At 65.6% G+C, this 56,142-nt stretch carries 54 protein-coding genes and 1 other RNA gene (1 of these 55 only partly in view); 27 read left to right on the forward strand and 28 right to left on the reverse strand.

Annotation, left to right across the window (positions count from 1 at the left end; translation table 11 throughout):
- Positions 1-200 precede the first annotated feature (200 nt).
- The 3 genes from truA to def form a co-directional block, all read right to left on the reverse strand.
- Complete coding sequence (gene truA, locus AABA84_RS30790) at positions 201-938, reverse strand: tRNA pseudouridine(38-40) synthase TruA (protein ID WP_212246174.1); 738 nt, start codon at positions 936-938, stop codon at positions 201-203.
- A gap of 6 nt (positions 939-944) precedes the next feature.
- Positions 945-1,880 carry a methionyl-tRNA formyltransferase gene (gene fmt, locus AABA84_RS30795; protein WP_338314004.1) on the reverse strand — a complete coding sequence of 312 codons (936 nt, stop codon included), beginning with the start codon at positions 1,878-1,880 and terminating at the stop codon, positions 945-947.
- A gap of 206 nt (positions 1,881-2,086) precedes the next feature.
- Positions 2,087-2,614: a peptide deformylase gene (gene def / locus AABA84_RS30800; protein ID WP_338305868.1), complete on the reverse strand. Its 528-nt coding sequence runs from the start codon at positions 2,612-2,614 to the stop codon at positions 2,087-2,089.
- Positions 2,615-2,784: 170 nt separating this feature from the next.
- Between def and AABA84_RS30805 the strand changes: the two genes are divergently transcribed.
- Both AABA84_RS30805 and AABA84_RS30810 read left to right on the forward strand, forming a co-directional pair.
- Positions 2,785-3,984: a DNA recombination protein RmuC gene (locus AABA84_RS30805; protein WP_338314005.1), complete on the forward strand. Its 1,200-nt coding sequence runs from the start codon at positions 2,785-2,787 to the stop codon at positions 3,982-3,984.
- 192 nt (positions 3,985-4,176) lie between these two features.
- Positions 4,177-5,541 carry an AmpG family muropeptide MFS transporter gene (locus tag AABA84_RS30810; protein WP_338314006.1) on the forward strand — a complete coding sequence of 455 codons (1,365 nt, stop codon included), beginning with the start codon at positions 4,177-4,179 and terminating at the stop codon, positions 5,539-5,541.
- Positions 5,542-5,660: 119 nt separating this feature from the next.
- Here the strand turns inward: AABA84_RS30810 and AABA84_RS30815 are convergent, their stop codons facing one another.
- The 5 genes from AABA84_RS30815 to ffs all read right to left on the reverse strand — a co-directional run bounded on the left by AABA84_RS30815 (position 5,661) and on the right by ffs (position 9,091).
- Entirely contained in the window at positions 5,661-6,098 is a 438-nt protein-coding gene (locus AABA84_RS30815) for a hypothetical protein (RefSeq protein WP_018320787.1), read from the reverse strand.
- A 27-nt stretch (positions 6,099-6,125) separates the two neighbouring features.
- Positions 6,126-6,728: a recombination mediator RecR gene (gene recR, locus AABA84_RS30820; RefSeq protein WP_212246193.1), complete on the reverse strand. Its 603-nt coding sequence runs from the start codon at positions 6,726-6,728 to the stop codon at positions 6,126-6,128.
- 1 nt (position 6,729) lies between these two features.
- Entirely contained in the window at positions 6,730-7,050 is a 321-nt protein-coding gene (locus AABA84_RS30825) for a YbaB/EbfC family nucleoid-associated protein (RefSeq protein WP_212246194.1), read from the reverse strand.
- A gap of 28 nt (positions 7,051-7,078) precedes the next feature.
- Positions 7,079-8,899, reverse strand: a complete 1,821-nt coding sequence (locus tag AABA84_RS30830; protein ID WP_338314007.1) for a DNA polymerase III subunit gamma/tau — start codon at positions 8,897-8,899, stop codon at positions 7,079-7,081.
- A gap of 95 nt (positions 8,900-8,994) precedes the next feature.
- Positions 8,995-9,091: signal recognition particle sRNA small type (gene ffs / locus AABA84_RS30835), an RNA gene on the reverse strand.
- A gap of 183 nt (positions 9,092-9,274) precedes the next feature.
- Here ffs and AABA84_RS30840 point away from each other — a divergent pair.
- The 9 genes from AABA84_RS30840 (at position 9,275) to AABA84_RS30880 (ending at position 16,838) form a co-directional block, all read left to right on the forward strand.
- Entirely contained in the window at positions 9,275-10,117 is an 843-nt protein-coding gene (locus tag AABA84_RS30840; RefSeq protein WP_212246197.1) for a transporter substrate-binding domain-containing protein, read from the forward strand.
- Positions 10,118-10,331: 214 nt separating this feature from the next.
- Positions 10,332-10,994, forward strand: coding sequence for an amino acid ABC transporter permease (locus AABA84_RS30845; RefSeq protein WP_212246198.1), 663 nt, complete (start codon positions 10,332-10,334; stop codon positions 10,992-10,994).
- Positions 10,991-11,797: an amino acid ABC transporter ATP-binding protein gene (locus AABA84_RS30850; protein ID WP_212246199.1), complete on the forward strand. Its 807-nt coding sequence runs from the start codon at positions 10,991-10,993 to the stop codon at positions 11,795-11,797. The genes AABA84_RS30845 and AABA84_RS30850 overlap by 4 nt, the downstream gene beginning before the upstream one ends.
- Positions 11,797-12,552, forward strand: coding sequence for an SDR family NAD(P)-dependent oxidoreductase (locus AABA84_RS30855; protein ID WP_338314008.1), 756 nt, complete (start codon positions 11,797-11,799; stop codon positions 12,550-12,552). Before AABA84_RS30850 ends, AABA84_RS30855 begins: the two co-directional genes overlap by 1 nt.
- Complete coding sequence (locus AABA84_RS30860) at positions 12,549-13,676, forward strand: muconate cycloisomerase family protein (RefSeq protein ID WP_338314009.1); 1,128 nt, start codon at positions 12,549-12,551, stop codon at positions 13,674-13,676. Before AABA84_RS30855 ends, AABA84_RS30860 begins: the two co-directional genes overlap by 4 nt.
- Positions 13,677-13,932: 256 nt before the next feature.
- Positions 13,933-14,352 carry an HIT domain-containing protein gene (locus AABA84_RS30865; protein ID WP_338314010.1) on the forward strand — a complete coding sequence of 140 codons (420 nt, stop codon included), beginning with the start codon at positions 13,933-13,935 and terminating at the stop codon, positions 14,350-14,352.
- Positions 14,353-14,362: 10 nt separating this feature from the next.
- The gene (gene nudC, locus AABA84_RS30870) at positions 14,363-15,301 is read left to right on the forward strand and encodes an NAD(+) diphosphatase (RefSeq protein ID WP_338314011.1); all 939 of its coding nucleotides are present in this window, start codon (positions 14,363-14,365) and stop codon (positions 15,299-15,301) included.
- A gap of 6 nt (positions 15,302-15,307) precedes the next feature.
- Positions 15,308-16,231, forward strand: a complete 924-nt coding sequence (locus AABA84_RS30875; protein ID WP_338314012.1) for a sugar kinase — start codon at positions 15,308-15,310, stop codon at positions 16,229-16,231.
- A gap of 97 nt (positions 16,232-16,328) precedes the next feature.
- Positions 16,329-16,838, forward strand: coding sequence for an Lrp/AsnC family transcriptional regulator (locus AABA84_RS30880; protein WP_212246206.1), 510 nt, complete (start codon positions 16,329-16,331; stop codon positions 16,836-16,838).
- A gap of 151 nt (positions 16,839-16,989) precedes the next feature.
- Here AABA84_RS30880 and AABA84_RS30885 read toward each other — a convergent pair whose 3' ends face one another.
- The 4 genes from AABA84_RS30885 to AABA84_RS30900 all read right to left on the reverse strand — a co-directional run bounded on the left by AABA84_RS30885 (position 16,990) and on the right by AABA84_RS30900 (position 23,230).
- Complete coding sequence (locus AABA84_RS30885) at positions 16,990-18,489, reverse strand: phosphomannomutase/phosphoglucomutase (protein WP_338314013.1); 1,500 nt, start codon at positions 18,487-18,489, stop codon at positions 16,990-16,992.
- A gap of 187 nt (positions 18,490-18,676) precedes the next feature.
- A complete protein-coding gene (locus AABA84_RS30890; RefSeq protein ID WP_338314014.1) occupies positions 18,677-19,189 on the reverse strand; it encodes a TIGR02281 family clan AA aspartic protease in 513 nt (170 codons plus the stop codon).
- 119 nt (positions 19,190-19,308) lie between these two features.
- On the reverse strand, positions 19,309-21,783 hold the full coding sequence (gene hrpB / locus AABA84_RS30895) for an ATP-dependent helicase HrpB (RefSeq protein WP_212244090.1): 2,475 nt from the start codon (positions 21,781-21,783) through the stop codon (positions 19,309-19,311).
- 130 nt (positions 21,784-21,913) lie between these two features.
- Positions 21,914-23,230, reverse strand: coding sequence for a UDP-glucose dehydrogenase family protein (locus AABA84_RS30900; RefSeq protein ID WP_338314015.1), 1,317 nt, complete (start codon positions 23,228-23,230; stop codon positions 21,914-21,916).
- Positions 23,231-23,425: 195 nt separating this feature from the next.
- Here AABA84_RS30900 and AABA84_RS30905 point away from each other — a divergent pair, with 195 nt between their 5' ends.
- From AABA84_RS30905 to AABA84_RS30915, 3 genes are all read left to right on the forward strand, one after another.
- Positions 23,426-24,493, forward strand: a complete 1,068-nt coding sequence (locus tag AABA84_RS30905) for an acyltransferase family protein (protein ID WP_212244087.1) — start codon at positions 23,426-23,428, stop codon at positions 24,491-24,493.
- Between the two features lie 182 nt (positions 24,494-24,675).
- Positions 24,676-27,765 carry a DNA polymerase I gene (gene polA, locus AABA84_RS30910; RefSeq protein ID WP_338314016.1) on the forward strand — a complete coding sequence of 1,030 codons (3,090 nt, stop codon included), beginning with the start codon at positions 24,676-24,678 and terminating at the stop codon, positions 27,763-27,765.
- A gap of 222 nt (positions 27,766-27,987) precedes the next feature.
- Positions 27,988-28,623, forward strand: coding sequence for a LysE family translocator (locus AABA84_RS30915; protein ID WP_338314017.1), 636 nt, complete (start codon positions 27,988-27,990; stop codon positions 28,621-28,623).
- 178 nt (positions 28,624-28,801) lie between these two features.
- On the opposite strand, the gene AABA84_RS30920 is transcribed toward AABA84_RS30915, so the two are convergent.
- Positions 28,802-29,428: a glutathione S-transferase family protein gene (locus tag AABA84_RS30920; protein WP_338314018.1), complete on the reverse strand. Its 627-nt coding sequence runs from the start codon at positions 29,426-29,428 to the stop codon at positions 28,802-28,804.
- Between the two features lie 172 nt (positions 29,429-29,600).
- Here AABA84_RS30920 and pyrE point away from each other — a divergent pair, with 172 nt between their 5' ends.
- Entirely contained in the window at positions 29,601-30,164 is a 564-nt protein-coding gene (gene pyrE, locus AABA84_RS30925; RefSeq protein ID WP_212030191.1) for an orotate phosphoribosyltransferase, read from the forward strand.
- 280 nt (positions 30,165-30,444) lie between these two features.
- Positions 30,445-31,224, forward strand: a complete 780-nt coding sequence (locus AABA84_RS30930; RefSeq protein ID WP_212244079.1) for a DUF2865 domain-containing protein — start codon at positions 30,445-30,447, stop codon at positions 31,222-31,224.
- 61 nt (positions 31,225-31,285) lie between these two features.
- On the opposite strand, the gene AABA84_RS30935 is transcribed toward AABA84_RS30930, so the two are convergent.
- From AABA84_RS30935 to AABA84_RS30965, 7 genes are all read right to left on the reverse strand, one after another.
- Positions 31,286-31,717, reverse strand: coding sequence for a hypothetical protein (locus AABA84_RS30935; protein WP_338305888.1), 432 nt, complete (start codon positions 31,715-31,717; stop codon positions 31,286-31,288).
- 292 nt (positions 31,718-32,009) lie between these two features.
- Positions 32,010-32,681, reverse strand: a complete 672-nt coding sequence (gene pdeM / locus AABA84_RS30940; protein ID WP_338314019.1) for a ligase-associated DNA damage response endonuclease PdeM — start codon at positions 32,679-32,681, stop codon at positions 32,010-32,012.
- A 52-nt stretch (positions 32,682-32,733) separates the two neighbouring features.
- Positions 32,734-35,400, reverse strand: a complete 2,667-nt coding sequence (locus AABA84_RS30945) for a ligase-associated DNA damage response DEXH box helicase (protein ID WP_338314020.1) — start codon at positions 35,398-35,400, stop codon at positions 32,734-32,736.
- A 75-nt stretch (positions 35,401-35,475) separates the two neighbouring features.
- Positions 35,476-35,841: a nuclear transport factor 2 family protein gene (locus AABA84_RS30950; protein ID WP_338314021.1), complete on the reverse strand. Its 366-nt coding sequence runs from the start codon at positions 35,839-35,841 to the stop codon at positions 35,476-35,478.
- A 156-nt stretch (positions 35,842-35,997) separates the two neighbouring features.
- Positions 35,998-36,348: a RidA family protein gene (locus AABA84_RS30955; protein ID WP_212244071.1), complete on the reverse strand. Its 351-nt coding sequence runs from the start codon at positions 36,346-36,348 to the stop codon at positions 35,998-36,000.
- A gap of 133 nt (positions 36,349-36,481) precedes the next feature.
- Positions 36,482-37,399 carry an alpha/beta hydrolase family esterase gene (locus tag AABA84_RS30960; protein ID WP_338314022.1) on the reverse strand — a complete coding sequence of 306 codons (918 nt, stop codon included), beginning with the start codon at positions 37,397-37,399 and terminating at the stop codon, positions 36,482-36,484.
- Positions 37,400-37,402: 3 nt separating this feature from the next.
- Positions 37,403-39,061: an FAD-binding dehydrogenase gene (locus tag AABA84_RS30965; RefSeq protein WP_338314023.1), complete on the reverse strand. Its 1,659-nt coding sequence runs from the start codon at positions 39,059-39,061 to the stop codon at positions 37,403-37,405.
- A 279-nt stretch (positions 39,062-39,340) separates the two neighbouring features.
- Between AABA84_RS30965 and AABA84_RS30970 the strand changes: the two genes are divergently transcribed.
- The 5 genes from AABA84_RS30970 to AABA84_RS30990 all read left to right on the forward strand — a co-directional run bounded on the left by AABA84_RS30970 (position 39,341) and on the right by AABA84_RS30990 (position 43,724).
- Positions 39,341-39,862 (forward strand): hypothetical protein, encoded by a 522-nt coding sequence (locus AABA84_RS30970; protein WP_212244064.1) that lies wholly within the window; start codon positions 39,341-39,343, stop codon positions 39,860-39,862.
- 110 nt (positions 39,863-39,972) lie between these two features.
- Positions 39,973-40,167, forward strand: a complete 195-nt coding sequence (locus AABA84_RS30975) for a hypothetical protein (RefSeq protein ID WP_028140870.1) — start codon at positions 39,973-39,975, stop codon at positions 40,165-40,167.
- A gap of 24 nt (positions 40,168-40,191) precedes the next feature.
- On the forward strand, positions 40,192-40,782 hold the full coding sequence (locus AABA84_RS30980) for an SCO family protein (protein WP_212244063.1): 591 nt from the start codon (positions 40,192-40,194) through the stop codon (positions 40,780-40,782).
- Between the two features lie 154 nt (positions 40,783-40,936).
- The gene (locus AABA84_RS30985; RefSeq protein WP_212244137.1) at positions 40,937-41,893 is read left to right on the forward strand and encodes a transporter substrate-binding domain-containing protein; all 957 of its coding nucleotides are present in this window, start codon (positions 40,937-40,939) and stop codon (positions 41,891-41,893) included.
- A gap of 187 nt (positions 41,894-42,080) precedes the next feature.
- Positions 42,081-43,724, forward strand: a complete 1,644-nt coding sequence (locus AABA84_RS30990; RefSeq protein WP_338305898.1) for a lysine--tRNA ligase — start codon at positions 42,081-42,083, stop codon at positions 43,722-43,724.
- Between the two features lie 177 nt (positions 43,725-43,901).
- Here the strand turns inward: AABA84_RS30990 and AABA84_RS30995 are convergent, their stop codons facing one another.
- Together AABA84_RS30995 and AABA84_RS31000 are read right to left on the reverse strand one after the other, a co-directional pair.
- On the reverse strand, positions 43,902-44,654 hold the full coding sequence (locus tag AABA84_RS30995; protein ID WP_338314024.1) for a carbonic anhydrase: 753 nt from the start codon (positions 44,652-44,654) through the stop codon (positions 43,902-43,904).
- 107 nt (positions 44,655-44,761) lie between these two features.
- Positions 44,762-45,373 carry a TetR/AcrR family transcriptional regulator gene (locus tag AABA84_RS31000; RefSeq protein WP_212244060.1) on the reverse strand — a complete coding sequence of 204 codons (612 nt, stop codon included), beginning with the start codon at positions 45,371-45,373 and terminating at the stop codon, positions 44,762-44,764.
- A gap of 94 nt (positions 45,374-45,467) precedes the next feature.
- Between AABA84_RS31000 and AABA84_RS31005 the strand changes: the two genes are divergently transcribed.
- The 3 genes from AABA84_RS31005 to AABA84_RS31015 are packed head-to-tail and all read left to right on the forward strand — an operon-like array spanning position 45,468 to position 47,172.
- A complete protein-coding gene (locus AABA84_RS31005; RefSeq protein ID WP_212244059.1) occupies positions 45,468-45,926 on the forward strand; it encodes an ester cyclase in 459 nt (152 codons plus the stop codon).
- Between the two features lie 42 nt (positions 45,927-45,968).
- Entirely contained in the window at positions 45,969-46,460 is a 492-nt protein-coding gene (locus AABA84_RS31010) for a DUF3237 domain-containing protein (RefSeq protein ID WP_338314025.1), read from the forward strand.
- 7 nt (positions 46,461-46,467) lie between these two features.
- Positions 46,468-47,172 carry an aquaporin gene (locus AABA84_RS31015; RefSeq protein WP_445083430.1) on the forward strand — a complete coding sequence of 235 codons (705 nt, stop codon included), beginning with the start codon at positions 46,468-46,470 and terminating at the stop codon, positions 47,170-47,172.
- Positions 47,173-47,184: 12 nt separating this feature from the next.
- On the opposite strand, the gene AABA84_RS31020 is transcribed toward AABA84_RS31015, so the two are convergent.
- Positions 47,185-47,835, reverse strand: coding sequence for a S24 family peptidase (locus AABA84_RS31020; RefSeq protein ID WP_212244057.1), 651 nt, complete (start codon positions 47,833-47,835; stop codon positions 47,185-47,187).
- 319 nt (positions 47,836-48,154) lie between these two features.
- Here AABA84_RS31020 and AABA84_RS31025 point away from each other — a divergent pair, with 319 nt between their 5' ends.
- On the forward strand, positions 48,155-48,499 hold the full coding sequence (locus tag AABA84_RS31025; protein WP_338314026.1) for a DUF952 domain-containing protein: 345 nt from the start codon (positions 48,155-48,157) through the stop codon (positions 48,497-48,499).
- On the forward strand, positions 48,496-49,593 hold the full coding sequence (locus AABA84_RS31030; protein ID WP_018320828.1) for a quinone-dependent dihydroorotate dehydrogenase: 1,098 nt from the start codon (positions 48,496-48,498) through the stop codon (positions 49,591-49,593). The genes AABA84_RS31025 and AABA84_RS31030 overlap by 4 nt, the downstream gene beginning before the upstream one ends.
- 168 nt (positions 49,594-49,761) lie before the next feature.
- Here the strand turns inward: AABA84_RS31030 and AABA84_RS31035 are convergent, their stop codons facing one another.
- The 5 genes from AABA84_RS31035 to AABA84_RS31055 all read right to left on the reverse strand — a co-directional run bounded on the left by AABA84_RS31035 (position 49,762) and on the right by AABA84_RS31055 (position 55,163).
- On the reverse strand, positions 49,762-51,087 hold the full coding sequence (locus AABA84_RS31035) for an MATE family efflux transporter (protein ID WP_212244055.1): 1,326 nt from the start codon (positions 51,085-51,087) through the stop codon (positions 49,762-49,764).
- Between the two features lie 2 nt (positions 51,088-51,089).
- Positions 51,090-51,824 carry an MBL fold metallo-hydrolase gene (locus AABA84_RS31040; protein ID WP_338314027.1) on the reverse strand — a complete coding sequence of 245 codons (735 nt, stop codon included), beginning with the start codon at positions 51,822-51,824 and terminating at the stop codon, positions 51,090-51,092.
- A 21-nt stretch (positions 51,825-51,845) separates the two neighbouring features.
- Positions 51,846-52,151 carry a DUF6460 domain-containing protein gene (locus AABA84_RS31045; RefSeq protein ID WP_018320831.1) on the reverse strand — a complete coding sequence of 102 codons (306 nt, stop codon included), beginning with the start codon at positions 52,149-52,151 and terminating at the stop codon, positions 51,846-51,848.
- A gap of 103 nt (positions 52,152-52,254) precedes the next feature.
- Complete coding sequence (locus tag AABA84_RS31050; protein WP_212244051.1) at positions 52,255-54,129, reverse strand: ATP-dependent DNA ligase; 1,875 nt, start codon at positions 54,127-54,129, stop codon at positions 52,255-52,257.
- A complete protein-coding gene (locus AABA84_RS31055; protein ID WP_338314044.1) occupies positions 54,126-55,163 on the reverse strand; it encodes a ligase-associated DNA damage response exonuclease in 1,038 nt (345 codons plus the stop codon). The genes AABA84_RS31050 and AABA84_RS31055 overlap by 4 nt, the downstream gene beginning before the upstream one ends.
- 63 nt (positions 55,164-55,226) lie before the next feature.
- On the opposite strand from AABA84_RS31055, the gene AABA84_RS31060 reads away from it, so the two are divergent.
- Positions 55,227-56,142 carry the 5' portion of a class I SAM-dependent DNA methyltransferase gene (locus AABA84_RS31060; protein WP_212244049.1) on the forward strand. Its footprint extends 11 nt past the window's final position, so 916 of the gene's 927 nt are visible here — the first part of the coding sequence; it begins with the start codon at positions 55,227-55,229; the stop codon falls past the right edge of the window.

Raw genomic sequence — 56,142 nt, forward strand, 5'->3', positions numbered from 1 at the left:
CCAGCCCAGTTTGATGTGTCAGCTATGTCTCCGAACACCGGTCAGTGATCTGGCCGGGCTAAACATTTGATCGGGCGATCCAGTATTCCAGAGACGGCAGTGATTGAGCCGAGGGGCCGCGGCGTACTGGATGCCCCGGTCAAGCCGGGGCATGACAGCGATGGGTGCGGCCAGAGCACGCGCTCTCAGCAGCCCGCCCCTCAATAATCTACCTTCATCAGATATAGCCCGTCCGGCGGCGCGACGATGCCGCAGGCCGCGCGGTTGCGGGCTTGCAGTGCCGCGGAGAGATCGTCGGCGGTCCAGCGGCCCTCGCCGACCCAGACCAGCGATCCCACCATCGAGCGGACCTGACTGTGCAGAAAGGAGCGCGCTGAGGTGACAATGATGATCTCGCGGCCACAGCGCTCCACGTCGAGCTGGTCGAGCGTCTTCTCCGGCGACTTGGCCTGGCACTCGGTGTCGCGAAAGGTCGTGAAATCGTGCTTGCCGAGCAGACGCTGCGCCGCCGCATGCATCGCATCAGCATCGAGCCGGCGCGGCACGCGCCAGGCATGACCGATGTCGAGCGCGAGATTGGCGCGGGTGTTGATCACGCGGTAGCGATAATGGCGCTTGACGGCCGAGAAGCGCGCCTCGAACGTGTCAGGCACGATCTCGGCCTCGAGCACCGCGATCGGATGCGGACGCAGATGCGCGTTGAGCCCGTCCCGAAAGCGGCCCGGTGGAAACTGCTTGTCGATGTCGACATGCGCGACCTGGCCACGCGCATGCACACCGGCATCGGTGCGGCCGGCGCCGTGCACGCGCAAATCCGCGCCGGTCATCGCCTTCACGGCCGCCTCAAGCGCGCCCTGCACCGAGGGCAGCGTGTCCTGCACCTGCCAGCCGAAGAACGGCGCGCCGTCATATTCGATGGTGAGCTTGTAGCGGGGCATCGCTGATTAGTTGAACCTCGCTCCCGCCTTCAGCGGCACACCGCGCAAAAAGTCCGCGGCCTGCATCCGGCCCTTACCCTCGCGCTGGAGCTCGATGATGCGGATGGCGCCCTCGCCGCAGGCGATGGTGAGCTTGTCATCGAGCACTTCGCCCGGCGCGCCCTCCCCTTTCGCCAACTCACACCGCAGGATCTTGACGCGCGCGTTCTCGCTGACGCCGGCAAGCTCGGCCCATGCGCCCGGGAATGGCGACAGGCCGTGGATGTGACGCAGCACGGCGCGCGCCGGCTTGGTCCAGTCGATGCGCGCCTCGGCCTTGTCGATCTTGGCGGCATAGGTGACGCCGTCCTCGCTCTGCTTCTTGAGCTGGAGGCCATCGCGGGCGAGCGCGGCCATCGCGCGCACCATCAGGTCGGCACCGAGACGGGAGAGCCGATCGTGCAGGTCCAGCGCAGTCATGTTGTCGGTGACGGCCAGACGCTCGGCCATGGCGACGTCGCCGGTGTCGAGGCCGACATCCATCTTCATCACCATCACGCCGCTCTCGGCATCATCAGCCATGATCGCACGGTTGATGGGCGCCGCGCCGCGCCAGCGCGGCAACAGCGAGGCGTGCAGATTGTAGCAGCCGAGCTTTGGCGCATCGAGGATCGCCTGCGGCAGGATCATGCCGTAAGCAACGACGACGGCCGCATCGGCATCGAACGCGCTGAACTCGTCGAGCGCCTCTTGCGTCTTCAACGTCTTCGGCGTCAGCACGGGAATGCCGAGTTTTCGCGCGGCCTCTTCCACCGGCGTCGGCTGCAATTGCAGGCCGCGCCGCCCGCCGGGCTTCGGCGCGCGGGTGTAGACCGCCGCGATCTCGTGGCCATGCGCGACGAGCTCGAGCAGCGTCGGCACGGAGAAATCGGGCGTGCCCATGAAGATCAGGCGAAGGGGCATGACAAGAACTCGGTATGTTCCCTCCCCCCTTGCGGGGGAGGGCTAGGGAGAGGGGTGCCACACGACGCGCTCTGTCGGTTTGAGCGCGAGCGCCTTGTTGCTTGCGCTCCGCAGATCAGGAGCACCTTTTGCTGGGCTACCCCTCTCCCCCGCCCTCCCCCGCAAGGGGGGAGGGAGCGCACCGAGGATGGGGCAGCTCCGATGATTCACTCGCCCGCGCGCTTGGCGGCCTTCTCGAACTTTTTCATCACGCGGTCGCGCTTGAGCTTCGACAGATAGTCGACGAACAGCACGCCGTTGAGGTGGTCGATCTCGTGCTGGATGCAGGTGGCATAGAGGCCCTCGGCATCCTCCTCGTGCACCTTGCCGTCGAGATCGGTGAAGCGCACGCGCACCTTCGCGGGGCGCTCGACCTCCTCGTAATATTCGGGGATCGAGAGGCAGCCTTCCTCGTAGACCGAGAGCTCCTCGGACGAGGCGATGATCTCGGGATTGATGAAGACGCGCGGAAGCGGCGTGGTCTCGCCGTTCTCGTCGCGCTTGGCGAGGTCCATGGTGATCAGCCGCAGCGGCTGCGCGACCTGGATCGCGGCGAGGCCAATGCCGGGCGCGTCGTACATGGTCTCGAACATGTCGTCGGCAAGCTTGCGGATCTCGGCCGTGACCTTCTCGATCGGCTTGGAGACCAGACGCAGCTGCCTGTCGGGCAGGATGATGATTTCTCTGAGGGCCATGGCCGCGATTTAAGCCGCGCGCCGGACGCGGTCAATCCGGCCAGGAACCCCGTTAACCCCTCGCTAACCATAAAACTTCAGGTTTCGTTAACCATAAAAATTAGGGGGCTATTAACCATAACCGTTCCCTCTTCGTTCGCTAAGGTCGGCGAATCGCGCTAGAAGGGCCCATGAACGAGATCATTTTCATGTTGGGCGACTGGCCGGTGCGCACGATCGATGCGCTGATCGGCTTCGGCGCCCTTGTCCTCATCCTCCTGGTGGCGATTGCGGTCGTGATCGCCCGCTCGGGCCGGCGCGGCGCGGAACTCGCGATGGCGCACGCCATCCGGGCCGACGAGCTCGAGGAGCGCCTCAGCCAGGTCCTGCACGCCCAGAGCGAAGCTGCCGGCCGAGCCGACGCCATGACCCAGGCGCTGGCGGGACGTCAGGCCGAAATGGCGCGCGCGGTCAACGAGCGGCTGGATTCGGTGACCCATCGCGTCGGCCAATCGATGGAGCATTCGACCCGCAACACCATGGAGAGCCTGCGCGCGCTGCACGAGCGGCTCGGCATCATCGACAGCGCCCACAAGAACCTCACCGATCTCACCACCCAGGTGACGACGCTCCGCGACGTGCTCGCCAACAAGCAGTCACGCGGCGCCTTCGGCCAGGCGCGGATGGAGGCGATCGTCCAGGACGGCTTGCCGAAGGGCGCGTACGAGTTCCAGTTCACGCTCTCGACCGGCAAGCGGCCCGACTGCGTCGTGTTCTTGCCCGACCAGCGCCCGCTCTGCATCGACGCGAAATTCCCGCTGGAGGCGATGACGGCGCTGCACGACGCCCGCACCGACGAGGAGAAGCGGATCGCCACGCAGCGGCTGCGCGGCGACGTGATGAAGCATGTCAGCGACATCGCGGAAAAATATCTCGTCACCGGCGAGACCCAGGAGATGGCACTGATGTTCGTGCCGTCGGAATCGGTCTATGCGGAAATCCACGACGGTTTCGACGACGTGATCCAGAAGGCCTACCGCGCCCGCGTGGTGCTGGTGTCGCCCTCGCTCTTGATGCTGGCGATCCAGGTGATGCAGCAGATCATGAAGGACGCGCGCATGCGCGACGCCGCCGACCTGATTCAGACCGAAGTGATCAAGCTCGGCGACGATCTGGGACGTCTCAGGGATCGCGTGGTCAAATTGCAGAAGCATTTTTCCGATGCGAACGAGGACGTCCGCCAGATCCTGATTTCCGCCGACAAGATCGAAAAGCGCGCAGGAAGGATCGAGGAGCTGGATTTCAGCAAGTCGGACGCGCCGGCCGAGGGACCGCGGCTGGTCGCGGGCGCGGGCGAGCTGTTTCCGCGGAAGCTCCAGGCGGGGGAGTGAGATTAGGGCACACTGTCATGCCCCGCGAAGGCGGGGCATCCAGTACGCTGCGGCGGTTATGATTGAATCGAGATGCTGGTGATTACTGGGTCGTCCGCCTTCGCGGACGATGACATCGTGAGGGGGTGAGAGCTTTCGCCCTCACTAACGCGGATGAGAGTCTTTTCCCCCAGAATCTGCTAACACCACCCCATGACCGCTCCCGACGCGACCTCCCCCGCCGCGACCTCCGTCCCTGCGCCCTCCTGGCGCGACAGCCTTGCCGTGTACCTGCAGCCGCGGGTGCTGATCGTACTGTTCCTGGGCTTCTCCTCCGGGCTGCCGCTGGCGCTGTCAGGCTCGACGCTGCTGGTGTGGATGCGCGAGGCCGGGGTCGATCTCAAGACCATCGGGCTGTTCGCGCTGGTCGGCACGCCCTACACGCTGAAATTTTTGTGGGCGCCGCTGGTGGATGCGCTGCATGTGCCGCTGTTCACGCGCGTCTTCGGGCGGCGGCGCGGATGGCTGCTGTTCTCGCAATTGCTGCTGATCGTCGCGATCCTGCTGCTGGCGATGACCGACCCCGCGCGCTCGCCGTTCTACGTCGCGCTCGGCGTGCTGCTGGTGGCGACGACGTCGTCGACACAGGACATCGTGGTCGATGCCTTCCGCGTCGAGAGCCTGCCGGAGAGCGAGCAGGCCGCCGGCATGGCGGCTTACGTCGCGGCTTATCGCATCGGCATGCTGGTCTCGACCGCGGGCGCGCTGTTCATCGTCTCGGGCTTCGAGAGCACCGGCATCACCCGCACCTCGGCATGGATGTGGGGCTATGTGGTGATGGCGTCGATGGTGCTGATCGGCACGATTACCGCGCTGGCCGCGACCGAGCCGGCGCAATCCGCACAGGCAGAAGCTGCAACACAAACCGAGACCGCCTTTGCGCGCGTGTTGAGCGCGGCGATCGGCGCGTTCTCCGAGTTCCTGTCGCGCAAGGACGCACTCGCCGCGCTCGCCTTCGTGGTGCTGTTCAAGTTCACCGACGCGTTCTCGGGCACGATGACGGCGCCGTTCGTGATCGACCTCGGCTTCACCCGCAACGACTATGCGGCGATCGTGAAGGGCGTCGGGCTCGCCGCCACGCTGATCGGCGGATTTGCCGGCGGTTTCGTCGCGCGGCGCTATCCGCTGGCAATGTCGCTCTGGATCGGCGGCGTGGTGCAGGCGCTGGCCAATTTGTCCTTTGCCTGGCTCGCGGTGGTCGGCACCAATCAATGGGCGCTGGCGCTCGCCATCTGCGCCGAGAACTTCACCAGCGCCATCGGCACCGTGATCTTCGTGGCCTACCTCTCGGCGCTCTGCCAGAACCCGCTGCACACGGCGACGCAATATGCGCTGCTCACCGCACTCGCGGCGGTGGGGCGAACCTATCTGTCGTCGAGCGCGGGCTATGTCGCGGACACCACGGGCTGGCCGCTGTTCTTCGTGATCTGCGTGCTGGTGGCCATTCCGAGCCTGGTGCTACTGACGTGGCTACAGAAGCGCGGGCATTTCGAGGCGCTGGGGCCGGTGAGGGTGTGATGGTCTCGTAGGGTGGGCAAAGGCGCACTTGCGCCGTGCCCACCATCGTTCCAAGCATTCGGCAGAGGCGGTGGACACGCTTCGCTTTGCCCACCCTACGGCATCTCGATCTGATCCCCCTACTGCTTCTTGATCAGGCTCCACTTCGTGATCACGGCTTCGCTCATCTGGCCGGGATCGCTGGCGCAGGCGACCTCGTCGACCTTGACCGAGATTTCCTTGCCGACGAACGTCTTCAGCTGCGCGGCCTGCGCATCGCCGCTCGGAACGAGCTGGAAGGTCTCGGGCCCGGTCTCGAGGTTGCACAGACCGTTCGGCGGCGGCAGACGGCGCGGCTCGGAGGTGATCTGGTAGGTCGCGACCCGCTTGCCGGCATTCTTGACGTCACGCACTTTCAAGGCGTTCAACTCGCCGGACAGCACCTCGCCGGCGTTGATCGGCTTGCCGGGCTTGGACGGCGGCGGCGCCCCGTCGTCCTGCTGCGCGGAGATGGCCGGGCTTGCCAGCAGCATCATCGTCGCGACCAAAGCCAGGCGTGTGGCGAAAAGTTTCGTCATGTCGTCCGTTCCGTAAAGTCTGGATGGCTAGAACAGGGTACGCTGCCGCATCGCGGCCGATAGCGTACCTTCGTCGAGATAATCAAGCTCGCCACCGACCGGCACACCATGGGCCAGCCGGGTTACCTTTACGTTGGCGTCCTGAAGCAGGTCGGTGATGTAGTGTGCCGTGGTCTGGCCGTCCACAGTGGCATTCAGCGCCAGGATGATTTCCTGCACCTGCGCATCATGCGCGCGCGCCACCAGCGCGTCGATGGTCAAATCCTGCGGGCCGACGCCGTCGAGCGGCGACAATGTCGCGCCCAGCACATGATAGCGCCCCTGGGTCGCATTGGCGCGCTCCAGCGCCCAGAGATCGGCGACGTCGGCGACGACGACGATGATGGCGTCATCGCGCTTCGGATCAGTGCAGACGGTGCAGGGATTTTGCGTATCGATGTTGCCGCAGGTCTTGCAGACCTGGACCTTGTCCAGCGCGACCTGCATGGCCGAAGCCAGCGGCATCATCAGCGCTTCGCGCTTCTTGATCAGATGCAGCGCCGCGCGCCGCGCCGAGCGCGGACCGAGGCCCGGCAGCCGCGCGAGAAGCTGCACCAGCCGCTCGATTTCAGGACCTGCAACCGCGCCCATATTACTGGCCGAACAACCCCGGCGGCAGACCGAGACCGCCGGTCAGCGACTGCATCTTCTCCTGCATCGCGGCCTCGGCCTTGCGGCGGGCATCACCGAGCGCGGTGACGAGCAGGTCTTCGAGCACTTCGCGCTCTTCCGGCTTCATCAGCGAGGGATCGATCTTGATGCCCTTGACGTCCATCTTCGCGGTCATGCGCACGGCGACGAGGCCGCCGCCGGAAATGCCCTCGACTTCCACGTTGGCCAGCTGCTCCTGCATCTCCTGCATCTTGGATTGCAGCTGCGCCGCCTGCTTCATCATGCCGAGAAAATCAGCCATCGGTGCTCGTCCTTGGAAAAAGATGGGCTCAGAGATCGTCGCCGTCGGAACCGTCGGGCGGATCGTCACTGCCGTAGTCAGCGTTTATATTGGCTTCCGGCGTCTCGGGGGCAAGCCTGCGGACCTCGACAACCTTGGCGCCGGGGAAACGCGACAGCACCTCCCGCACGCGCGGATCGGCCTCCGCGGTACGGGCATGCTCCTGCTTCGCCGCCTGGTTCACCGAGCGCAGCGTCGGCTGGCCCTGCTCGTTGGAGACGATCACCGTCCAGCGCCGGCCGGTCCACAGCTCGAATTTCTTCGCGAGCTCGGAGATCATGGTCTTGGAGGCGTTCGGCTCGAGCGCGACCTCCAGCCGGCCCTCCTCGAAACGGACGAGGCGCATGTCGCCCTCGAGCGCGCTCTTGGTCATGATGTCGCGCTTCTGCCCGGCGAGCGCGACGAGCTGGGTGAAGCTCGTGACGCGCAGTTGGGGCACCGCCCCTTGCGGATCCGGCGCGGGCGCCGCCATCTGCGGCCGCGCGCCGCCACCGCCGAACGAAGGCGGCGACGAGGTCGGCATGCGAACAGGTGCTGCGGAGGCCGTCGGCGCGGCCGGCGCGCTGCGTGCAGCACCGCCGCCGCTCACGACCGGCGAGCTGCCGCCGTTCTGCTCCAGCATCCTGATCGCTTCGTCCGGCGTCGGCAGGTCCGCGACATAAGCGATGCGCACCAGCACCATCTCGGCAGCGGCGGCAGGGCGCGTTGCGGCCTGCACCTCGGTGATGCCCTTGAGCAGCATCTGCCACATCCGCGACAGCACGCGCATCGAGATCTTTGACGCGAAATCCTTCGCACGCACGCGCTCGGTCTCGCCATAGGCGACGTTGTCGGCGGTCGCCGGCACGATCTTCACGCGGGTGACGAAATTGACGAATTCGGCGAGGTCCGAGAGCACGACGATGGGATCGGCGCCGACGTCGTACTGGTCGCGGAACTCCTTGAACGCGGCTGCGATGTCGCCGCGCGCCAGCGAATCGAAGAGATCGATGACGCGGGTGCGATCGGCGAGCCCCAGCATCTGCCTGACCGCGTCGGCCTTCACGGTGCCGGCCGCGTGCGCGATCGCCTGGTCGAGCAGCGACAGCGAATCACGCACCGAGCCTTCGGCAGCGCGTGCGATGATGCCGAGCGCCTCCGGCTCGATCTCGACGTTTTCCTTGGCGGCGATATTGGCGAGGTGCTTCATCAACACGTCGGCCTCGACGCGGCGCAGGTCAAAGCGCTGGCAGCGCGACAGCACGGTGACCGGAACCTTGCGGATCTCGGTCGTCGCGAACACGAACTTGGCGTGCTCCGGCGGTTCCTCCAGCGTCTTCAGGAAGGCGTTGAACGCCGCCGTCGACAGCATGTGGACTTCGTCGATGATGTAGACCTTGTAGCGCGCGCTGGCCGGCGCGTAGCGCACGCTGTCATTGATCTGGCGGACGTCGTCAACGCCTGTGTGCGAGGCCGCGTCCATCTCCAGCACGTCCATGTGCCGGCTTTCCATGATCGCCTGGCAGTGCACACCCAGGGTCGGCATGTGGATGGTCGGACCCTTCACCGAACCATCCGGCATCTCGTAGTTGAGTGCACGGGCCAGAATGCGCGCGGTGGTGGTCTTGCCGACGCCGCGGACGCCGGTGAGGATCCAGGCCTGCGGAATGCGCCCGGTCTCGAACGCATTGGAGACGGTGCGGACCACCGCTTCCTGGCCGATCAGATCGTCGAAACTGGAGGGACGGTATTTGCGCGCCAGCACCCGGTACGGCGCATTGCCGGCCTGGCCGGCGCTGTCGGGGTTGGAAGGGGCGCCAGCGTCGGTCATCGGTCGATCCGCAATGAAATGTCTCTTGGCCGGCTTTTGCGGAAAGGAGCGCGCTGGCGGCTGGTGCCGCCGGCGCTGGTTCGCTCGAAAAACAGGTAGGAGACTGACGAGCGACCCGATCCGGACCTCGTTAGGGCTGCTTCCTTCCGGACCTGACCCGGTTGGCGAGTGGCTCGTCCACCGCCAATCTCCCGGTCCCTATTTGGGGCCAAAAGGGGCGGAAAGCAAGCGGCTATCGCCCCTGATCGACGGCGCCTGCCCAGCATCCGGGCAATTCCCGATCTGCCCAGCCGATAGGCTGTGCTTTCACTGAAAGTCCAGCCTTGGTATGAACCTGCCGGAACCTTATCCCAACCAGAAAAGCGATTGATCCCAATGGTTACACGTCGTGATGTTGCATCGATTGTCGGACTTGGTGCGATGACCGCGGCCGCGCTGGCTTCGCCGGCCGTGGCCCAGACCGCCGATAACGAATCGACCTTCGCCCGCATCCGCCGCACCAAGAAGATGCGGATCGGCGCAGTCGGCGGCGGCGCGCCCTATTACATGAAGGATCTCTCCACCGGTCAGTGGAAGGGCTTCTACGTCGACATCGCCAAAGCGCTCGCCGACGACATGGAGGCCGAGCTCGAGATCACCGAGACCACTTGGGGCAATTCGGTGCTCGACCTGCAGGCCAACAAGATCGACATCTTCTTCGGCCTCAACCCGACCCCGAAGCGCGCGCTGGTGGTCGACTTCTCGGTGCCCGTGTTCAACAACGCCTTCGCCATTCTCTGCAAGAAGGACTTCAAGCCGAAGAGCTGGGCCGAGCTGAACTCGCCCGACATCAAGATCGCGGTCGACCAGGGCTCCTCGCACGATCAGGTCGTCAGCCGCCTGACGCCGAAGGCGCAGATCTCGCGGCTCAAGACCGCCGACGATGCCACCGCCGCGCTGCAGACCGGCCGCGTCGACGCGCAGTGCCTGATCACCATGCTGTCGCTGACCGTGCTGAAGAAGAACCCCTCGCTCGGCCAGCTCGTGTTGCCGACACCGATCTTCGCAACGACGTCGAATGCCGGCTTCCGCCGCGAGACCGACAAGACCTGGCGCGATTACGTCAACACCTGGATCGACTTCAACAAGGGCCTCGGCTTCATCCGCAACGCGATCATCACCAACATGGAGCTGGTGGGCGTGACCGAGGCGGACATTCCGCCAGGCGTTTCGCTGTAAGGTGATTGAGCGTTGCCGCATCGGCATTCTCGCTGCGCTCCCTCTCCTGCCTGCGGGAGAGGGTTGGGGTGAGGGTGTCTCCTCTGGGGAGACTCCCCGAGAGGAGAGACCCCTCACCCGGCGCTTCGCGCCGACCTCTCCCGCAAGCGGGAGAGGTGCACCGAGCACGCGGCTCGAGCTTTCCAAGTCATCCCGCGACTGAGGTCCGGAAAAAATGTATCAGTGGGACTTCGGCATCCTCTGGAGCTATCGCTGGCTCTTTCTCAACGGGCTCGGCGTCACCGTCGGCTTCACCGTGGTCATCGTCGCGTGCGGGCTGCTGTTCGGCCTGTTCGGGGCGTTCGGTACCCTGTCGCGGTTCAAGGCGCTGCGCCTTCTCGCGCTCACCTTCATCGAAGCGTTTCGCTGCACGCCGATCCTGGTGCAGCTGATCTGGTTCTACTACGCGCTGCCGATCCTCGCAGGCGTCGAGATGACGCCGATCACGGCCTCGGCGCTGGCGCTCTCGCTCTATGGCGGCTCGTTCTATTCGGAGATCATCCGTGGCGGCATCATCTCGATCGACCGCGGCCAGTCCGAAGCCGGCGCAGCACTCGGCATGACACCGGGCCAGAGCATGCGACGCATCGTGCTGCCGCAGGCGATCAAGCGCATGATCCCGGCGCTGATGAACCAGTCGATCATCCAGTTCAAGAACACCTCGCTGGTCTCGGTGCTGGCGGTGCCCGACCTCGTCTATCAGAGCCAGGTCGCCGCCCACGACAGCTACCGGCCGCTGGAAACCTACACCGCCGTCGCGGTCGCCTATGCGGCGATCCTGATTCCCCTGACCATCCTCGTCCGCCGCGGCGAGAAGCGACTGGCGGTCAGCGAATGAGCGAGACGCCAAAAGATATTTGCAAAATCGAGATCCGCAGCCTTCGCAAGAGCTTCGGCAGCAACGAGGTCCTGAAGAACATCAATCTCGACGTCGCCAAGGGCGGCGTCGTGGCGCTGATCGGGCCATCAGGCTCGGGCAAATCGACGCTGCTCCGTTGCATCAACTTGCTGGTCGTGCCCGACGGCGGCAGCGTCCGCGTCGGCGACACGCGCTTTGCGTTCGGCGACGGCGCGAAGCTGCCCGACGTGAAGACGCTGGCAAAATTCCGCGCCACCACGGGCATGGTGTTCCAGCATTTCAACCTGTTCCCGCACATGACGACGCTGCAGAACGTCATGGAGGGCCCTGTCACGGTGCGGCGCATGGCTAGGGCGGACGCCGAGACGCTCGCGCGGGCGCAACTCGCCAAGGTGGGGCTTGCGGAGAAGGCAGACCAATATCCGGCGACGCTGTCCGGCGGCCAGAAGCAGCGCGTCGCGATTGCGCGGGCACTCGCGATGGAGCCTGACGTGATGCTGTTCGACGAGGCCACCTCCGCACTCGATCCCGAACTCGTCGGCGAGGTGCTGAGCGTGATCCAGCAACTGGCCTCCGAAGGCATGACCATGGTGATCGTGACGCATGAGATCGCCTTTGCCCGCGAGGTCGCCGACCGTCTCATCTTCATGCGCGACGGCATCGTGGTCGAGGAAGGCCCGGCACGGCAAGTGATCGACAACCCAAGGGAAGCCGCCACGCGCGCCTTCCTCAGCCATTTCCACCGCACCGGCGCATTGCCGCCGGCCAACGCAGCACCGTGATGCCTGATATCAACCGCGCCTATCTCGTCACCGGTGCCGCCAGCGGCATCGGCCGTGCCACTGCGAAGCTGCTCGCCGCGCCCGGCACCGCGCTGCTGCTCCATACGCGCGCGAACGCCGAGGGACTCGACGTCACCGCAGCGGATGCCGAAGCGAAGGGCGCTGTCGTCTCAAAATGCCTGGGCAACCTCGCTGAGGAGACCGCCGCCACCGATGCCATCGCCGCCGCGCAAGCCGCCTTCGGCCGGCTCGACGGATTGATCCTGGTCGGCGGTCACGCTCGCCGCGGCAGTGCGATCGGCACGCCGGCGGATCAGTTCCGACAGGCGATGGATGAATCGGCGCTGGCGTTCACACGGCTGGTCGCTGCCGCGCTGCCGCTGCTTCGCGCAGGGCAAGATGCACGGATCGTCGCCGTGTCCTCCTTCGTCGCGCATACGATCCGGCCGGAATTCGCGCCGTTCGCGGCGACGGCCGCGAGTCGCTCCGCGCTGGAAGCGCTGGTGCGGCTCACCGCGATCGAGCTTGCCAAGGATGGCATCACCGTCAACGCGGTGTCGCCGGGCCTCATCATCAAGGACAAGCCGAGCGAGAGCCGGCTGTCGCCCGAGCAGATCGCCGCGACCGAAGCGCTGATCCCGATGCGCCGCCGCGGGCGGCCGGAGGAGGTCGCCGAAATCATCGCCTTCCTGGCGTCACCGAAGGCGTCCTACGTCACCGGCCAGGTCTGGCACGTCAATGGAGGCCTGACATGAGCGAAGCAACCGTCGAACGTCTCAGGCTGTTCCTGATCGAAAGCCCGATCAAGATGGCGCGCCTGCAGGGCGTCGGCAACGTCAAGGGCACGGTGAAGCGCGTGCTGATCGAGCTCACGTCCAGCGACGGCATGATCGGCTGGGGCGAGGCCGCGCCGTGGGAAGTGTTCACGGGAACGCCGGAGGCCGCGTTCGCCGCGCTCGATATCTATCTGCGTCCCATCGTGCTCGGTAAACCGGTGCGTCGTATTCGCGCGCTGATGGCCGAGCTCGATCGCGCGCTGGTCGGCCATGCCGAAGCAAAAGTCGCCATCGAGATGGCGCTGCTCGACATCGTCGGCAAATCGTCCGGGCTGTCGGTCGCCGACCTGCTCGGCGGCCGCGTGCGCGACACGATTCCCCTCTCCTTCTCGATCGCCGATCCGGATTTCGCCGCCGATCTCGAGCGCATGCGGAAAATGGTTCCGGACGGCAATGTCATCTACAAGGTCAAGACCGGCGTGAAGCCGCATCGCGAGGACCTCGAGCATCTCGCGGCGATCCGGAAGGAATTCGGCGACAAGGTCGATCTGCGCGTCGACTACAACCAGGCGCTGGCGCCGTTCGGCGCCATCAAGATCTTGCGCGATGTCGAAGAGTTTGCGCCGACCTTCATCGAGCAGCCGGTGCCGCGCAAATATCTCGACGTGATGGCCCAGCTCACCGCCGCACTGGAAACGCCCGTGCTCGCGGATGAGAGCTGCTTCGACCGCCGCGACATGATGGAGGTGGTGCGCCGCGAGGCCGCCGATGCCGTTTCGATCAAGCTGATGAAGGCCGGCGGCCTGTTCGAGGCGCAGGCGATCATGGCCATCGCCGACATCGCCGGCCTGCCCGGTTATGGCGGCACGCTGTGGGAAGGCGGCATTGGGCTAGCCGCCGGCACGCAGCTGATCGCGGCGACGCCCGGCATCTCGCTCGGCTGCGAATTCTACATGCCGCACCACGTGCTGACCGAGGACGTGCTGGAAGAGCGCGTCGCCAACCGTGCGGGTCACGTGGTGGTGCCCGACGGGCCCGGCCTCGGCATTCGCGTCAGCGAAGCCTCGATCCGCGCCAATGCAAGGGTGATCGCGGAGGCGTGAGTTTCCGTCATTCCGGGGCGCGCGCAGCGCGAGCCCGGAATCCATAACCACAGGGCGAGGTTGGCGCGCGAGCCGGCAACCACGAGTCTTCGCCACACGACTGCCTGTGGTTATGGGTCCCGGATCTGCGCTTCGCTTGTCCGGGACGACGACCGCGTATGCGGTGACAGCGGGGCGCCATCCTTCCCCTCAGGGAATCCCTATCGTATGGTCGTGCCCAACACGCCCGAACCCACCGGGCCATCCGGAAACGCATATGCCCGAACCCGCCTGGTCGCTGCACTCCCGCCTGAAAGAGGACACCATCGACATCGGCGATTTGCCGCTGTCGAAGGTGCTGGTCATCAAGGACGCGCATTATCCCTGGCTGCTGCTGGTTCCTCGGCGCGCCGATGCGGTCGAGATCATCGATCTCGACGAGGTCCAGCAGGCACAGCTGATGACCGAGATCTCCCGCGTCTCGCGCGCACTGAAGGAGATCACCAGATGCGACAAGCTCAATATCGCGGCGCTCGGCAACCTCGTGCCGCAGCTTCACGTCCACATCATCGCGCGCCGCACCAGTGACGCCGCCTGGCCGCGCCCGGTCTGGGGCGTGATGCCGCCATTGGCGCATGACGCCGCAGAGGTTCAGAATTTCATCAGCGCGCTTCGCCGCAAGATCTGGTTGGGTTGAAAGAACGATAATGTCAGCATTCAACGCATTTCCGCTGGGACAGCCGGCCTTCGTCACCAACATCCTCGATCGCGCCGCGCATCTGCGCCGCGACGACCAAAAGCTGTTCGCGATGGAGCAGAAGCCGACCTCGCGCGCCTATGTGGTCTACCGCGACTCGCTGCTGGTCAAGCGTGAGGGCGACAAGATGCGCGCGCTGCTCTCGATCGACGAGGCGCTGAAGTGCGGCGCCAATCCCGGCACGATCTTCCTGGGGCTGCGCGACGGCGCCGCGATGTTCGGCATGGGCCTGTCGCAGGCCGCCGCCGAGAAGCTGGTCGGACGCGAGGACTACACCGTGACCGAGCTGCGCGGCATGGCGATGCAGGGCGCGATTCCCCCAGACGAGCTGTCGGCGATCGCGATGGCGAAGTCGATGGTCGGCTGGCACCAGCGCCATGGCTATTGCGCCAATTGCGGCACGCGCAGCGCGATGAAGGAAGGCGGCTGGAAGCGCGAGTGCCCGGCTTGCAAGGCCGAGCATTTTCCGCGGACTGACCCTGTCGTGATCATGCACGTCGCCTCCGGCGACAAATGCCTGCTCGGCCGCCAGAAGCAGTTTCCGGCAGGGATGTATTCCTGCCTCGCCGGCTTCGTCGAGGCTGCCGAGACCATCGAGGACGCGGTGCGCCGCGAGATCCTGGAAGAATCCGGGATCCGCTGCACCGACGTGCAGTATTACATGACGCAGCCCTGGCCCTATCCATCGTCGCTGATGATCGGCTGCAGCGCGCGAGCTGTGAGCGAGGACATCGTCGTCGATCACTCGGAGCTTGAGGATGCGCGCTGGTTCACGCGCGAGGAGGCAGCCCTGATGCTGACGCGGACGCATCCGGACGGGCTCGCCGGCCCGCATCCCTTCGCCATCGCCCATCACTTGCTCGGCCGCTGGGTCCACGACAAGAACTGACTGCCGATGGCGCTAGCTGTGACCGCGCCGCGCATCCTCTGCATCGGCATTCCCGTGCGCGACCTCACCTTTCGGGTCGAGGCCGTGCCGGCGCGCGGCAGCAAGGCCAACGCCAGCCACCTCGCCGAGATCTGCGGCGGCAACGCGCTCAATGCCGCGATCGCGATTGCGCGGCTTGGTGGTCACGTCTTCTTCGCTGGCCCCATGGGCGATGCGCGGGAGACACCGAGCGGCTTCATCCTCGACCAAATGGCGCAGGAGGGCATCGACACCACGCATATCGTGCGCATGCCTGATATGACCACGCCGGTCTCGGCGATCATGATCGAGCCCTCGGGCGAGCGGACGCTCACGATCTATCGCGATCCCGGCCTGTGGCGCGTGAAGCTGCCCAATGCCGACGAATTGCTGGTCGACTGCCGCGCGGTCCTCGTCGAAAGCCGTTGTGCCTCATTCTGCGTTGATCTCTGCGCCGAGGCTCGGCGACGCGACATTCCCGTCATCGTCGGCGTCGATCGCGCGATGTCGTTGCAGGACGGCCTGCTGACCGCCGCCTCGCATCTGCTGTTCGCCAGCGAGCAGGTGCAGGAGACCGCCGGCATCGCCGACGACGCCAAGGCGTTGCAACGCCTGGCCAGACTGACGCCGGCCTTCCTTGCCGCGACCCGCGGTCCGCTCGGTACGATCTGGCTGAACGAGGCAGGCGAGCCGAAAGAAACCGCCGCCTTCCCGGTCCAGGCGGTCGATACGCTCGGCGCCGGTGACGTCTTTCATGGCGCCTTCGCGCTTGGCCTCGCCGAGGGTAAGGGGGTGCCGGAGGCGCTGCGATTCGCCGCGGCCGCTGCAGCACTGAAATGCACCCACCATGGCGGCGGCATGGCTGCACCCCAACGTATTGAAGTTGAAGGGTTTTTGCGAGGGAGGCCCTAGAGCAATTCCATCGATGCGCCGAGATTATGGGCTTGCTGGGGAAAGATTTTCTCTATATCAGGGAAATCAGCCCCTGAAATGGAACAAAGTTCTTCAAATGACCGACCTCGCCGTCCAGATCCCCGAGACCAGCCGCCGCCTCGATGCCATCGACCGCAAGATCCTGATGGTGCTCCAGGAGGATGCCTCTCTGTCCGTCGCCGAGATCGGCGACCGCGTCGGCCTGTCCTCGACGCCCTGCTGGAAGCGCATCCAGCGCCTGGAGGCCGACGGCGTGATCATCAAGCGGGTGGCCTTGGTCGACCAGAACAAGATCGGGCTCGGCATCTCTGTGTTCGTGTCGGTCGAAAGCTCCGACCATTCCGACGCCTGGCTGAAGAAATTCGCCGAAGCCGTCAGCGCCATGCCCGAGGTGATGGAGTTCTATCGCATGGCCGGCGACGTCGACTACATGCTGCGCGTCGTGGTCGCGGACATGCAGGCCTATGACGTGTTCTACAAGAAGCTGATCAGCGCCGTGCCGCTGAAGAACGTCACCTCGCGCTTCGCGATGGAGAAGATCAAGTCGGTCACCGCACTGCCGATCCCGGCGGTGGTGGCGGCTTAGCTTCCGTCACGCCGCAGAGAAGGTGTCATCGCCCGGCTCGACCGGGCGATCCAGTATTCCAGAGACGGCGACGGGATACGGAGAAGCTGCGGCGTACTGGATGCCCCGGTCAAGCCGGGGCATGACAGCGAGAGGGGTTCGCCGTCGCCTCTCAAATCGTCTGATTGTACTCGCCGACTTCCGGATGCGTGCGCAGCACGCTGTTCACCATCTCGAACATGTCGTGCATGCGCTGCTCGGAGACCGGGCTCTCGACCACAACGACGAGCTCGGGCTTGTTCGAGGAGGCACGCACCAGGCCCCAGCTGCCGTCCTCGACCGTGACGCGCACGCCGTTGACGGTGACGAGGTCGCGGATCGCCTGGCCGCCGATCCTGGCGCCCTTGGCCTGCAAGCCCTCGAAGTGCTTCACCACCTGGTCGATGACGCCGTACTTGGTCTCGTCGGCGCAATGCGGCGACATGGTCGGCGACGACCATGTCTTCGGCAGCGCGTTCTTCAGGTCCGCCATCGACTTGCCCGGCGCGCGGTCGAGCATGTCGCAGATCGCGATCGCCGACACCAGGCCGTCGTCATAGCCGCGCCCATAGGGCTTGTTGAAGAAGAAATGGCCGGACTTCTCGAAGCCCGCCAGCGCGCCGGTCTCGTTGGTGCGGCGCTTCATGTAGGAATGGCCGGTCTTCCAATAGGCGACCTTGGCGCCCTGCTTCTGCAGCACGGGATCGGTGACGAACAGGCCGGTCGACTTCACGTCGACGATGAACTGCGCGTCCTTGTGGATCGCCGACATGTCGCGCGCCAGCATCACGCCGACCTTGTCGGCAAAGATCTCCTCGCCGGTATTGTCGACAACGCCGCAGCGATCGCCGTCGCCGTCGAAGCCGAGGCCGACATCGGCCTTGTGATGCAGCACCGCATCGCGGATCGCGTGCAGCATCTCCATATCCTCGGGGTTCGGATTGTATTTCGGGAAGGTGTGGTCGAGCTCGGTGTCGAGCGGGATCACCTCGCAGCCGATCGCCTCCAGCACCTGCGGCGCGAAGGCGCCGGCGGTGCCGTTGCCGCAGGCCGCGACGACCTTGAGCTTGCGCTTCAGTTTCGGACGGGAGGTGAGATCGGCGATGTAGCGCGCCGGATAATTCTCGTGGAACTGATAGGAGCCGCCGGCCTTGTTCTTGAAATCGGCATTGAGCACGATCTCCTTCAGCCGCGTCATCTCGTCGGGGCCGAAGGTCAGCGGACGGTTGGCGCCCATCTTTACGCCGGTCCAGCCATTGTCGTTGTGCGAGGCCGTCACCATCGCGCAGCAGGGCACGTCGAGATCGAACTGGGCGAAATAGGCCATCGGCGTCACCGCAAGCCCGATGTCGTGCACCTTGCAGCCTGCCGCCATCAGGCCGGAGATCAGCGCGTATTTGATCGAGGCCGAATAGCCACGGAAATCATGCCCGGTGACGATCTCCTGCTTGACGCCGAGCTCGGCGATCAGCGCGCCCAGCCCCATGCCGAGTGCCTGCACACCCATCAGGTTGATTTCCTTCTGGAACAACCAGCGCGCGTCGTATTCGCGAAAGCCGGTGGGCTTCACCATCGGCTCGGATTCGAAGGCGTAGGTGTTGGGCAAAAGGACGGATTTCGGCTTCGGGAACATTGAGATGGTCTCGTGAAGGGCAGGAATTGAGGCAGCCTTAGCGAATGCAGGGCCGCAGCGGAAGGCGGGAATGAAGGCTTATGGCCGATAATTGCGGCAGTTTGGTAACGAAGAAACGTTACCGCGAGGGCGGTCGAGGCAAATAGCTATCTTGAAATGGACGGCGCTTGATCGCGAAAGGCTCCGCCTACTGCTCCAGCACCATCTGGCCGTTGGAATATTCGAAGCGCTTGAGGCGGGACAGGAAGGAGAGCCCGAGCAGGTTCTCCGACAGCGCCTCGTCGGGCAGCACCATGGCATCGACGTCGCGCACGATGAGACCGCCGACCTCCAGCATGGCGATGCGGGTGCGCGCGGCCTTGATGGTGCCGTTGGCGGTGGAGACGGTGGCGTTGTAATCGCTGCGCGAGGGACGCAGGCCAAAGCGGGCCGCCGAGGTCTCATTCAGCGCAACCACGGAGGCGCCGGTGTCGAGCATGAAGCCGATGCGCTGGCCGTCGATCCGGCCTTCGGTCTGGAAATGACCCCGGCCATCGCGGGAAATGGCGAGGCTGCGGCCCCCGGCAGGCGCAGCCGCCGCGACGGCGACCGTGGTGCGCGGCACCGAGCTTGCGGAGGCGGAGCTCATCTTGTCCGCCATCTGCGCCATGAAGGTGCCAAGGCCGATCATGACGGCTGCGATGATCATAATGTTACGCATCACACCACTTCCGAGCCGGAAAGCTCGATTTCAACACGCGGCACACCAGGCCGCGAGCGTTGCTGCGGCCAGAGCGATGCTATCTTGACGAAAAGGATGAGCGGACGGTTAATGCGCCCTCACGTCCCGCGCGGCTTGGCCCGCCGGGTCGGCACCGCGCTGGCCGGATCGTCCGGCCAGGGATGGCGGGGATAGCGGCCGCGCAGGTCGGAACGGACCGCGGCGTAGCTGCCGCGCCAGAAACCGGGAAGGTCGCGCGTCACCTGCACCGGGCGCTGCGCCGGCGACAGCAACTCCAGCACCAGCGGCACCTTGCCGGCAGCGATCGAGGGATGGGCGTTGAGACCGAACAATTCCTGCAGCCGCACCGCGATGGTCGGCCCCTGCTCGGCCTCGTAGTCGATCGCGAGCACGCTTCCGGTCGGCGCCTCGAAATGCGTCGGCGCCTCGCGGTCGAGCCGCGCGCGCATCTCCCACGGCAATAGCGCCATCAGCGCATCGGAAAGATCGCCGGGCGAGATGTCCTTCAGCGCGATCTTGTCGTAGAGCGCCGGCACCAGCCAGTCGTCGCGGCGCGCGATCAGCCCGTCGTCCGACAGATCGGGCCAGCTGTCGCCCTCGGCCTTGCGCAGGAACATCACCCGGTCGCGCCATTGCTTTGCAGCCTTCGACCAGGGCAGCCGATCGAGGCCGGCGGCGATCAATCCGTCTGCGAAGATGCGCGCGGTGTCCTCGGAGGGCGACACGGCCAGTGTCGCTTCGGACAGCGTGATCGCGTGCAGCGCGCGCTTGCGCCGTGCACGCAGCGCCATGGCGCCGCGGTCGAACGAAATCTCGTCGACGGTCTCGATATGCTCGGCGAAATGCCGCTCGATGTCGTCCTCAGTGATTTGCGCAGCGAGCAAGATACGCCCGCTCGCCGCCGTACCCGTCATCTCACCGATCGCGATGTAAGGCGCGCGGGCGAGCGAGGAGGTCTGCTCGACCGCGGCGCCACGGCCGTTGGCAAGCACGAAACTGCCATTGCCGCGGTTTCGCGCGACGCGGTCCGGGAACGCATAGGCAAGCATCAAGCCGGTCGAGAGATCATCCTGCGGCCCCGCCTTCTCCGAAGCCGCCACTTGCGAGGCCCAGCGCCGCGCCAGATCGCGCGCGCTGGCGGCGCGCGGCGAGCGGTCGCGGCGGAACTGGTCGCGGCGGTGCTCAAGATCGACGCTGTCGCCGCCAAGTCCGCGCTCGGTGATGATGGCCGCGATCTCGGCGGCGGCCTCGCCCTCCCCGACGCGATGCGAATCCACGATCATGCGCGCGAGCCGCGGCGGCAGCGCCAGTGCACGCAGGCTCTTGCCTTCCGCGGTGATGCGGCCGTCGCCATCGAGCGCGTTGAGCTCGGTCAGAAGGCTCTTGGCTTCCTTCCAGGCGGGTGCGGGCGGCGGGTCGAGGAACGACAGCGCCGAGGGGTCGGCAACGCCCCATTGCGCGAGATCGAGCACCAGAGAGGATAGATCGGCACTCAGGATTTCCGGCTGGGTGTAGGGCGCGAGCGAAGCCGTCTGCGGCTCGTCCCAGAGCCGGTAGCAGACACCCGGCTCGGTGCGGCCGGCGCGACCGCGGCGCTGGTCCACCGCCGCGCGCGCAGCGCGCACGGTCTCGAGCCGGGTCAGCCCGATGTCCGGCTCGTAGCGCGGCACGCGGGCAAGCCCGGAATCGACCACGATGCGCACGCCTTCGATCGTCAGCGAGGTCTCCGCGATCGACGTCGCCAGCACCACCTTGCGCGTGCCCTTGGGCGCAGGCGCGATGGCGCGATCTTGCACCGCGGCATCAAGCGCGCCGAACAGCGGCACGATTTCGATGCTGGCATCCTGCACGCGCTCGGAGAGGAAATTCTGGGTGCGGCGGATTTCAGCGGCGCCCGGCAGGAACGCCAGCACGGAGCCGCCATCGGCGCGCAGCGCGGATGCGATCGCATCCGCCATCTGCCGCTCCACCGGCGCGTCCGCCTTGCGGCCGAGATAGCGCGTCTCGACGGGGAAAGCGCGGCCCTCGCTCTCGACGACGGGTGCATCGCCAAGCAGCTTTGCCACCCGCGCGCCGTCGAGCGTTGCCGACATCACGAGAATGCGCAGATCCTCGCGCAGGCCGGTCTGCGCGTCACGCGCCAGCGCGAGACCCATGTCGGCATCGAGCGAGCGCTCATGGAATTCGTCGAACAGGACGGCGGCAACGCCTGAGAGTTCGGGATCGTCGAGGATCTGGCGGGTGAAGATGCCCTCGGTCACCACCTCGATGCGCGTGGTGCGCGAGATCTTCGAGCCGAACCGGACGCGGTAGCCAACGGTCTCGCCGGCGCGCTCGCCGAGCGATTTGGCCATGCGGTCGGCGCTGGCCCGTGCCGCGATGCGCCGCGGCTCCAGCACGATGATCTTCTTAGCCTTCGCCCAGGGCGCATCGAGCAGCGCCAGCGGCACGCGCGTGGTCTTGCCGGCCCCAGGCGGCGCCACCAGCACGGCAGCGTTGTGCGCCTCCAGCGTGCGCGACAAATCGTCGAGCACGGCATCGATCGGGAGGGGTGTGTCGAAACTGCGGGGCAAGATCTCGCATCCGTCATCACCCGCCTTGCGCGCCGGGCGGGTGATCCAGTCAACTCAGATCCCGATCATCACGAAGATCGGGATTACTGGATACCCCGCCTTCGCGGGGTATGACAATCGTGTGTGGCGATCAGCCCTGCACAGGCGGCCGGCCAATGCTGTCATAGGTGAAGCCGGCGGCTTCCATGTCTTCGGGGCGGTAGATGTTGCGCAAGTCGACGACCACGGGCTGGGCCATGACGGCCTTCAGCCGGTCGAGATCGAGCGCCCGGAACTGCACCCATTCGGTGACGATGACGAGCGCGTCAGCGCCTTGCGCGCAGGAATAGGCGTCCTCGCAATAGGTGATATCGGGTAACTCGCCCTTGGCCTGCTGCATGCCGACGGGATCGAAGGCTTTGACCGTCGCCCCCATGTCGATCAGGCCTGTCACCAGCGGGATCGATGGCGCATCGCGCATGTCGTCGGTGTCGGGCTTGAAGGTGAGGCCGAGCACCGCAATGGTCTTGCCGCGCAGCGAGCCGCCGAGCGCCTGGCTGACCTTGCGCGCCATCGCACGCTTGCGGTTCTCGTTGACCGCCAGCACGGATTCGACGATGCGCAAGGAGACGTCGTAATCCTGCGCGATCTTGATCAGCGCCTTGGTGTCCTTGGGGAAGCACGAGCCGCCAAACCCGGGACCGGCATGCAGGAATTTGGTGCCGATGCGGTTGTCCAGGCCAATGCCGCGCGCGACCTCCTGGACGTTGGCGCCGGCTTTCTCCGAGAGATCGGCGATCTCGTTGATGAAGGTGATCTTGGTCGCGAGAAACGCGTTCGCGGCGTATTTGATCATCTCGGCGGTGCGACGCTCCGTGAACATCAGCGGCGCCTGGTTCAACGACAGCGGACGGTAGATGTCGCCCATCACCTTGCGGCCGCGCTCGTCCGAGGTGCCGACCACGACGCGATCGGGAAACTTGAAGTCGCGGATCGCCGCGCCCTCGCGCAGGAACTCGGGGTTCGAAGCCACCACGACGTCCGCGTTGGGATTGGTCTCGCGGATGATGCGCTCGACCTCGTCGCCGGTGCCCACAGGCACGGTCGACTTCGTCACCACGACGGTGAAGCCGGTAAGCGACTGCGCGATCTCGCGCGCGGCGGCGTAGACATAGGAGAGATCGGCGTGGCCATCGCCGCGGCGGGACGGCGTGCCGACCGCGATGAACACGGCATCGGCATCCGCAACCGGCTTGGACAAATCGGTGGTGAAGTCGAGCCGCTTGGCCTTGACGTTGGTCGCGACAAGCTCGTCGAGCCCGGGCTCGTAGATCGGGATCTCGCCGCGACGGAGGCTGGCGATCTTCTTCTCGTCCTTGTCGACGCAGGTGACGTCGTGACCAAAATCAGCAAAGCAGGCTCCGGACACCAGTCCCACATAACCCGTGCCGATCATCGCGATGCGCATGAAAATCCCTGTTTCAGATTGGTTAACGAAACCCCGACGCGGGGCGGTTTAGCATTTTCCCGAGGGGAGGGAACAGTCCGCAGGCAAAAAAGCGGCATGGGACTTGAACCGGTAAAGAAGTCGGAAACCGTAGAGGCCCCACACTGCCCCACACCCGAACAGGACGGGGCGGAACACGCCTCGAAAAGGGACACCATGGCACCATCAGGCACAGTCGCAGGGAGCGGAGGCACCAAAGACCGGGCTGCCGCGCGTGTCGACTGGATCGACTACGCCAAGGGCATCTGCATCATCATGGTCGTGATGATGCATTCGGTGCTGGGGGTCGAGCTCGCCGCCGGTCAGACCGGTTTCATGCATGTCGCCGTAGCCTTCGCGAAGCCATTCCGGATGCCGGATTTCTTCCTGATCTCGGGCCTGTTCCTGCCGCTGGTGATCGACCGGGACTGGCGAACCTATCTCGACCGCAAGGTGGTGCATTTCGCCTATTTCTATGTCGTCTGGGTGACAATCCAGTTCGGCTTCAAGGCGCCCGCTTTCGCGGCGGAGACGAGTTGGCACCACGTTGGCCTGTTGTATCTCGAATCCTTCGTCGAGCCGTTCGGCACGCTGTGGTTCATCTATCTGCTGCCGGTCTTCTTCGTCGTCACAAAACTGACACGCAAATTCCCGCCGCTCGCGATCTGGCTGGTCGCCGCCGCGCTGGAGACGGCCCGCATCTCGACCGGCTGGACCGCGATCGACGAGTTCTGCTCGCGCTTCGTTTATTTCTATTCGGGCTATCTGTTTGCGCCTTACGTGTTCGCATTGTCGGATCGCGCACGGAAGCACCCCGCCCTCGCGCTTGCAGCGCTCGCGACCTGGGTGCTGGTCAATGCCGGCCTCGTCGCGTCGGGGACCAGCGAATGGAAGATCGTCTCGCTCGTGCTCGGCTTTGCCGGTGCCTGCGCCATCATCACGATGGGTACGCTGCTCGCGCGCGCGCAGTGGCTGAACTTTTTCCGCTTCTGCGGCGAGCATTCGATCGTGATCTATCTCGCCTTCTTCCTGCCGATGGCGGCGACGCGGACGCTGCTGCTGCGCACCGGCATCATTCCCGATATCGGCACGGTGTCGCTGATCGTCACCATCGCCGGCGTGGTCGGCGCGCTCGCGATCTGGCAGGCCGCATTGCTGTTCAATGCGCGCTTCCTGTTCGAGCGACCCGATGCGTTCTGGATTGCGCCGAAGAAGGCGGGGCCGGTGTTGCAGGCGGCGGAGTAGCTGTCATGCCCCGCGAAGGCGGGGCATCCAGTATTCCAGAGGCAGCGGTCGTATACGGATAGGCCGCGGCGTACTGGATTCCCCGCCTTCGCGGGGAATGACAGTGGGGATAGCGGCGCCAGCGAGGCAAAAATCACCCTCCCAAGGCTGTCAAAGCCCGCAAAAATTCATACATTGCGGCCATGCCCAAAACATCCCCGAAGACGACCGCCAAAGCTGACACCGCGCCCAAGGCCGCCGCCGATACCAAGCCCGCCGCGACAGCTACTGCCAAACCGGTCGCGGCCAAGCCGGTTGCAGCAAAGGCGGCCGGCAAGGGCGACCACATCTTCCTGGTCGACGGTTCCGGCTACATCTTCCGCGCCTATCACGCGCTGCCGCCGCTCAACCGCAAGTCGGACGGGCTGCAGGTCAATGCCGTGCTCGGCTTCTGCAACATGCTGTGGAAGCTCTTGCGCGACATGCCCGCCGACAACCGGCCGACCCACCTCGCCATCGTGTTCGACAAGTCGGAGGTCACCTTCCGCAACGCGATCTATCCCGAATACAAGGCCCACCGGCCGCCCGCACCTGATGATCTGATCCCGCAATTCGCGCTGATCCGCGAGGCCGTGCGCGCCTTCGACCTGCCCTGCCTGGAACAGGGCGGCTTCGAGGCCGACGACCTCATCGCAACCTATGCGCGGCAGGCCAGCGAACGCGGCGCCACCACGACCATCGTGTCCTCCGACAAGGATTTGATGCAGCTCGTGAACGACAAGATCATGATGTACGACACCATGAAGGACCGCCGCATCGGTATCCCCGAGGTGATCGAGAAATTCGGCGTGCCGCCGGAGAAGGTGGTCGAGGTGCAGGCGCTGGCCGGCGATTCCACCGACAACGTGCCTGGCGTGCCCGGCATCGGCATCAAGACCGCGGCGCAGCTGATCACCGAATATGGCGACCTCGACCAGTTGCTGTTCCGCGCCACCGAGATCAAGCAGCCGAAGCGGCGCGAGGCGCTGATCGAGAATGCCGAGAAGGCGCGAATCTCGCGCAAGCTGGTGCTGCTCGACGACAAGGTCGCACTCGACGTGCCGCTCGACGACCTCGCCGTCCACGAACCCGACGCACGCAAGCTGATTGCCTTCCTGAAGGCGATGGAATTCACCACGCTGACGCGCCGCGTCGCCGACTACTCGCAGATCGATCCGTCGAACGTCGATGCCGATGCGAGCAACAGCAGCGGCGCCAAGGCCGGCAACAAGGCCGGTGACGGCGCCGCCAAGGCAAGATCGTCCGAGGCCTCCGGCGATCTCTTCGCCGCGCCTGCGGCCACCGCAACGGGCGGTGACAAGGGCGACAAGGGTGCCAGCCTGAAGGGCGCGCCGATCTCGCTGGCCGCCGCGCGGGAAGAGGCGCTGCGCAAGCTTCCGGTCGATCGCGCCAAGTATCAAACGATCAAGTCGCTCGAGGAGCTCAACGCCTTCATCGCGCGCATCCACGATACCGGTCATGTCGCGGTCGAGATCCGCGGAAACTCGATCGATCCGATGCAAGCCGATTTCTGCGGCATCGCGCTGGCGCTGGCGCCGAACGAGGCCTGCTACGTGCCGCTTGCGCACAAGCAAGCTGGCGGCGGGGCCGGCCTGTTCGACGCCGGCCTTGCACCCGATCAGGTCAAGCATGCCGATGCGATCGAGGCGCTGCGGCCCGTGCTTGAATCGGCGGGCATTCTCAAGATCGGCTTCGACCTCAAATTCACCGCCGTCATGCTGGCGCAGCACGGCATCACCTTGCGCAACACCGACGATGCGCAGCTGATCTCCTACGTGCTCGACGCCGGCCGCGGCTCGCATGCGATCGAATCGCTGTCCGAGCGCTGGTTCGGACACGCCATGCTGAAGGAGAGCGAGCTGCTCGGCAGCGGCAAGGGCAAGATCACCTTCGACCAGGTGCCGATCGACAAGGCCGCGGCGCTGTCGGCGGAAGGCGCCGACGTCGCCTTGCGCGCCTGGCGCGTGCTGAAGCCGCGCCTGGTCGCCGAGCATATGACCGCGGTCTACGAGACGCTGGAGCGGCCGCTGGTCGCGGTGCTTGCGCGCATGGAGCGGCGCGGAATCTCGATCGACCGACAGGTGCTGTCGCGCCTGTCCGGCGACTTTGCCCAGACCGCGGCCCGCGTCGAGGCCGAGATCCAGGAGATCGCGGGCGAGCCGGTCAATGTCGGCAGCCCCAAGCAGATCGGCGACATCCTGTTCGGCAAGATGGGACTGTCCGGCGGCACCAAGACCAAGACGGGCGCATGGTCGACCACCGCGCAGGTGCTGGACGAGCTCGCCGAGCAGGGCCACGACCTCCCGAAGAAGATCCTGGAGTGGCGCCAGGTCTCCAAGCTGAAATCGACCTATACCGACGCGCTGCCGACCTACGTCAATCCGCAGACCCATCGCGTGCACACGACTTATGCGCTGGCCGCGACCACGACGGGCCGGCTGTCGTCGAACGAGCCGAATTTGCAGAACATCCCGGTGCGCACCGAGGACGGCCGCAAGATCCGACGCGCCTTCATCGCCACCCCCGGCCACAAGCTTGTCTCCGCCGACTATTCGCAGATCGAGCTGCGGCTGCTGGCGGAGATCGCCGACATCCCCGTGCTGAAGCAGGCGTTTCGCGACGGTCTCGACATTCACGCCATGACGGCGTCGGAAATGTTCGGCGTGCCGATCAAGGGCATGCCGAGCGAGATCCGCCGCCGTGCCAAGGCGATCAATTTCGGCATCATCTACGGCATCTCCGCGTTCGGCCTCGCCAACCAGCTCGGCATCGCCCGCGAGGAGGCCTCGGCCTACATCAAGAAATATTTCGAGCGCTTCCCCGGCATCCGCGCCTACATGGACGAGACGCGCGATTTCTGCCGGCAGAACGGCTATGTCACCACGCTGTTCGGCCGCAAGTGCCACTACCCCGACATCAAGGCCTCCAACGCCTCGGTGCGTGCCTTCAACGAGCGCGCCGCGATCAACGCGCGGCTGCAGGGCACCGCGGCCGACATCATCCGCCGCGCCATGACGCGGGTCGAGGACGCGCTGGCCGCAAAGAAGCTGTCGGCGCAGATGCTGCTGCAGGTGCATGACGAACTGATCTTCGAGGTGCCCGACGCCGAGGTCGAGGCGACGCTGCCGGTCGTGCAGCACGTGATGCAGGACGCGCCGTTCCCGGCGGTGCTGCTGTCGGTGCCGCTGCATGTCGATGCACGCGCGGCGAACAATTGGGACGAGGCGCATTGAGGCTGCTTTCCCCGGATGCTGCGCAGCGCGCCGCCCTTCGCGGCGTGATGCGCTGCTGATCCGGGGCCCACGTCGCGCCAACTGGGTCCCGGCTCTGCAGCGCACCGTTTCACGCTGCGCCGCGTCCGGACACGCGAGCTCAATTGTCCTCCGAGCAATTGCGCGATGGCCCGAGAAGGCCTCGCATATTAGAACCGTGCCATCTCCCGCACCGGTTCACCCATGCCCCATACCTCCGCCCTGCTCGGCTTCGCCCTCGTCTGCCTTGGCCTCGTGCTCACGCCGGGGCCGAACATGATCTATCTGATCTCGCGCTCGATCACGCAGGGGCCGGCGGCGGGCATTGTCTCGCTCGGCGGCGTGGCGCTCGGCTTCGTGTTCTATATGCTGTGCGCGGCGTTCGGCATCACGGCGCTCTTGCTCGCCATTCCCTTTGCCTATGACGCGCTGCGCTTTGCGGGTGCCGGCTATCTGCTCTGGCTCGCCTGGCAAGCGGTGAAGCCGGGCGGACGTTCGCCATTCCAGGTGAAACAGCTCGCCATCGACAGTCCGCGCAAATTGTTCGCGATGGGTTTTGTCACCAACCTGCTCAACCCGAAGATCGCGATGCTGTATCTGGCGCTGCTGCCGCAATTCATCGATCCCACCGCCGGCAGCGTGCTGACGCAGTCGGTGGTGCTCGGCGCAATCCAGATCGCGATCAGTGTCAGCGTCAATGCGATGATCGCGCTCGCGGCGGGATCGATCGCGCTGTTCCTGACGAGCCGGCCGAGCTGGATGCTGGTGCAGCGCTGGCTGATGGGCACGGTGCTCGCCGGGCTCGCGGTGCGGATGGCGGTCGAAGCGAAGAAGGTGTAGCCGACGTCAAACGGCGCGCTCGTGTCCCGGACGCGCTGCAGCGCTCTTGCGCTGCTGCGCAGAGCCGGGACCCAGAAAGCCAGGAACGAGATCGCGGAGCCATGGGCCCCGGCTCTGCGCCGCACCGCTACGCGCTGCGTCGCGTCCGGGGCACGAGGCGTGGGAGTTCGCTGCCAAACTAATCCAGCTTCGCCTCCATGCCCCGCTTCACCGCCGGACGGGCCATCAGGGCCTCGTACCAGCGCTTGACGTTGGGGAAGTCGGCCAGCTCAACCTTGTGGCGAGGGTGACGCCAGGCCCAGCCCAGGATGGCAAAATCGGCAATCGAGAGGTCACCGGCGACGAAGTCGCGGTCAGCCAGGCGGCGGTCGAGCACGCCGTAGAGCCGGCGCGTCTCCGTCATGTAGCGCTTCAGGCCGTAGGCGCGGTCGTGCTCGTTCTCGAGCGCGATGAAATGGTGCACCTGGCCCGGCATCGGGCCGAAGCCGCCCATCTGCCACATCAGCCATTCGTAGACGGGGATACGCTGGCCAAGCGATTTCGGCAGGAATTTGCCGGTCTTTTCACCGAGATAGAGCAGGATCGCGCCTGATTCGAAGATGCTGACGGGCTTGCCGTCCGGGCCCTCGGGGTCGACGATCGCGGGAATCTTGTTGTTCGGGGAGAGCTTGAGGAACTCGGGTGCCATCTGCTCGCCCTTGGTGATGTTCACCGGGACCACCTTGTAGGGCAGCCCCATCTCCTCCAGCGCGACCGAGATCTTGCGTCCGTTCGGCGTGTTCCAGGTGTGCAGCTCGATGGTCATGCCTTGCTTCCTTCCCCAACAGGTTGGCATCCACCTACTCCAGAAGGTCGCGCCCCCACAACCGGCGGTCCGGGATGGCCGATCCCTGTTGACGAGGGACGCCCCCTCTGGAATGTCGCGGCGGTCGCGGATAAATTCCGCCACTTCCAAAAACGCTGTTCGAGGGACCGCCGTGTCGAAATCTGCCTCCCGCGCCCGCCTGTTCGAAATCATCCGCCGGCGCTCCTTCGGCCGCGGCGAGGTGACGCTCGCGTCGGGCCGCAAGAGCGATTTCTACTTCAACCTCAAGCCGACCATGCTCGACCCGGAGGGGGCGACCCTGCTCGCCGAGCTGACCTATGAGGCGCTCAAGGACGACAATCTCGATTTCATCGGCGGCCTCGAGATGGGCGCGGTGCCGCTCGCCGGCGCGCTGGCGCAGATCTCCTGGATCAAGGGCCATCCGATCGCGGCGTTCTTCGTGCGCAAGAAGCCGAAGGAGCACGGCGCCAAGCTCGCGATCGAAGGGCTGCCCAGAGGCGAGACGCTGGCAGGCAAGCGCGTCGTGATCGTCGAGGACGTCACCACGACAGGCGGCTCGGCGATGAAGGCGGTGGAATCGGTGCGCGAGACCGGCGCCGAGGTGGTGCTGGTGCTGACCATGGTCGACCGCGAGGAAGGCGCCACCGACACGTTCGGTGCGGCCGGTCTGCCGTTCCGCTCGCTGTACAAGGCCTCGGAATTCTTGAAGGCGTAACGACTCTCGTGTCCCGGACGCGGCGCAGAGCCGAGACCCAGAATGTCGCGAGCATAGGCCCCGGCTCTGCAGCGCATCACGCCGCGAAGGGCGGCGCGCGGCGCTGCGTCCAGGGCGCGACAGTCCGCGGAATCCGCGCTCGTTCAACCCTCATTTACCATCCCGCTTTATGGTGAATCACGTGCTGAGACCCCCTTGGGGTCCCAGCCGGTTCGGTAGCGTCGGGTGGAGTAAGCGTTTGCGTCCAGTCCTGTCCCATGCGCGCCGGCGGCGTCGCGCGATGCTTGTGGCCGCCACCCTTGGAGCACCGCTGCTTGCGGCTCCGGCCCCGGTTTCGGCCGAAGGCCTGTTCGATTTCTTCTTCGGCGGCATGCAGCAGCAGCGGCCGCAGCGCGAGGTGCCGCAGCAGGCGAGCTCCTACGCCGATCCCTTCACCGGGCAGCAAAATGCCGCAACCCCGCAATATGTGCCGCCGACCCGCTCGGCGGCGGCCGGAGGCTCCGGCCCGGCCTTCTGCGTGCGCAGCTGCGACGGCAAATATTTTCCGCTGATGCGCGGCCTCACCTCGCCGGCGCAGATGTGTCAGGCGTTCTGTCCCGCCAGCGCGACGAAGGTCTATTTCGGCTCCTCGATCGACGGTGCGGCGTCGCAGACCGGCGAGCGCTACGCCGACAGCGAGAACGCGTTCGCCTATCGCAAGGCGTTGCGCGCCGACTGCACCTGCAACGGCCGCGAGCCGGTCGGCCTTGCCCCGGTCGATCTCGCGCTGGACTCCTCGCTGAAAGCCGGCGACGTGATTGCCACCACTGACGGCCTCGTCGCCTATACCGGCATCCGCGTCGGCAACGACCAGGCTGCGGACTTCACCCCGGTTGCCTCCTATCCCGGCCTCACCGCCCAGGTCCGTGCCCGCCTCGGCGAGATGAAGGTGGCCCCGGTGCGGGCAGAGACGGTGTCGGCAGATGCGCCCGCTGCGGAGATCGTGCGTGGAACGCTGCCCGATGTGACGGTGCCGAAGACGACGGCACAGAAGCCGGCGAAGCGGGCGGGGCTGGATTGATCTCGTGTCCCGGACGGCGGCACATCGCTTGGCGCGCTGCGCTTTGTCCGGGGCACGGCGATCACCTCCCGATAATCACCCCGATCACGTTCGGCGCCGCCAGATATTTTTCCTCGATCGCCGCGCGCGCGGCGGCGCGGTTGTCCGGGGTCAAGAGGCCGCGCTTCTCGGCCAGGATCATCCAGCAGAAGCCCCACCAGTCCGTCAGCATGCCCTGATCGCCGACGAGGTCGTAGCCCTGCTCGGCCGCGAAGATGCGCGCCTGGGCTTCGTCGAGCGTGTCCAGGAACAGATGATCCTCGGTCGAGAACAGCTCGTCGCTGACGTCGTCGATGGTGTAACCCCAGATCGACTGGCACACCGCGTTGAACTCGCGGTCGAACTGGTCGTCATCGATCCTCTGGCGCCGGGCCGCCTGATGCAGCCGCGACAGCGAGCGCGCGAAATCGGCGATCCGGGTGAGGGCAAATTGATCGAAGGCGATGGTGGACATGTAGTCCTCGCAAAGTCTGACAGACGCTAGATCTTGTGTCGGCAATGCGCCGAATCACAATGATATATCAAAGACTTGCTAAAGTGTTCCTAATTTGTTCCGAACCCGGCAGCGGTCCTCGAAAGTTTTGACCGCCGGAAATGAAAGGGGCCGCCTCGCAGCGGCCCCTTGCCGGTTACAATCTTGTTCGGGATCAGAAATTCCAGCCCCGGCAAGCCTAACGTTAGAGCCGACAACGGGCTTGGGCGATTCCGGAAAACTACCGAACGTAGTGCTGTCCCAATTTTTGGTCTCAGGAGCAGCGCGAGGCTGCAATGGCGTGGACGCGGCGGTCGCCGAGCAGATGGGCGACAAAACCGTTGGCCGGAAAGATCTTTGCGAAGGCGGCGTCGCGGATGCTGAGGCCGCCGGCATAGGCGCCGAACGCCGGCATCACCGCACGCATCCCGTCGGAGGCGAAGCAGCGGCGCTCCATGAAGCGGCCACGCGCGGAGACGCGCGCCTTGGGATGGAGATGGCCGGCGATCTCGCCGCGCGCCCCGGTGGGCTCATGACGGAAGGTGATCGGGCCGACCGCGACTTCGTCGGCGACGGTGCCGCCGAGATCGCGCGGCAGCATCGGATCGTGATTGCCCGAGATCCAGATCCAGTCGCGGCCGGTCTGGAGCGCCGCGACCGCATCGCGATTTTCCGGCGACAGCCGCTCATGCGCGGTGCGGTCATGAAAGCTGTCGCCGAGTGCGATGACCACGCCGGGATCATGGCGGGAGATGACAGCAGCGAGACGGCTCAGCGTTGCCAGCGTATCATAGGGCGGCAGCAGCACGCCGCGGGCGGCGAAGCTGGAACCTTTTTCCAGATGCAGGTCGGAGACGACGAGCAGGCGCTGCTCTTCCCAGAACAGCGCGCCGGAGAGATCGGCAGCGAACGTCACATCGCTGATGGTGACTGTGGACACGCGCATGTCGTCGACGTCTCCTGAAACCTGCGCGCCAATCGTCACGTAAAACCTGCTGCTATCCCATCGCCTCTTTGACGAGCTCATCGGCGGCTTCCGCCAAAAGTTCGTCTGCAGCTTCGCCATAGACTGACTCGCGGCCGATTTCCAGCATCACGGGCACGGCCAATGGAGAGACGCGGTCGAGTTCCCGGTGCGTGATGCGGCCTTGGATGCGGGCGAGCATGTCCCCTAGGCGGCGCAAATCGAGCAGGCCGGTGGCGGCATCGGCGCGCGCGGCGCGCAAGAGGACGTGATCGGCCTGATGCTTGCGCAACACGTCGTAGACGAGATCGGTCGAGAACAGCACCTGACGGCGGCTCTTCTCCTCGCCGGTGTGCCGGCGTGTGATCAGGCCGGAGATGATCGCGCAATTGCGGAAGGTGCGCTTCATCAGGGCGGATTCGGCGAGCCAGGCCTCCAGATCGTCACCGAGCATATCAGGGTCGAACAGCGCGTTGAGATCGATCCGGCCGTCACGGATCATGGAGGAGAGATCGCCGAGCGCCCAGATCGCCACCGCATATTCGTTGGCGACGAAGCCGAGCGGCCGTGCGCGGGCGCGCTCCAGCCGGCGCGTCAGCAGCATGCCGAGGGTCTGATGCGCGAGGCGCCCCTCGAAGGGATAGCAAACGATGTAGTGCTTGTTGGCGCGCGGAAAGCTTTCGACCAGGAGTTCACGCACCGCCGGCACGCGCGAGACATCCTTCTGCAGCGACAGCCAGTCGCGCACCTGCTCCGGCAAGCCGCCCCAGGCGCGGCCGTCATCGAGCAACCGGCGCACGCGCTCGGCGAGATAGGTCGAGAGCGGAAACTTGCCGCCCATATAGGACGGCACTTTCGGGTCCTTGTCGTTGGCGCGGGAGACATAGACCTGGTCCTCGATCAGGGTCTCGTAGCGCACCACCTCGCCTGAGAACACGAAGGTGTCACCGGGGCTCAAGCCCTCGATGAAGGCTTCTTCGATCTCGCCGAGCAACCGACCCCCGCGCGCGATCACGCCGGTCGACCCCGCTCCGCCACGGCGCGAACGCACCAGGCGCACCTTCAGCATGTCATCCTCGACGATGGTACCGACATTCATCCGGTAGCTCTGCCGCACCTTGGGATTGGCGACGCGCCAGCGCCCCTGCTTGTCCTGCTTGATGCGGGCGAAGCGCTCATAGGTCTTCAGCGCGTATCCCCCGGAGGCGACGAAATCCACGACGTCGTCGAAATCCGGCCGCGACAGGTCGGCGTAAGGCGCGGCGGTGCGGACCTCGCCATACAGATCATCGCTGATGAACGGCTCGCCGCAGGCGCAGCCGAGCACGTGCTGGGCCAGCACATCGAGCGCGCCGGTGCGCAAGGGCGGCGTGTCCTGCGCGTTCTCGGCAATGGCATCAATGGCGACGCGGCACTCCAGCACTTCGAAACGATTGGCCGGCACCAGCACCGCGCGCGAGGCTTCGTCGAGGCGGTGGTTGGCGCGGCCGATCCGCTGCATCAGGCGCGAGGACCCCTTGGGCGCGCCGATATTGATGACGAGATCGACATCGCCCCAGTCGACGCCGAGATCGAGCGAGGAGGTGCAGACCACGCCGCGCAAGCGTCCCGCCGACATGGCGTCCTCGACCTTGCGGCGCTGGGCAACGTCGAGCGAGCCGTGATGCAGCGCGATGGCGAGGCCGTCGTCGTTCATGCTCCAGAGATTCTGGAACAGCATCTCGGCCTGGCTACGGGTGTTGACGAAGACCAGCGTGGTCTTGTTCGCCTTGATCAGCTCGTAGATTTCAGGGAGCGCGTGGCGCGCGCTGTGGCCGGCCCAGGGCAGCCGCTCGCGCGTGTCCAGCATCTCGACCAGCGGTGGCGCCGCGCCGCCGGCGATGACGACGTCGGCGGCAGCTTCCTTGCCGTCGGGCTGCGGCACCAGGACGCGCGCGAGCTGGTCCGGCTCGGCGACGGTTGCCGACAGGCCGATCGCGCGCATCTGCGGCGCCAGCCGCCACAGCCGCGCCAACCCCAGCGAGAGCAGATCGCCGCGCTTGGACGTCACCAGCGCATGCAGCTCGTCGAGCACGATGCGCTTCAGGGAGGAGAATAGGAACGGCGCATCATCCGAGGACAGCAGCAGCGCGAGCTGCTCGGGCGTCGTCAGCAACACATCCGGCGGATAGCGCCGCTGCCGCTGCCGCCGCGACACCGGCGTGTCGCCGGTGCGGGTCTCGACCTTGATCGGCAGCGCCATCTCCGCGATCGGTCGCTCGAGGTTGCGCGCGATGTCGACGGCGAGCGCCTTGAGCGGCGAGATGTAGAGCGTGTGCAGGCCGCCGGTGCGTTGCAGGCTACGGCCGGTGGAGACGAGGCTTTTCTTGTTACCTCCCCCCTTGTGGGGGAGGTCGGCAGCCGCAGGCTGACGGGAGGGGGGTCGCTCCACGAGCGGTGCGTGTGGCCACCCCTCTCCCCGCCCCTCCCCCACAAGGGGGGAGGGAGAAGACAGCTCCACCAGCGTCGGCAAAAATCCCGCCAGCGTCTTGCCGGCGCCGGTCGGTGCGATCAGCAGCGCCGAGCGGTCCTCCCGAGCCTTCTCCAGCAGCGCCAATTGATGCGCGCGCGGCGACCAGCCGCGGGCCGCGAACCACGCCTTGAAGCGGTCGGGCAGCAGCGCAGGCGCCTCGGCCTGAATTTTGGGGATACGGCGCGTCACACCATGACAGGTAAGCCGCGAGGATGGCTTCGTCGAGGGGTGCTGCCCTCCCCTGTACGAGGAGGGCCAGCGGCCTCACGCCCCGGCCGGCACCTGATCGAGAAATCCGGTCACGCTTCGGATGCGGCCGTCCTTCAGCACGGCAAAATCAGTGCCCTTGATCGGGCTGTCAGTGCCATCGGGACCAAGTCCCCACGAAAAGCGGATGTGGTCGCCGTAGCCGTTGGGTTCGCCGATCAGGCTGAACTTGAAATCGGGAAAGCGCTGCTGCACGCCAGCGATCAGCGCCTCGATGCCGTCGCGGCCCTCGCCCTTCATCAAGGGATCGACATAGCTCGCATCCGGCGTCCAGCTTTCGCTGAGCAGCTCGCGACGTCGACCGGCTGCGCGCTCGTTCCAGAGCTCGATGTAGCGGCGGGCGATGGTGATGGGGTCGGTCATGGTGCTCTCCTTCGATGACGCCGTATGCGGCTGTCCCTGACTATCGAAGGATTGTGCGCGCCGATCGATTACCTCGCAGGTCATCGTTGCGCGAAAAGAATGGAGCGCGATGATGCTGTCATCGCGCTCCATTCGCATGCGAATTGGTCGTGAAGATTACTTCGCGGCCGTGACCATGATCTCGACGGTGTATTGCGGCGCCGCCAGCTTGGCTTCGACGGTGGCGCGGGCGGGGGTATTGCCGGCCGACACCCAGGCGTCCCACACCGCGTTCATCTCGCCGAAGGTCTTCATGTCGGTGATGTAGATCGTAGCCGAGAGCAGCTTCGACTTGTCGGTGCCGGCCTTGGCGAGATGGCCGTCGATGGTCGCCAGGATGTCCTGGGTCTGCTTCGTCACGCTTTCGCCCGCGGCCTTGTTGGCGACGACACCGGCGAGATAGACGGTGTTGCCGTGCACGACGACCTGGCTCATGCGCGGGCCGGCTTCGAAACGCTGAATGCTCATTTACGGATCTCCTGCTGGAATGGCGGCCCTGTCTAGCCCAGCACCTCGCGCCGTGCCACCCCGGGCACGCATGCGTTGCCAGGCACGCATGCGTTGCCGGGCACGCATGCCGTCACCGCCGGTCATGCGGCATTTAAGGAAGCTGACTGAAAAAAGCCCAGATCGTCTCGGCGCCATCGATGTCGCCGTTCTGCGGCCCGAGCAAGCCGGCTGCGACCCTTGGGAAGCGGGCATCCGGAGAAAATCCGGGCATGCGATGGCCGCCATGGTTGATGCGATAGAGCACGACGTCGTGTCCCCTGGGGCAGCGCGACGAGATCCGGGTCACTGTCGATTGGTCTGCAGGCGCCTTGTCGGGCATGTCGGTCACGCTGGCATCGTCGGTCTCACAGCCATTGAGCTTGCGCCAGAAGGCCAGCGTCTCCTCGGTCGACCAGAACCCGTCCGCCGCAAAATAGCTCGACCCGCGTCCACCGGCGTAGGGGACCAGCTGGTCAGCCGTGCCGTTCATGAGCAGCATCGGCAGCGGCCGTGACGGATGGCAGGTGACGGCGGCCTCGTCGGTGAGATTCATGATCACGCTCGCACCGGCCGCAAACAGATCGGCGCGGGCGCAGGCCATGGTCATCGCCATGGCACCGCCGTTGGAGACGCCCGCGACGAAGACGCGCTTTGCATCGGCCGTGCCGTCGGCCACCAGCTTCTCGACGAGCTTTGCGAGGAAGGCGACGTCGTCGGTGCCCGCCGGCGGTCCACGCAGGGCAGGCCCCGCCTTCGTTCGCGCATCCGCCCATGCATTGTTGAGCCCGTCCGGAAAGACCACGGCCAGACCCTCGCGCTTTGCGACCTGCGGCCAGGCCGTCCGCGTGATCATGTCGGCGCCGCGCTGGGTCTTGCCATGCAGCACGATCACGAGCGGCGCTTGCTTCCTGGCCGGCAATTGCGCGGTGTAGGAGCGCTTTGCGCCGTTGACGTCGATCGTCTCGGCGGATGCAGCCGAAGCGGCGGCCAATGCCGCGACCACCGCCCCGATGCGCATCCACAGCCGCACGATCTAGCCCACCGCTTTCGCCGCGGCCCGGCCCGCATTGCGGCCCGAGAACAGACAGCCGCCGAGGAAGGTGCCTTCCAGCGAGCGATAGCCATGCACACCGCCGCCGCCGAAGCCGGCGGCTTCGCCGACCGCATAGAGGCCGGGAATGACGCTGCCCTCAGCGCCGAACACACGCGAGTCGAGATCGGTCTCGAAGCCGCCCAGCGTCTTGCGGGTGAGGATATTGAGCTTGACCGCAATCAGGGGCCCCTGCGCGGGATCCAGGATCCTGTGTGGGGAGGCAGTGCGGATCAACCTGTCGCCAATATAGCGGCGCGCATTGTGAATGTTCATCACCTGCGCGTCCTTGACGTAGGGATTGGCGATCTCGCGGTCGCGCGCCTCGATCTGCATCCTGATGTGCTCGAGCTTGAGGAGGTCGCTGCCGGCAAGCCTGTTCATCTCCGCAACAAGGTCCTCGATCTTGTCGCGTACGATGAAGTCGACACCATGGCTTTTGAATGCTTCGACCGGCGCCGGCGCGCCCTTGTTGGTGGCGCGGCGCAAGGTCATGCGCCAGCTCTTGCCGGTCAGGTCGGGGTTCTGCTCCGAGCCCGACAGCGCAAACTCCTTCTTGATGATGCTCTGGGTCAGGATGAACCAGGAATAATCATAGCCGGTCGACATGATGTATTTGAGCTGGCCGAGCGTGTCGGAGCCCGGGAATAGCGGCGCCGGCAATCGTGTGCCGGTTGCGTCGAACCACATCGAGGAGGGGCCGGGCAGGATGCGGATGCCGTGGCGCGGCCAGATGGGATTCCAGTTCTGGATGCCCTCGACATAATGCCACATGCGGTCGCGATTGATCAGCCGCGCGCCTGATGTCTCGGTGATGCCGATCATGCGGCCGTCGACATGTTCGGGCACGCCGGAGATCATGAATTTCGGGGGATCACCGAGCCGCTTCGGCCAGTTCTGCCGCACCAGCTCGTGATTGCCGCCGATGCCGCCGGACGCCACGATCACGGCCTGCGCCTTCAGCGCAAACTCGCCGACGACGTTGCGTGAGGAGCTCTTGCCGCGCTCGATCGTGTCGGGGGCGAGCACGGCGCCGCTGACGCCATCCACCGTGCCGTTGGTGATCGAAAGCGCGTCGACGCGGTGGCGGAACCTGAAGCTCAGCCGGCCGCTTTTCATCGCCTCGCGCGCGCGGCGCTCGAACGGCTCGACGATGCCGGGGCCGGTGCCCCAGGTGACGTGAAAGCGCGGCACGGAATTGCCGTGGCCCATCGCGTCATAGCCGCCGCGTTCGGCCCAGCCGACCACGGGGAAGATGCGATGGCCCATCGCCCGCAGCCAGGCGCGCTTCTCGCCGGCTGCGAACGCCACATAGGCCTCGGCCCATTGCCGCGGCCAGAAGTCCTCGTCGCGGTCGAAGCCGGCGGCACCGATCCAGTCCTGCATGGCCAAGTCGAAGGAATCCTTGATGCCGAGCCGGCGCTGCTCCGGCGAATCGACCAGGAACAATCCGCCGAACGACCAGAACGCCTGGCCGCCAAGCGACTGCTCGCCTTCCTGGTCGACCACAATCACGCGCTTGCCCGCATCCGCGATCTCGGTTGCGGCAACCAGTCCCGATAGTCCCGCGCCGACAACGATGACGTCAGTCTCTTCAGCCATGTGTTTCCCCCTCCATGTTTCCCCCTCCACAGGTTCCCCCCTGTAGTCGCCCGGATTGAAGCCAGCGGTTGTAACTGAGATCAAGGGTGTGACGCATAAGACATCATTAACTTGTTCCACTTTGGGATAGAGACCCATCGGGTGCAGCGCGGACGCAACACTGGATTTGAATTTGTTTTGAGCGAGCCGGCCTGCCTAGACAAAACCTTGGTTACGACAGACGCTAGTCGCGCATCACCACCGAACACGCAGATTCGAATTCGACTGGGGCGGGGGACAATGAAGTTTCTGACGGGGTTGCTTGCGGCGGTTCTCCTGATTGCTGGCATGGGGGCTTCTCACGCGGTGGTTCGGATCGCGGATGACCGCGGTGGCCGGATTGGAACCTACGTCGACAAATACCAGGACCTGCGGCAGTCCGGTGACACCGTCATCATCGACGGCCTCTGCGCCTCCGCCTGCACCATCGTCCTCGGCGCCATCCCGCATGACCGCATCTGCGTGACCTCGAGCGCGACGCTCGGCTTCCACGCCGCCTGGGATTTCGGCAGCAATGGCCGCGCCGTCACCAATGCTGAGGCGACCCAGATGCTCTATGCGATGTATCCCTCGCAGGTGAAGCGCTGGATCAGCCAGCGGGGCGGCCTCACCCCGCACATGCTCTTCCTGAAGGGCAAGCAGCTCCAGGCCATGTACAAGCCCTGCTACCTGGACGCGCAAGCCTCGACCAACAAGCCGTCGCGCAGGCCCCTCCCGCAAACGGACCAGATCGAATCCGCCCGCGGCCAGCTCCTGCACTGACGCTTCCAGCTTGACGAGATCGTTCCGGCCCGCCGGCGGCGCCTTGCCCGCAGGCGGGCTAAAGCTTATCTGAGGGCTGGGAACCGGGGCCTTCGCCCCCGATCGTTGTCATGGCTCAACCACTGCACCCCTCGCATCCGTTACAGGACAATTCGCCCACTGCCGGCCGAACGCCGTTCGTGCTCCTGTTGGCGGGCGCGGGGATCGGCGGATTGCTGGTGCTCGGCGCGCTGGCCCTGTGGTTCCACTACGGCACGCAGATGTTCTTCGAGATGATCAGGACCGGTTTCGCCGCCTGCTTCTGATCCACGACAGGAAGTTTTCCGCTCATGAGTTCCGCCGCCCGTCCGCTGGTGATCGCGACCGCCTTCGCCGCAAGCCTCGTTATCGGCCTCCTGATCATGTTCTGGGCCATGGGCGGGGTCAGCAAGGTGGCGCAGCCGGCCGCGATCGGCGGCCCGTTCCAGCTGACCGACCAGAACGGCAAGGCCATCACCGACAAGAGCCTGAAGGGCAAGCCGACCCTGATCTTCTTCGGCTACACCCATTGCCCCGACGTCTGCCCGACCTCGCTGTTCGAGATCTCGGAAGTGCTGCGCGCGCTGGGCAAGGATGCCGACAAGGTCAATGCCGTCTTCATCTCGGTCGATCCCGAGCGCGATACGCCGGCGACCATGAAGGAGTATCTGTCGAGTTTCGATCCGCATCTCGAAGGTCTGTCCGGCGATCCCGCCGAGACGGCCAAGGTCATCACCTCCTACCGGGTCTACGCCAAGAAGGTCCCAACCAAGGACGGCGACTACACCATGGACCACACCGCGCTGATCTATCTGATGGATCGCGACGGCCGCTTCGTGTCGCCGTTCAACCTGAAGCGGACGCCGGACGAGGCGGCGGCGGATTTGAAGAAGTATCTCTAGTTCGGCGGATCAATCGCGCCTCGTGCGCGATGCACCTCGCCCGCTTGCGGGGGAGGGAGCAGACCTTCACCCTGGCCGCATTCCGCACTCGCGTTCCCGCCGGGATGGTCTATAACGCCCTCCGATCCCAATGAAATTCGTTCATTTCCGGCCGATGGCTCCATCGCAACAGGCGAAATCGTCCAAATCTGCCCGTAGCTTGCTGGCGGGGCTAGCCGTCGGCGCCTGCCTGCTCGCAGGCCTTCCCGGCGCCGAGGCGCAGGCCCCGGCCCAGCAGCCTCCAGCGGCGCCCCAAGGAACACAACAGGGGACGCCACAAACCGCGCCTCGGGCGGTGCAGGCCGCCCCGCAGGCCGTACCCGGCTTCTGGGACCCGCGGCGGCGACCGGAGCGGCCGGACCTGTCGCGTCTGACCGTGATCCGCTTCCTGACCGAGACCGACTATCCGCCCTTCAATTTCACTGGCGCCGACGGCAACCCGGCCGGCTTCAACGTCGATCTCGCACGCAGCCTGTGCGAGGAGATCAAGGTCACCTGCACCGTGCAGATGCGCCGCTTCGAGACGCTGGTCGACGCGCTCTCCTCCAACCGCGGCGATGCCATCATCGCCTCGATGGCGGTGAGCCCGCAGCTGCGCGCCCGGGTCGACTTCACCGATCCCTATTACCGCGTGCCGGCGCGCTTCGCCTCGCGCAAGGACGCGGTGATGCCGGAGATCCGCCCGGAATATCTCGAGGGCAAGAAGGTCGGCGTCATCGCCGGCTCCGCGCACGAGGCCTACCTCAAGGCGATGTTCACCGACGCCGAGTTGCACCCCTATCCCAACGACGACGCGATGCGCGCCGCGTTGCGCAAGGGCGAGGTCGATTTCATCTTCGGCGACGCCATCTCGCTGGCGTTCTGGATCAACGGCACCGATTCCGGCGATTGCTGCGCCTTCTCCGGCGGTCCCTTCGTCGAGAGCCGTTTCTTCGGCGAAGGCATCGGCATCGCCGTGCGCAAGGGCAACGACGTGCTGCGCCAGGCCCTGAACTGGGCCCTGTTCCGCGTCTGGGAAAAAGGCCGCTACACCGATCTGTGGCTGCGGTATTTCTCGGTGAGCCCGTTCTGACCTGGTCGCTGCTCCCTCCGCCGTCATTGCGAGAAGCCCTTGCGACGAAGCAATCCAGACTGTTTCCGTGGAAAGATTCTGGATTGCTTCGCTCCGCTCGCAATGACGACGAAGGCGGCAACACCGCCCCACAAAATTGCATTCTGCCGGGAAATCGCTATTTTCCGCGGCCCGGAGGCCCTTCTGAATGTCCGTTATCGATCCCAACATGAGCCCGAGCGATCTTCGTGCGCTCGCCGAACAATCCAACGCCTGGCCGTTCGAGCAGGCCAAGGCCATCGTCGCGCGGCTGAAGAAGAGCCCGAAGGACGAGGTGCTGTTCGAGACCGGCTACGGACCGTCAGGCCTGCCGCATATCGGCACGTTCGGCGAGGTCGCGCGCACCTCGATGGTGCGCCATGCCTTCCACGTGCTGACCGAGAACAAGGTCAAGACGCGCCTGCTGGCGTTCTCCGACGACATGGACGGATTTCGGAAGGTGCCCGACAACGTCCCCAACAAGGAGATGCTGGCCGCGCATCTCGGCAAGCCACTGACGCGGGTGCCGGATCCGTTCTCCAACGAGTACCCTTCGTTCGGTGCGCACAACAACGCACGCCTGCGCGCGTTTCTGGATCATTTCGGCTTCGACTACGAATTCGCAAGCTCGACCGATTACTACACCTCGGGCCGCTTCGACGCGACGCTGCTCAAGATGTTAGCGGCCTACGACAAGGTGATGGCGATCATCCTGCCGACGCTCGGTCCCGATCGCCGCGCGACCTACTCGCCGTTCCTGCCGATCAGCAAGACCACCGGTGTCGTGCTGCAGGTGCCGATGATCCGCCGCGACGTCGCCGCCGGCACGGTGACCTATGTCGACCCCGACACCAACCAGGAGGTCGAGACGCCGGTGACTGGCGGCAACGTCAAGTGCCAGTGGAAGGCCGACTGGGCGATGCGCTGGGTCGCGCTCGGCGTCGACTACGAGATGGCTGGCAAGGATTTGATCGATTCGGTGAAGCTCTCCGGTGCAATCGCCAAGGCGCTCGGCGGCACGCCGCCCGAAGGCTTCAACTACGAGCTCTTCCTCGACGAGCAGGGCCAGAAGATCTCGAAGTCGAAGGGCAACGGCCTCACTATCGACGAATGGCTGCGCTACGCCTCACCGGAATCGCTGTCGCTGTTCATGTATCGCGAGCCCAAGGCGGCCAAGCGGCTGTATTTCGACGTCATCCCGCGCAACGTCGACGACTATCAGCAGTTCATCGACGGCTTTGCCCGGCAGGATGACAAGCAGCAGCTCGGCAATCCGGTCTGGCACATCCACAATGGCAAGCCGCCGCAGGGCGACATGCCCGTCACCTTCCAGCTCCTGCTGACGCTGGTGTCGTCGTCGAACGCGGAGAATGCCGAGACGCTGTGGGGCTTCATTGGCCGTTATCGTCCGGGCGTCTCGCCCCAGACGCATCCGAAGCTCGATGCGATGGTCGGCTACGCCATCAATTACTACCGCGACTTCGTCGCGCCGACGAAGCAGTTCCGGGTGCCGACGGACACCGAGCGCAGCGCACTGCAGGATCTGCGCGATGCGCTGTCACAGCTTGCGCAGGACGCATCAGCCGAGGACATCCAGAACGTGGTCTACGAGATCGGCCGCCGCGAGCCCTTCCTCGATCAGGTCAAGAAGGGCAAGGACGGCCGTCCCGGCGTCACGCTGGACTGGTTCAACATGCTCTATCAAGTACTGCTCGGCCAGGAGAAGGGCCCGCGCTTCGGCTCCTTCGTCGCGGTGTACGGCGTGCAGAACGCAGTCAACATGATAGACGGCGCGCTGGCGCGGAGCGCGTGAGGCCACGACTTTCTCCATCGTCGTCCCCGCGAAAGCGGGGACCCATAACCACAGGGAGAAGTTGGGCGAAGATTCGTAGTTGCGCCTGCGTTGGTACGAAGACCGCCACTCTCCGAGAGATCACTCGGTATGGGTCCCGGCGTTCGCCGGGACGACAGCGTTCATTGGAGCGTTCGCTCAGGCCGAGCGCAATACGTAGCGCCTGTTATCCTTCTGCACCGGGCGCGCGTTCATCGGATAGAGCTTTGCGAACGCGGCGACGTCGGCGGCCGACACCTGAATCGGGGTGGTCAGCAGCAGCCATTCGACCACTTCCGAACAGGGCGGCGTCGTCAGCGAGCCGGGATAGCGGAAGTAGCTGAGCCTCGGTGGCAGCATGGCGTGAGGGTCGATGCCCGCATCCGCTTTCACCGGGGGGCCTTCCGCCGCCGGCATGGTCTTGACGATCTTGCCGAAGGCCGGGTTCGGCCTGCCCTCGGCCATCAGCACGCCGACCACGGCGAGGCCGCCGGCTTCGTTGCGATGGACGAAATGCGCCTCCATCGGAAAATTCTTGCCGCCGATCATGTGCTCGCTCGGCCGGTGGAAGTGCACCTGGAGCAGCTTGTACTTGACGTCGCCGAGCATCAACGTGCTGCCTTCGGCGAAGTTGAGCTGGATCGTGTGTCCGTTGTTGACGATGGTGTCGGCGCTCTTGCCCCAGTTCAGCTTCAGAACCGGCAATTGCGACTTGATCGTCCCCTCGATGTCGATCGGCGATTGCTGCAGGCCGACCGCGCAGGCCTTGTTGGCCGCATCGAGATCGCCCCATTTGGCCGGGCCGCCGACGCCCTCATAGCTCCAATGCGCGCCTTCGGCGGCGAAGGCCGGCTTGCAGAGCGGACAAAGCGCAAGACCCGCCAGAGCCTTCAATGCGTGACGGCGATTCATCATATTCCCCCCTAAGATGAATTGGATTGGCAATCTCGGCCGCAACCTATGCGAGAGCGGCGGTGAGTCGCAATGGCGATGCAGGCGATCGCGGGCCGGGAGCGGATTCAGACCTTCTGGCGAAAGGTCTCCAGCACGGCGGCGACGATCTTCTGTCCGTTTCTGCGCAGCTTCCTGGAATCGTCGGCGTGGGGCAGCAGCAATCCGATCTTGCAGATCATGGCGTCGATCATCCGGCTGAGCAGATCGACATCGTCCGCGTGCAACTCGCCATCGCGCTTCAAGGCCCGCAGGGTCGCGATCAGGAGCGCGGTCGGATAGGTCTCCTCGATCTCGCGATAGCGCGGCTCGCCGAGCACGGCTTGCGCTTCCTGGATGACGATGCGCGCGTAGTCCGGCTCTTCGCAGGCGTCGAGATAGGCGTCGATGCCGGCGCTGAGACGATCCCAGATCTTGCGCTCGTTGCGCGCCGCGGCCTCGATTCTGGCGGCCGCGTCGCGCTGCATGGCGACTACGACGGCGTCAAACAGCGCCTTCTTGTCCTCGAAGTGATGGTAGAACGCGCCGCGCGTGACCCGCGCCGCCCGCGAGATCGCCTCCATGCCCGCCGCCTGAAATCCATTGGCGGCAAACGCCTCGCGTCCAGCATCGAGCAGCGCCTGCCTGGTGGCCTCGCTGTACTCTTCCCGACGACTTCTCGGAGGATCCTTCGCCCGCATCGCGCGCAACCTAACGCTTGACGCGTCGGTATCAAACCGTATATAACATACATGATGTATGTATTAGACATGAAGAATGTTATGAGGCAGGGCCATGGACGGCAAGCGCATGTTCGAGCTGGCGGAAAGGCTGGCAATCGCGAAGAGCCGGCAGGACATCCCAGCGGCGCTGGAGGTTCTGCATCCCGACATGGTGCTGGAGACGCCGGCCTTTGGCACCAGGGCGCAAGGCCTCGCCGAAAACCAGCGCATCCTGACGCGCTTCTTCAAGTCCTTCCCGGACTATCACGTCACCCTCGACGGCCACGCCAATTCCGCTGACACGCTGGTCTGCTGGGGCACCGCGCGGATGACGATGACGGGGGATCGCTTCGGGGCCGAGCCCAACGGGCGCCGTGCGGAGTTGCCCGTGTTCATCGCCTTCGCCTTTCGCGACGACAAGATCGCGCATGAGCGCTTCGTCTTCGATCTCTCCGAGCTCTGCGCCCAATCCGGCGTTTCGACCGACGTGGTCAGGCGCAAGCTGTTCGGCGAAGCCACGCAGGCAGCGTAGCTCGCCGACGCAACACCATCCACGAAACAGGAGCGTCAGACCATGGCCGATCCCCGCATCAAGCCCGTCGGCGACCTCGCGACCAGGCTTCTCTTCGACATCGTCGTCGACCTCGATCCGCGCATCAATTTCGGCGCCGGGCCGATCGGGCAGCGCGTGCTGTTCGGGGCGGCCAAGGGCTCCTTCGAAGGCCCCCGCTTGCGCGGCGAGGTAATGCGGGGCGGCGGGGACTGGGCGTTATTCCGCGCCGACGGCACCATGACCCTCGATGTGCGGCTGTCGCTGCGGACCCATGACGGCGAACTGATCTACATGACCTATGGCGGCCGCTGGGTGACGCCGCAGGGCTTGCGCGCCGAGATGGCGGACCCTGCGCGGCGCACCAAGGTCGATCCCGTCGGATATTACTTCCGCACCAATCCAATGTTCGAAACCGGCTCGCAGACCTATGCCTGGGTCAATGACATCGTCTGTGTCGGCAAGGGTTATCTCGTCGAGGGCGCCGTCGCCTACAAGATCTTCGAAGTGCTGTGAGACTTCCGTGGACGCGTTGAGCGAGCTGCGTCGTGCCGGCGACCGCAATGACAGACCCTCGCTGGCGCGGTCGCTGGTCGCAGAGGGACTGGGCACCGCCTATCTGCTGATCGCGATCGTGGGCTCTGGTATTCTCGGCGAGAGGCTTGCGGCAGGCAATGTCGCGCTGGCCTTGCTCGCCAATGCGCTCTCGACAGGTGCCGCACTCTACGCCCTGGTCGTCTGGCTCGCGCCGTTGTCGGGCGCCCATTTCAATCCGCTCGTCTCGCTGGTGCTGGCGTTTCGCGGCGACATCGCGCCGCGCGTCGCCGTATTCTACGTGCCAGCCCAGCTGGTCGGCGCCGTCGCTGGTGTTGCCATCGCTGACGCGATGTTCGACATGCCGCCCTACTCGCTGTCATCCCATCTTCGTAGCGGTCCCTCGCAATGGCTGAGCGAATTCCTGGTCACATTCGGCCTGATCGGAATGGTGTGGACCTGCTCGCGCATGCGGCCGTCCGCTCTTGCGGGCGCGGTCGCCGCCTATATTGGAGCCGGCTTCTGGTTCACGGCCACGGATTTTGCCAATCCCGCCGTCGCCCTGGCGCGCGCATTCACCGATACGTTCTCCGGAATTCGCCCGATCGACGTACCCGGCTTCCTTGTCGCGGAAACGCTGGGCGCTCTGGCGGCCGTGGTGTTGTTTCGCTGGCTGGTGCCGAACTTGCGCTGACGAAGAGCGAGGTCACTGGCTCGCCCACATGATGCGCGCCACCCACGCCAAATCGCTCGCCGCCATCGTGCGTCCGGCCTGCGACGCATCGAGCGGCTGAAGCTCCAGCGCCTTCGCGGTGCGACGCCCCAGCGTCGCGACCATCACCTCGCCCGCCCTGGTCTTCACCACCACGCGATCGCCTTTGCGGATCGGCGCGCCGGGCGAGACCAGGATGAGGTCGCCGTCGCGATAGGCAGGTAGCAGCGCATCGCCGGAAATCTCCAGCGCAAAGGTATGGCTGTCCTCGGTGGGCAGCGCGATTTCGGTCCAGCCCTTGCCGGATGGAAAGCCGGCCTCATCGAAAGCGCCGCTCGCGCCGGCCAGCGCGAAGCCGAGCAGCGGTACCGAGCGGCCGTCGCCGGCCTCGTCGTCGATCAGCCGCGCAAAGCTCTCGATCGAGGCGTCGGCCGCGGCCAGCGCCTTTGCGATCGATTCGGTCGAGGGCCAGCGCTCGCGGCCGTCGGAGGTGACGCGCTTGGACCTGTTGAAAGTGGTGGGATCGAGCCCGGCGCGCTTGGCGAGGCCGGACGGCGACAGACCGGCGCGCGCCGCCAGCCGATCCAGGGCCACCCAGATCTGGTCGTGCGTTAGTATCCTCTGCGCTTTGGCCTGCCTGACCATGCAAGGTCCAGCCCGTCGCAACCCAGGAAAACTGTCCTCAAATCAACCGGTTTTCCGTTTTTGGCGCAAGAGGCGGCAGAGCGAGCGCCTTCAAGCGAAGTGGATATCGGCTCGCCCCAAGAAAACGCCGCAAGAAAACGCGCCAAAACAGCAGTTTGGAGCCCCGTTCCGATTTCATCGGAACGGAATAGGCTCTAAGCCTTGAGTTCGGAAGGGGCGGCCTTTACGGTCGCGCCCGGGTTTCGGGGACCCGCACGCGGCGAAAAAACCCAAGAAACTCAAAGAGCTGACTCAAAGAGCAAACAGGGCTGCGCAAGCGGTGGTCAAGATCTACAAAATCTGTCCGGCCTCGGCCTGGCGCGAGGCGGAACGGCAGGGCGTCTATCTCGGCAGCGCGGACGATGCGCGCGACGGCTTCATCCATTTCTCGACCGCCTCGCAGGTTCCCGAGACCTTGCGCAAGCATTATGTCGGGCAGCGCGCGCTGTTCCTGGTGGAGGTCGATGGCAACGCGCTCGGCAGCGAATTGCGCTGGGAGCGCTCGCGCAATGACGAGCTGTTTCCACATCTCTACGGCGAGCTCGACCTCGGCGCGGTGCTGTCGGTGATGAACCTCAACATCCGCTCCGACGGCGGCCACGACACTCCGGAGCTGTTGCCGTGATCCGCGCTTTCGACGCCTTTTCGCTGCCGGTGCTGCGCTGGCTCGATCCGGAAGACGCCCATCGCCTCGCGATCCAGGGCCTGCGCTTCCTGCCGCCGGTCAAGCCGCGCGCTGACGATCCCAAGCTCGCGATGCGCGCCTTCGGGCTCAACTTTCCCAACCCGATCGGCATGGCCGCGGGCTTCGACAAGAGCGCCGAGGTGCCGGATGCATTGCTGCGGCTCGGCTTCGGCTTCGTCGAGATCGGCTCGGTGACGCCGAGGCCGCAAAGCGGCAATCCGCGGCCGCGGCTGTTTCGTTTGGAGCGCGACGAGGCCGTCATCAACCGCATGGGGTTCAACAATGACGGCGCCGACGTCGCCTTGCGCCGGCTGGCCGCGCGCGCGCAGCATGGCGGCATCGTCGGCGTCAATGTCGGCGCCAACAAGGATTCGCCGGACCGCGTCGCCGATTACGTCAAGCTGATCGAGACCTTTGCCCCGGTCGCGAGCTATTTCACCGTCAACGTCTCCTCGCCGAACACGCCGGGCCTGCGCAATTTGCAGGAAGGCGCCCTGCTCGACGATCTCCTCGCCAGGGTGATCGACGCGCGCGAGCGGGTGCGCCAGAAGGCCGGCGACACGCCGGTGCTGCTCAAGATCGCGCCGGATCTGAGCCTCGCCCAACTCGACGACGTCGTGCAGGTGGCGCGCTCGCGCCGGGTCGATGGCATGATCGTGTCGAACACGACGATCGCGCGGCCGAGCACGCTGCGGGAGGAGATGCGCGCCAAGGAGCAAGGCGGCCTGTCCGGCCGGCCACTGTTCCGCCTGTCGACCCGCATGGTCGCGGAGACCTATGTGCGCGTCGAGGGCGCATTCCCGCTGATCGGCGTCGGCGGCGTGGATTCGGGCGGTGCCGCGCTGACGAAGATCCGCGCCGGTGCGAGCCTGATCCAGCTCTATTCGTCGCTGATCTACAAGGGCCTCGGCCTCGTCGACGAGATCAAGCGCGACCTCACCTCGACGCTGCTTCGCACCGGGCGGGATTCCCTGTCCGAGATCGTCGGCGCGGATGCAGCGACCCTCACCGCGGAAGACTGGCCGGGGATGTAAGGCGCTCTCGTGCCCCGGACGCAGCGCAGCGCTCTCCCGGCGATGCGAAGCATCGTCCGGTGCGGTGCGCTGCAGAGCCGGGGCCCATGTGACGGCGAGTTCGAGGAGGAATGGGTCCCGGCTCTGCGCAGCAGCGTTTCACGCTGCAGCGCGTCCGGGACACGAGAGCTATGATTTCGAGAACGTCGCCCTGAACTGCGCCGGGTAGCGTGCGGCCTGCAAGCCGCCACGCGAGAGGTAGGAGGCCATCAGCGCGCACCACAGTCCGGCATTGCCGAGCGATTGCAGCGCCCACCAGGCGGCGAGGAAGATCAGCAGCGAAGCCAACATCAGATTGCGCATCTCGCGCGCCCAGGTCGCGCCGATATAGATGCCGTCGAAGCCGAAGGCGAATACCCCGGGGATCGGCGCGAGCACGACGAACGGCAGGAATTCGCGCGCTGCACGGCGGACGTCGTCACTCGCCGTCATGAAATCGATCAAATGCGGCCCAAACAGCGCGAACAGTCCCGACACCACCAGCGCGAAGCCGAGGCCCCATAGCAGCACCAGCCGGGTCGAATCCGCAAAGCCCTTTGCATCGCGCGCGCCAACAGCGCGGCCGCAGAGCTGCTGCGCTGCGTTGGCGAGACCGTCGAGGAAGAAAGCGCTGACCAGCAGGAAATTGTTGAGCACGGAGTTGGCGGCCAGCGTGACGTCGCCGGCCTGCGCGCCCTTGGCGGTGAAGAACAGGAACACGGCGATCAGCGCCGCGGTGCGGATCAGGATGTCGGTGTTCACCGCCAGCATCCGCAACAGCTTCTGCCGGTCGAGCAGCGTCGCGTACGGCACGGCGAAGCCGCCATCGGCATAATGGCGGCAGACGATCAAGCCGAGGGCGAACCCGACCGCTTCCGACAACAGCGCGGCGATCGCGGCACCGGCGATGCCGGTGTCGTAGACCAGAACCAGCAGGATCGTCGCCGCCATGTTGACGAGGTTGATGACGACCTGAAGCATCAAGGCCGAATTGGCGCGGGCCTGGCCGATCAGCCAGCCGAGGATGACGTAATTGGCGAGCGCGAACGGCGACGACCAGATCCGGACCTTGAAGTAAGTCTTCGCGGCCTGCGTCACACCCTCGCTGCCCCCCATGAGGTCGAACAGCACTGCGGCCAGCGGCAGTTGCAGCACGATCAGCGCGGCGCCGATCAGGCCCGCAACGATGAAGCCGCGCGCCAGGATCGCGGTCGGCTCGCGCGTGTCACCCGCGCCCAGCGATTGCGCGGTGAAGGCGAGCGTGCTCATCCGCAGGAAGCCGAACAGCCAGAACAGGCAGTCGAAGATCACCGAGGCCATCGCGACGCCGCCGAGCAGCGCGGCATCGTCGAGACGGCCGATCGCCGTGGTCGAGACGATGCCGATCAGCGGCGTGGTCAGGTTCGCGACCATCGCCGGACCGGCGATGGCGAACACTTCACGTGTGCCGACTTTGGGATGGACGGGCGCGTGCATGGTCAGAACACGACGACCATGCCGTCCTCGGCCGCCATATGGGGCAGAGCTTCGAGGCGCGACAGCATGTCGTCGCTCATATGGGTGAGGACGAGCCGCTTGGCGCCGATCGCCGGCAGATGCTGTTCCAAGGTCTTCAGGCTGAGATGGTTCTTCACCACCTTCTCGTACGTATAGGCCTCGGCGATGAAAAGGTCCGCGCCATGCGCCAGCGGAATGAGCGTCTCCGTCCATTCGGTATCGGCGCTGTAGGCGAGCGTGCGGCCCTCGGCCTCGACGCGGTAAGCAAGGAAGGGGCCACCGGATTCGCCGTGCACGACCGGATAGGGCGTCACCGTCACGGGGCCGAAAGTCCGGCTTTGCTCGGGCGAGAGCTCGACGACATTTAGCTCGAAGCGCTGCTGTGTCTTCGAGGAGTGCTCGAACAGCGCCTCCATCATCTCACGCAGCCGCCTCTCGATACCTTGCGGGCCGGCGATCGTGAGCGGCCGCGTCCGCCGCGAGAATTGCGCGTCGAGCAGGACAAACGGCAACCCGGCAAAATGATCACCGTGGAAATGCGTGATCAGAATGAGATCGATCTCGTCACGGTCGATCTCGAGCCGCTTCAGCGCCGGCAGAGCCGACGCGCCGCAGTCGATCAGGAAGTTGGCCTCGCGCCCCGAGACGTGGAAGCAGGTGTTGAGCCTGCCGCCGGAGCCGAAAGCATCGCCGCAGCCGACAAAGCGCAATTGCATCGGCTGCGGACCCTCAAAATCTCACCGGCCGCGCGGCGTGCCGAACACGCGCGAGAGCAGCCAGATCGGGATCACGATGACTGCGCCGAGCAGGAAGTAGCGCCACAGCCAATTGATGGTGTCGAAGCCGAGATCCCAGAGACGCTGGAACAACAGGCGGATGCTGGTGAGGATGTTCCAGGGATCGAAGCCGATCGCGGCCAGCACGACACCGACCAGGATCGAGAGCAGGACCAGGCGAAACGCGACCGCCAGCGGCGAGCCGCCGAGAAAGCGGTTCAGCCCGTCGTTGCGGCCGGCCGGCAAATCTCTGACGTCTTGGACCATCTCAAACTCCTCAGGGGATTCGACCCATTATAGGGCACGGCGAGGCAGATGGGGAACCCGCAACGAGGCTTCAATCGGGTTACGGGAGTTTAATTCGGGCGCCTCAGACCTCGATCTCCGCCGCCTCCGCCTTCAGCATCCGCTCCAGCGTCTCCAGCCGATCGGCCTCCCGCGGAGGCTTGTCCCAGCGCAGGCGGCTGATGCGGGGGAAGCGCATGGCGACGCCGGATTTGTGGCGCGGCGAGCGCTGCAGGCCCTCGAACGCCACCTCCAGCACCAGCCCCTTGTCGCCCTCGTGTACGACATGACGGACGGGGCCGAACTTTTCCGTGGTGTTGCGCCGGACGAAGCGGTCGATCTGCAGCAGCTCTTCATCGGTGAAGCCGAAATAGGCCTTGCCGACCGGCACCAGTTCGTCGCCGCCCTCGCCCGCGGTCCAGACGCCGAACGTGTAGTCGGAATAAAAGGACGAGCGCTTGCCGTGACCGCGCTGCGCATACATCAGCACGGCGTCGATGATGTGCGGATCGCGTTTCCACTTCCACCACTGGCCCTTCGGCCGGCCCGGCAGATAAGGCGCATCGCGCCGCTTCAGCATCACGCCTTCGACGGCGTCCGCGTCTTCGCCGGCACCGGCACTCGCGGGATCGGCGCGTGCGGCGGTGAGCGCGTCCCAGCTTGTGAAGGAAACCGTGGGCGACAGATCGATGCGGGGATCGTCGAGCTTCCCGATGAACGCCTCCAGCCGCTCGCGCCGCTCCGCGAATGGCAGCTCGCGCAAATCGTTCTCGTCGTCGCCGAGCAGATCGTAGGCGCGAAGGTGGATCGGAAACTCCTTGATCAGCTTGGGCGAGACGACCTTGCGGTTGAGCCGCTGCTGCAGGACGTTGAAACTCTGCACACGGCCCTCACGCAGGATCAGAAGCTCGCCGTCGATCGCGCCGGGCAGGCGCAGCGACGGCACGAGATCGGGAAAGCTCCCGGTGATGTCCTCACCGGTGCGCGAATAGAGCCGCGCCGTGACGTGGCCGCGCTCGTCGCGCCCTGCCACCGCCTGCACGCGGATGCCGTCCCATTTCCACTCGGCGATGTAGTCGGCGGGATCGAGCGCCGCGAAATCGCTGTCCTCGATCGCATGCGCCAGCATCACCGGGCGGAACGGCGCGGGATCGCGGTTGACCGGCTTTTCGCCGCGGCCCTCCAGCCAGGCGAACAGGTCGAGATAGGGCGGGCTGAGCCCCGGCCAGATCAGCTCGACCTCGTGCGGGTCCTTGTCGCCGAGCGCGGCCGCGGCGGTCTTGGCGAGGCGCGCAGAGATGCCGATGCGCAGCGCCCCGGTGACGAGCTTCAGCAGCGCCCAGCGGCCGGTCTCGTCGAGCTCGTCGAGCCAGCGCTCGAGCTGTTTCGGCAGTTCGGTCTTGCCGAGGGTGCGAAGCGTGGTGACGACTTCGGTGAGGGTCGGCGGCGGTGGATTGTTGTGGTTGCGGGCGTGAGGGGACTCATCAGCATCTCGCCCGGGGTACCCCCCTCCCTGCCCCTCCCCCGCAAGGGGGGAGGGAACGGTGAGGCTCGTGCGTCCCTCACTTTGGGAATCGCCAAGAGATATTGTGCTCGCTGACAGCGCCCCACTCCGCTGCGCTCCCTCCCCCCTTGCGGGGGAGGGTTGGGGAGAGGGGTGGCCCGGAAAAGACTGCGCATTGTCTCGCGTCTTCGGCCACATCAGCGCCACCGTCTCCGAGAGATCGCCGACGTAATCGTAACTCAACCCGAACAGCACCGGATCGGTACGCGCCGCAATGAGATCGCGGATCAGGGCGGGCTTGGCATGCTTGAAGCTGAGCGCGCCGGTGAGCGCGGCCAGCGCATAGCCGCGGTCGGGGTCTCCGACCTCGCGGAAATAGCCGGTGAGCAGCCGCAGCTTGTTGTTGCGGCCGGGCTCGTAGGCGAGACGGTCCAGCAATTCGGCGAAGCGGTTCATGCCTCGGCCTCGTCGGTGGCCGGCGCCTCGCTCTCCTCCTCGTCGCCATAGCCGACGAGATCGAGCGGCTGCGCTTTGAGGCCTTTGCTCCGGCACCAATGCACCAGCGCATCTTCCTGGCCGTGCGTGACCCAGATCTCGCCGGCACCGGTCGCGGCGATGGTGGCGGTGAGACCGTCCCAATCGGCATGGTCGGAGATCACCAGCGGCAGCTCGATGCCACGCTGCCGCGCCCGGGCGCGCACGCGCATCCAGCCCGACGCGAACGCGGTGACGGGATCAGGAAAGCGCCGCGTCCAGAGATCTGACGTGGCCGACGGCGGGGCCAGCGTGATGGTGCCGGCAAGCACCGCCTTCTTCACGCCCTTCACCGGCCTGAGCTCGCCCAGCGCGATGCCGCGGCTTTGATAGTACTCCGTGATCTTCTCCATCGCGCCATGCAGAAAGATCGGTGCGTCATAGCCAGCCTGCCGCAGCAGCTTGATCACGCGCTGGGCCTTGCCGAGCGAATAGGCGCCGACCAGATGCGCGCGCTCGGGAAACAGCGCGACGGAGGCGAGCAGCTTCTTGACCTCGTCGCTCGCATCGCCATGCCGGAATACCGGCAGCCCGAACGTCGCCTCGGTGATGAAGACGTCGCATTGCACCAGCTCGAACGGCGTGCAGGTCGGGTCGGGCGCGTCCTTGTAGTCGCCGGAGGCGACGATGCAGGTGTCCTTGCAGGTCACCGCGATCTGCGCCGATCCCAGCACATGGCCGGCCGGGTGGAATTTCACGCGGACATCGCCGAGCCGGATCTCCTCGCCATAGCTGATGGCTTGCGTCGATCCGGCAAAATTCTCGCCGTAACGCAGCCGCATCATGTCCAGCGTTTCCTGCGTCGCCAGCACCGCACCATGGCCGGCGCGGGCATGGTCGGAATGGCCGTGGGTGATCACGGCCCGCTCGACAGGGCGGACGGGGTCGATATGGAAGCCGCCGGGCTTGCAGCACAGGCCGGCAGCAACTGGCAGCAGGATGTCTTGCGGACGCATGCCTGCTATATAGGTTGCGTCATCGCATCTTCTACTCATCACCGCTTCGTTCCCTGGTTCCCGATGCCCCTCCGCCTGTTCCTGACCTCCGGCGATCTCATGGCCGACCGCCGCTTCGAGTTCGCGCGCGATCTCCAGCTCAAGGGCGACCTGCCCGCCGCCGCCGACCTCATCGAGCAGGCGATCGAGCTCGCGCCGAACTTCACCTCCGCCTGGTTCACGCTCGGCGAAATCCGTGCCCAGCTTGGCGAGCGCGACAAGGCGATTGCGGCGTTTCGCGAAGCGAGGCGGGCCGACCCCGATGACCAGCACGGCGCCGCCCTGCATCTGATGCGGCTTGGCGACGCGCAACTCGCCGAAATGCCCAAGGCTTATGTGCAGGCCCTGTTCGATCAATATGCGCCGCGCTTCGAGCACACGCTGATCAACGACCTCGGCTATCGCGCCCCATCGCTGATCTTCAAGGCGGTGCTGGCCGCGCGCGTCGCCGCCAGGAAGCCCGCGCTGTTCAAGCGCGCCATCGATCTCGGCTGCGGCACCGGGCTTGCGGCCGCCGCCTTCGCCAAACAGGTCGACCATTTCATCGGCATCGATCTGTCGGCCGGCATGATCAGGGAGGCGCGCGCCACCAACCTCTACGCCGAGCTCGAAGTCGCCGACATGATCGAAGGGCTGCGGAGCAAGGCCGATGGATGCGCGAACCTCGTCGTCGCCGCGGATGCGTTCGTCTACCTCTCCGATCTCGCACCGGTCCTCAGCGAAGCCAGACGCGTGCTCGTATCCGGCGGCGTGCTCGCCTTCACGCTGGAGACGCACGATGGCAACGGCATCGTGCTCGGCGAAGGCCTGCGTTATGCCCATTCGGCGGAATATGTGCGCGGTGCCATCGCCAAGGCCGGGCTCAAGCTGCTGACGCTGGAGCCGGCCTCGCCGCGCATTGAGAATAACGAGCCGGTGAGCGGTCTCGTGATCGTGGCCG

Source organism: Bradyrhizobium sp. TM239 (assembly GCF_036247985.1).
Lineage (GTDB): Bacteria > Pseudomonadota > Alphaproteobacteria > Rhizobiales > Xanthobacteraceae > Bradyrhizobium > Bradyrhizobium ottawaense.

Bases quoted from the DNA above. Each gene is read 5' to 3' on its own strand.
- AABA84_RS30880 (WP_212246206.1), top strand. From the start codon at position 16,329: ATGACCGACCTCGCCGTCCAGATCCCCGAGACCAGCCGCCGCCTCGAT.
- AABA84_RS31035 (WP_212244055.1), bottom strand. From the start codon at position 51,087: ATGCACGCGCCCGTCCATCCCAAAGTCGGCACACGTGAAGTGTTCGCC.
- AABA84_RS30890 (WP_338314014.1), bottom strand. From the start codon at position 19,189: ATGCGTAACATTATGATCATCGCAGCCGTCATGATCGGCCTTGGCACC.
- AABA84_RS31040 (WP_338314027.1), bottom strand. From the start codon at position 51,824: ATGCAATTGCGCTTTGTCGGCTGCGGCGATGCTTTCGGCTCCGGCGGC.
- AABA84_RS31055 (WP_338314044.1), bottom strand. From the start codon at position 55,163: ATGCGTCCGCAAGACATCCTGCTGCCAGTTGCTGCCGGCCTGTGCTGC.
- AABA84_RS30865 (WP_338314010.1), top strand. From the start codon at position 13,933: ATGCCCGAACCCGCCTGGTCGCTGCACTCCCGCCTGAAAGAGGACACC.
- AABA84_RS30905 (WP_212244087.1), top strand. From the start codon at position 23,426: ATGGCACCATCAGGCACAGTCGCAGGGAGCGGAGGCACCAAAGACCGG.
- truA (WP_212246174.1), bottom strand. From the start codon at position 938: ATGCCCCGCTACAAGCTCACCATCGAATATGACGGCGCGCCGTTCTTC.
- AABA84_RS30995 (WP_338314024.1), bottom strand. From the start codon at position 44,654: ATGAATCGCCGTCACGCATTGAAGGCTCTGGCGGGTCTTGCGCTTTGT.
- AABA84_RS30815 (WP_018320787.1), bottom strand. From the start codon at position 6,098: ATGACGAAACTTTTCGCCACACGCCTGGCTTTGGTCGCGACGATGATG.
- AABA84_RS30900 (WP_338314015.1), bottom strand. From the start codon at position 23,230: ATGCGCATCGCGATGATCGGCACGGGTTATGTGGGACTGGTGTCCGGA.
- AABA84_RS30885 (WP_338314013.1), bottom strand. From the start codon at position 18,489: ATGTTCCCGAAGCCGAAATCCGTCCTTTTGCCCAACACCTACGCCTTC.
- AABA84_RS30830 (WP_338314007.1), bottom strand. From the start codon at position 8,899: ATGACCGACGCTGGCGCCCCTTCCAACCCCGACAGCGCCGGCCAGGCC.
- AABA84_RS31020 (WP_212244057.1), bottom strand. From the start codon at position 47,835: ATGGTCAGGCAGGCCAAAGCGCAGAGGATACTAACGCACGACCAGATC.
- AABA84_RS30975 (WP_028140870.1), top strand. From the start codon at position 39,973: ATGGCTCAACCACTGCACCCCTCGCATCCGTTACAGGACAATTCGCCC.
- pdeM (WP_338314019.1), bottom strand. From the start codon at position 32,681: ATGCGCGTGTCCACAGTCACCATCAGCGATGTGACGTTCGCTGCCGAT.
- AABA84_RS30985 (WP_212244137.1), top strand. From the start codon at position 40,937: ATGGCTCCATCGCAACAGGCGAAATCGTCCAAATCTGCCCGTAGCTTG.
- AABA84_RS30935 (WP_338305888.1), bottom strand. From the start codon at position 31,717: ATGTCCACCATCGCCTTCGATCAATTTGCCCTCACCCGGATCGCCGAT.
- AABA84_RS30915 (WP_338314017.1), top strand. From the start codon at position 27,988: ATGCCCCATACCTCCGCCCTGCTCGGCTTCGCCCTCGTCTGCCTTGGC.
- AABA84_RS31045 (WP_018320831.1), bottom strand. From the start codon at position 52,151: ATGGTCCAAGACGTCAGAGATTTGCCGGCCGGCCGCAACGACGGGCTG.
- AABA84_RS30965 (WP_338314023.1), bottom strand. From the start codon at position 39,061: ATGGCTGAAGAGACTGACGTCATCGTTGTCGGCGCGGGACTATCGGGA.
- AABA84_RS30850 (WP_212246199.1), top strand. From the start codon at position 10,991: ATGAGCGAGACGCCAAAAGATATTTGCAAAATCGAGATCCGCAGCCTT.
- nudC (WP_338314011.1), top strand. From the start codon at position 14,363: ATGTCAGCATTCAACGCATTTCCGCTGGGACAGCCGGCCTTCGTCACC.
- AABA84_RS30845 (WP_212246198.1), top strand. From the start codon at position 10,332: ATGTATCAGTGGGACTTCGGCATCCTCTGGAGCTATCGCTGGCTCTTT.
- recR (WP_212246193.1), bottom strand. From the start codon at position 6,728: ATGGGCGCGGTTGCAGGTCCTGAAATCGAGCGGCTGGTGCAGCTTCTC.
- AABA84_RS30825 (WP_212246194.1), bottom strand. From the start codon at position 7,050: ATGGCTGATTTTCTCGGCATGATGAAGCAGGCGGCGCAGCTGCAATCC.
- AABA84_RS30860 (WP_338314009.1), top strand. From the start codon at position 12,549: ATGAGCGAAGCAACCGTCGAACGTCTCAGGCTGTTCCTGATCGAAAGC.
- AABA84_RS30930 (WP_212244079.1), top strand. From the start codon at position 30,445: ATGCTTGTGGCCGCCACCCTTGGAGCACCGCTGCTTGCGGCTCCGGCC.
- AABA84_RS30950 (WP_338314021.1), bottom strand. From the start codon at position 35,841: ATGACCGACCCCATCACCATCGCCCGCCGCTACATCGAGCTCTGGAAC.
- AABA84_RS30875 (WP_338314012.1), top strand. From the start codon at position 15,308: ATGGCGCTAGCTGTGACCGCGCCGCGCATCCTCTGCATCGGCATTCCC.
- AABA84_RS31000 (WP_212244060.1), bottom strand. From the start codon at position 45,373: ATGCGGGCGAAGGATCCTCCGAGAAGTCGTCGGGAAGAGTACAGCGAG.
- AABA84_RS30920 (WP_338314018.1), bottom strand. From the start codon at position 29,428: ATGACCATCGAGCTGCACACCTGGAACACGCCGAACGGACGCAAGATC.
- AABA84_RS31005 (WP_212244059.1), top strand. From the start codon at position 45,468: ATGGACGGCAAGCGCATGTTCGAGCTGGCGGAAAGGCTGGCAATCGCG.
- AABA84_RS30990 (WP_338305898.1), top strand. From the start codon at position 42,081: ATGTCCGTTATCGATCCCAACATGAGCCCGAGCGATCTTCGTGCGCTC.
- AABA84_RS31010 (WP_338314025.1), top strand. From the start codon at position 45,969: ATGGCCGATCCCCGCATCAAGCCCGTCGGCGACCTCGCGACCAGGCTT.
- AABA84_RS30980 (WP_212244063.1), top strand. From the start codon at position 40,192: ATGAGTTCCGCCGCCCGTCCGCTGGTGATCGCGACCGCCTTCGCCGCA.
- def (WP_338305868.1), bottom strand. From the start codon at position 2,614: ATGGCCCTCAGAGAAATCATCATCCTGCCCGACAGGCAGCTGCGTCTG.
- polA (WP_338314016.1), top strand. From the start codon at position 24,676: ATGCCCAAAACATCCCCGAAGACGACCGCCAAAGCTGACACCGCGCCC.
- AABA84_RS30805 (WP_338314005.1), top strand. From the start codon at position 2,785: ATGAACGAGATCATTTTCATGTTGGGCGACTGGCCGGTGCGCACGATC.
- AABA84_RS30855 (WP_338314008.1), top strand. From the start codon at position 11,797: ATGCCTGATATCAACCGCGCCTATCTCGTCACCGGTGCCGCCAGCGGC.
- fmt (WP_338314004.1), bottom strand. From the start codon at position 1,880: ATGCCCCTTCGCCTGATCTTCATGGGCACGCCCGATTTCTCCGTGCCG.
- AABA84_RS30955 (WP_212244071.1), bottom strand. From the start codon at position 36,348: ATGAGCATTCAGCGTTTCGAAGCCGGCCCGCGCATGAGCCAGGTCGTC.
- AABA84_RS31050 (WP_212244051.1), bottom strand. From the start codon at position 54,129: ATGAACCGCTTCGCCGAATTGCTGGACCGTCTCGCCTACGAGCCCGGC.
- AABA84_RS30810 (WP_338314006.1), top strand. From the start codon at position 4,177: ATGACCGCTCCCGACGCGACCTCCCCCGCCGCGACCTCCGTCCCTGCG.
- AABA84_RS30970 (WP_212244064.1), top strand. From the start codon at position 39,341: ATGAAGTTTCTGACGGGGTTGCTTGCGGCGGTTCTCCTGATTGCTGGC.
- AABA84_RS30840 (WP_212246197.1), top strand. From the start codon at position 9,275: ATGGTTACACGTCGTGATGTTGCATCGATTGTCGGACTTGGTGCGATG.